The sequence below is a fragment of the Streptomyces sp. NBC_00483 genome (assembly GCF_036013745.1).
Lineage (GTDB): Bacteria > Actinomycetota > Actinomycetes > Streptomycetales > Streptomycetaceae > Streptomyces.
Window position 1 is genome coordinate 7,060,465 of record NZ_CP107880.1, and the last position, 56,753, is coordinate 7,117,217.

A 56,753-nucleotide genomic window follows, 5' to 3' on the forward strand; every position below is an offset into this window, starting at 1 on the left:
CGTGGACCGCGGGCCCGGAGTCCCTGACGAGGCCAAGGACCGGATTTTCGAGCCCTTCCAGCGCTACGGTGACGCTCCGCGCGGCGCCGGTGTGGGCCTCGGGCTCGCCGTGGCGCGCGGCTTCACGGAGGCCATGGGGGGCACGCTCGGCGCGGAGGACACTCCAGGAGGCGGGCTCACGATGGTCCTGACCCTGCGGGCCGCGACCCGCACCACCCCGGACACGGCCCCGGAGGCCGTACGGACAGCCGGACAAGCAGCCGGACAGGCAACTGGTCCCCAGAGAGGCAGGCACGCATGACCCGGGTGCTCGTGGTCGACGACGAGCCGCAGATCGTCCGCGCCCTCGTCATCAACCTGAAGGCGCGCAAGTACGAGGTGGACGCCGCCGCGGACGGGGCGCAGGCGCTGCAGCTCGCCGCCGCCCGCCACCCCGACGTGATCGTCCTCGACCTGGGCCTGCCCGACATGGACGGCGTCGAGGTGATCAAGGGGCTGCGCGGCTGGACCCGCGTACCGATCCTGGTGCTGTCCGCGCGGCACTCGTCCGACGAGAAGGTCGAGGCGCTCGACGCGGGCGCCGACGACTACGTGACCAAGCCCTTCGGCATGGACGAGCTCCTCGCCCGGCTGCGGGCGGCCGTGCGGCGGGCGGAGCCCACGGGTGGGACCGAGGACGAGGGGATCGTCGAGACCTCGGACTTCACGGTCGACATGGCCGCGAAAAAGGTAAACCGGGGCGGGCACGACGTACGGCTGACCCCCACCGAATGGCATCTCCTGGAGGTCCTGGTGCGCAATACGGGCCGCCTGGTCAGCCAGAAGCAGCTGCTGCAGGAGGTGTGGGGGCCCTCGTACGGGACGGAGACCAACTATCTGCGGGTGTACATGGCGCAGTTGCGGCGCAAGTTGGAGACCGATCCCTCGCATCCGCGGCACTTCGTCACGGAACCGGGGATGGGGTACCGATTCGAGCGGTGAGGCCCGCGAAAGCGGGTACACCAGCGGGTACGACCCTGTCACAGGGCCCAGGTACGCTTCCAGTATGAGTGCTGTTCCGCGTTCCGACAGGGCGTCCGAGAAGCCGGCGGGCCGGTTCCGGCGCATGCTCGACAGGCTGTCCAGTTCCCAGGAGGACCTGGAGTCGGAGGAGCTGCGCGAGGACTCGGAGACCACCGGCTGCACGCGCATCGGCGACTGCGCGGACCGACAAATGGTCACTGTTACTGGTACGTTGCGCACGGTAACCCTGCGACCACGCGCCGGAGTTCCCGCGCTGGAGGCGGAGTTGTTCGACGGCTCGGCCGCGGTGGACGTGGTGTGGCTCGGCAGGCGCTCGATCGTCGGGATCGAGCCGGGGCGCAAACTCATAGCTTCGGGACGGATCTCGATGAGTCGGGGCCGTAGGGTGCTGTTCAATCCGAAGTACGAACTCAGACCGCTCGGACGGGAGTAGCCGGTGACGTCCCTCGACAAGCCGACCGAACGTGAACCCGGAGTCGATCAAGGCGCCGTGACGGACAAGTCCGTGACCGAGGCCGCGCTCTTCGAGGCCTTCGGCGGCGTGCGGGGCATGGTGGAGACCGTCCTGCCCGGCCTCCTCTTCGTGAGCATCTTCACGGTCAACAAGGACCTGCACATGTCGGCCATCGCGGCCCTCGCGGTGTCCCTGGTCCTCGTCGTCGTGCGCCTCGTCATGAAAGACACCGTCAAGCACGCCTTCAGTGGCGTCTTCGGTGTCGCCTTCGGTGTTGTCTTCGCGATGATGACGGGCAACGCCAAGGCGTTCTATCTGCCGGGCATGCTCTACACGTTGGGGCTCGCGCTCGCGTACATCGTGACCACCCTGTGCGGTGTTCCGTTGATCGGGCTCATCCTCGGGCCCGTGTTCAAGGAGAACCTCTCCTGGCGCACCCGCAACCCCGGCCGCAAGAAGGCGTACGCCAAGGCGAGTTGGGCCTGGGGCCTGATCCTCCTGGCCAAGTGCGCGATTCTGTTCCCGCTGTACTTCTGGGCGGACACGGATTCTGCCAACACTCAATTCGGCTGGGTGCTCGTCGCGTTGAAGATCCCGCCGTTCCTGCTGGCGGTGTGGCTCACGTGGGTGTTCCTGGCGAAGGCGCCCGCGCCCATCGACGTGTTCGCGGAGATGGAGGAGAAGGAGCGGCAGGCCGAGGCCGAGCGCGAGCAGGCTCAGGCCGCCAGTGAAGAGAACGGGCGGGCGCGGCATCGCCGCGAGGTCTGACCCTCGTACGACCCGAGACTGACCCTCGTACGACCCGAGAACGGCCCGTCGTGAACGACGACAAGGAGGCGGCCCCGAGCCAAGAGCTCGGGGCCGCCTCCTTGTGCCTGCCTCATGCAGAGCAGCGCGTTACGCGTCCTCGCGTCGCACCGACAGCAGGTCCTCCAGCTGCTCCTCGCGCGCCTGCGCCGCGACGAACAGCAGCTCGTCGCCCGCCTCGAGGGAGTCCTCCGCGCTGGGGGCCAGCACGCGGGTGCCGCGGATGATCGTCACCAGGGACGTGTCCTGCGGCCACTGGACGTCACCGACCCGGGTGCCGGCCAGGGCCGACTCCTCCGGGAGGGTCAGCTCGACCAGGTTCGCGTCGCCGTGGCTGAAGCGGAGCAGGCGGACGAGATCGCCCACGCTGACCGCCTCTTCGACGAGCGCCGACATGAGGCGCGGCGTCGAGACGGCCACGTCCACGCCCCACGACTCGTTGAACAGCCACTCGTTCTTCGGGTTGTTGACGCGGGCGACGACCCGCGGGACCCCGTACTCGGTCTTCGCGAGCAGCGAGACGACCAAGTTGACCTTGTCGTCGCCGGTGGCCGCGATGACCACGTTGCAGCGCTGCAGCGCCGCCTCGTCCAGGGACGTGATCTCGCAGGCGTCGGCGAGCAGCCACTCCGCCTGCGGGACGCGCTCGACCGAGATGGCGGTCGGGGCCTTGTCGACGAGGAGGACCTCGTGACCGTTCTCCAGGAGCTCGCCCGCGATCGAACGACCGACCGCTCCGGCTCCGGCAATGGCGACCCTCATCACTGACCGCCTTCCTCGGGGCCCTCGGCGAACGCCGCCTCGACCTTCTCGACGTCGTCCGTGCGCATCATCACGTGCACGAGGTCGCCCTCCTGGAGCACCGTCTGCGACGTCGGCAGGATCGCCTCGCCGAGCCGGGTCAGGAACGCGACGCGTACGCCGGTCTCCTCCTGGAGGCGGCTGATCTTCTGGCCGATCCAGGACTCCGAGGCGTGCACCTCGGCGAGCTGGACGCCACCGGTGGGATCGCGCCACAGCGGCTCCGCGCCGGACGGCAGCAGGCGCCGCAGCATCTGGTCGGCGGTCCAGCGGACCGTGGCGACCGTCGGGATGCCCAGGCGCTGGTAGACCTCCGCGCGACGGGGGTCGTAGATGCGCGCCGCCACGTTCTCGATGCCGAACATCTCGCGGGCCACGCGGGCGGCGATGATGTTCGAGTTGTCACCACTGGAGACGGCGGCGAAGGCGCCGGCCTCCTCGATGCCCGCTTCGCGCAGGGTGTCCTGGTCGAAACCGACTCCGGTGACCCGACGGCCGCCGAAACCCGAACCCAGGCGACGGAACGCCGTCGGGTCCTGATCGACCACGGCGACCGTGTGGCCCTGCTGCTCCAGGGTCTGGGCGAGTTGGGACCCTACTCGGCCACAGCCCATGATCACGATATGCACGGCCCTACCCCGCACTCCTCATAGGCCTTCTGACCTGCGTAAACGTCCTGCTCATGGCTCTCTCTCGCGGGATGGTCCAGCCGGTGCGGCTCGATCTCGGGCACGATGCGGGCTGCTGTGCGGCTCGCGCTCTGGACCACCGTATCGGCTCTGTAAGAGATCTCCCCCTTCGCGTCGGTGGACAGTCGGTGGTCACATCTGCGCAGGCGTGGCGCACAGCACGAAGCTGAATGGGGGTGGTGGGTGGGCGACCCCCCGTTCGAACGCTTACGATCCTCTCCGTGTCCAAACTGACCGACGTGCCCAAACGGATCTTGATCGGGCGCGCACTGCGCAGCGACCGGCTGGGAGAAACGCTCCTGCCGAAGCGCATCGCTCTCCCCGTTTTCGCTTCCGACCCGCTGTCCTCCGTGGCGTATGCGCCCGGCGAGGTCCTGCTGGTCCTCTCCATTGCGGGCGTGTCGGCCTACCACTTCAGCCCCTGGATCGCGGTCGCGGTCGTCGTGCTGATGTTCACGGTCGTCGCCTCCTACCGCCAGAACGTCCACGCCTATCCGAGCGGTGGCGGCGACTACGAGGTGGCGAACACCAACCTCGGGCCGAAGGCCGGCCTCACCGTCGCGAGCGCGCTGCTCGTCGACTACGTCCTGACGGTGGCCGTGTCGATCTCGTCCGGCATCGAGAACCTCGGCTCCGCGGTCCCGTTCGTGATCGAGCACAAGGTGCTGTGCGCGGTCGCCGTGATCGTGCTGCTCACCTTGATGAATCTGCGCGGTGTGAAGGAGTCGGGGAAGCTTTTCGCCATTCCCACGTACGTCTTCGTGGCCGGCGTCTTCATCATGATCGCCTGGGGTGCGTTCCGCGGGCTCGTCCTCGGCGACGCCATGCACGCGCCCACCGCCGACTTCCACATCAAGGCGGAGCACCAGGGCCTCGCGGGCTTCGCGCTCGTCTTCCTGCTGCTGCGCGCCTTCTCGTCCGGATGTGCGGCGCTCACCGGCGTCGAGGCGATCTCCAACGGTGTCCCGGCCTTCCGCAAGCCGAAGTCGAAGAACGCGGCGAGCACGCTCGCGCTGATGGGCGGCCTCGCCGTCACCATGTTCTGCGGCATCATCGTGCTGGCCCTCGTGACCGACGTGCGGATGGCGGAGAACCCGGCGAAGGACCTGATCCACAACGGTGCCGCGGTCGGCTCCGGTTTTGTGCAGGACCCGGTGATCTCGCAGGTCGCCGAGGCCGTCTTCGGCGGCGGCAGCTTCATGTTCCTGGTCCTCGCGGCCGCCACCGCCCTCGTCCTCTTCCTCGCGGCCAACACCGCGTACAACGGCTTCCCGCTGCTCGGCTCGATCCTCGCCCAGGACCGCTACCTGCCGCGCCAGCTGCACACCCGCGGCGACCGCCTCGCGTTCTCCAACGGCATCGTGCTGCTGGCGGGCGCGGCGGCCCTCCTGGTCGTCATCTACGGGGCCGACTCGACGCGCCTGATCCAGCTGTACATCGTGGGCGTGTTCGTCTCCTTCACGCTCAGCCAGATCGGCATGGTGCGGCACTGGAACCGGCACCTGGCCACGGAGCGGGACCCCGCCAAGCGCCGCCACATGATCCGCTCCCGCGCGATCAACACGTTCGGCGCGTTCCTGACCGGCATGGTCCTCGTGGTCGTCCTCCTTACGAAGTTCACGCACGGCGCCTGGGTCGCACTGCTCGGCATGTGCATCTTCTTCGTGACGATGACCGTGATCCGCAAGCACTACGACCGGGTCGCCGAGGAGATCGCCGCGCCGGAGACCCCGACGGACGACAGCGTGCGCCCCTCGCGCGTGCACTCCCTGGTCCTCGTGTCGAAGATCCACCGGCCGACGCTGCGGGCGCTCGCGTACGCCAAGTTGATGCGCACGGACACCCTTGAGGCATTGAGCGTCAATGTTGATCCAGCAGAGACGAAGACGTTGAGGGACGAGTGGGAGCGTCGAGGTATTGACGTGCCGCTCAAGGTTCTTGACTCGCCGTACCGGGAAATCACCCGGCCGATCATCGAGTACGTGAAGAACCTGCGCCGCGAGTCCCCGCGCGACGCGGTCAGCGTGATCATCCCCGAGTACGTGGTGGGCCACTGGTACGAGCACCTGCTGCACAACCAGAGCGCGCTGCGGCTGAAGGGGCGACTGCTCTTCACCCCCGGCATCATGGTCACGTCCGTCCCGTACCAGCTGGAGTCCTCCGAGGCCGCGAAGAAGCGGGCCCGCAGACGGTCCGAGTGGAACGCGCCGGGTGCCGTGCGGCGCGGTCCGGTCGAGAAGCGCCCGAAGGAGCCCACCTCGAAGTAGCCGGGTGGCCGCCTTGGTGAGCGGCCGGACGACAGCCACGTAAACTGGTGGGCTGGTGTCCGGCCGCTTTTCCGTGGCCGCGACGCCGAAGACTTTCCCCTTACGTACTGGAGCCCCGCCATGCAGGCAGAACCGACGACGTCACTGGTGGGGGAGGAGTACGAGGTCGAGGTCGGCCCCGTCGCGCACGGCGGCCACTGCATCGCGCGCACGGCCGAGGGCCAGGTCCTCTTCGTCCGGCACACGCTGCCCGGCGAGCGGGTCGTGGCACGGGTGACCGAGGGCGAGGAGGGCGCGCGCTTCCTGCGCGCCGACGCCGTCCAGGTCATCGAGGCGTCCAAGGACCGCGTCGAGGCGCCCTGCCCCTACTCGGGACCCGGCCGCTGCGGCGGCTGCGACTGGCAGCACGCCAAGCCCGGCGCGCAGCGCCGCCTCAAGGGCGAGGTCATCGCCGAGCAACTGCAGCGCCTCGCGGGCCTCACGCCCGAGGAGGTCGGCTGGGACGGCACGGTCATGCCGGCCGAGGGCGACAAGCTCCCGTCGGGCGAGGTCCCGCAGTGGCGCACACGCGTCCAGTACGCGATCGACGCCGACGGCAACGCGGGCCTGCGCCGCCACCGCTCGCACGAGGTCGAGCCGATCGAACACTGCATGATCGCCGCCGAGGGCGTGTCCGAGCTCGGCATCGAGAAGCGTGACTGGTCCGGCATGGAGTCGGTCGAGGCGATCGCGGCGAGCGGCTCGCAGGACCGCCAGGTGATCCTCGCCCCGAAGCCCGGCGCCCGCCTGCCGATCGTCGAGCTCGACAAGCCGGTCTCCGTGATGCGGGTCGAGGAGAAGGACGGCGGCGTGCACCGCGTCCACGGCCGCCCCTTCGTGCGCGAGCGTGCCGACGACCGTACGTACCGCGTCGGCAGCGGTGGCTTCTGGCAGGTGCACCCGAAGGCGGCGGACACGCTGATGCGCGCCGTCATGCAGGGCCTGCTGCCGCGCAAGGGCGACATGGCGCTCGACCTGTACTGCGGCGTCGGCCTGTTCGCGGGCGCGCTCGCGGACCGGATCGGCGACAAGGGCGCGGTCCTCGGCATCGAGTCCGGCAAGCGTGCCGTCGAGGACGCCCGGCACAACCTGGAGGCCTTCGACCGGGTCCGCATCGAGCAGGGCAAGGTCGAGGCGGTCCTGCCGCGCACCGGCATCTCCGAGGTCGACCTCATCGTCCTGGACCCGCCGCGCGCGGGCGCCGGCAAGAAGACGGTCACCCACCTCACGACGCTCGGCGCCCGCCGCATCGCCTACGTGGCCTGCGACCCGGCCGCCCTCGCGCGCGACCTCGGGTACTTCCAGGAGGGCGGGTACCGGGTGCGGACGCTGCGGGCGTTCGACCTGTTCCCGATGACGCATCACGTCGAGTGCCTGGCGATTCTTGAGCCCGCCGAGAAGGGCCGGTCGTAGGCGGATTCGGGCGTCACGTCTTGTGCAGGGTGGCCGAAGGTGATTCGCCGTAGCGTTGGCGGTAGGTGGCGGCGAACCTGCTGCGGTGGGTGAAGCCCCAGCGGTAGGCGACATCGGTGACGGTCACCTGGCCCGGTTCCTTCGAGCGCAGCTCTGCATGGGCGCGGGCCAGCCGAATCCGGCGGAGGTAGTCCGTGGGCGGCATTCCGACGTACTGGCGGAACCCCTGTTGCAGTTGTCGGATGCCCACCCCGGAGATCTCCGCGAGGCCCGTCACGGTGAACGGATGCTCCGGGCGCGCCTCCATGGCGTCGATGGCGCGCTTGACCGGGGTCGGACGGCAGGGGGTGACCGGCCGGGCCAGTTGTTCGCGGTAGGGGTGATCGGCGGCCAGCAGCAGTCCGATCACCAGCGCCTCGTGCAGTCGGTCGGCCAGCAGCTCGTGATGGGTGAGCCCCCGCGACGTCTGGGCGTCTTCCGCCGCCGTCCGGACCAGCTGGGCCCAGCTGCGCCCGAGGCCGTGCGAAATGTTCATGGCGGGTTTCAGCCGAAGCGGCAACTGGATCGGGGCGTCGAGCAGACGCTCCAACTGGAGCTCCAGCTCGGGGCGTTCGATCTTGACCGCGAGAAGTCGGCAGTCTCCGCTCCACCGGTCCAGCACCGTGTTGTGGCCGGGCTGAAAGACCGCGGCTTCCTGCACGGTGGCCAGGAGGGGATCGAGGCGTCCCTGGTGCCACGCCATGGACCCGGACAGCGGCACGTCGACGTGGTAGGCCGCCAGTTCGCCGAAGCGCATGCACAGATCCGCACCGAACTGCAGGGTGCCGAGCGTCATACCGCGGAGCCTGCCTATCGCGAAGTGCCCGGTGAGAGTGGCTGATGGCTGGAGCAGGTCGATGACGTTGGGGTAGAAGTTGTGACGGATGACCTGGCGGGCCTCGTCCAGGTCGGACGTGCGGAGCTGGACGGGTCGGGCGAAATCGGCTCGTAGGGCCGAAACCCGATGCACGTTCCCGCCGTACTCAGGCACAGAATCGTTCGGCATTTGTGGAATTCTGCCGTCCCATTGATCAAGCCCCTCGCCGAGCTCGTACCGCAGCGGTCAATCAGCTGCGTTTAGAGGACCGCTGCATGTGCCAACCGGATCATGTCCTCGGGCACCAGCACCTAGCTTTCCATATGGGCAGTTGCCTGTCCTTCCGCAGTGCCGGACGGCCCGTGTCGCCCGTGACGCTGCGGCCGGCGTCCCGGGTTCCCGGACCCCGTACCCGGGACTTCGCGCTGAAGTGGCGTTGCTGCCTACGGTCCTGATGGGGACTCAGGACCGTAGGCGAGGACGGCCGGACAGGATCAAGGTCGGCGTTTGTGCGTCGGATCGTCGGGAAGGCGAGTCAGCCACACCCCCGATGGGCGCACGCGCCGAAGGAGAAACTGTCTATGCCGCAGCGCGAACCGGTCACCAGGAACCCCGACAAGGGCTACGTAGCCCTCCTCGGCTGGAGTCTCAACGCGGTGGAAGCTCTCGACCGGTTCGATCGGAGATACGTCGTGGTGGCCCCGGAGTGGGCCGAGGAGTACTGCGTCGAGCACGACATCCCGTACGTGCCGTGGAATTTCGAGCGGCTCAACGACCGCTCCGTGGAGATCGCCGAGACGCTGCAGAACGAGGGCGTCGACGTCGCGATCCCGCTGTACGAGGAAACAGTTGAGTGGGCGGGGGCGATCAACTCCGTTCTGTTGGGCAATCCGCGGCTGTACGGGCAGGCCATGCTGCTGCGGGACAAGGCGCTGATGAAGCGTCGCGCCCAACTCGGCGGCATCCGGGTCGGCATCTTCGAGGAGGCGCACGACCGGGACGACGTGACCCGCTTCCTCAAGCGCGTCAACCAGACCCTGCTCAAGCTGGACGGCGACCCGAACGACCCGATCCACCTCAAGGCGTTCGACAAGGCGGGATGCCTCGGGCACCGCGTCATCCGCACCCCCGACGAGGTCGACACGATTCCGGACGAGGAGTTTCCCGTCCTCATGGAATCCCACCTCGACGGCTGGGAGTTCGCGGTCGAGGCGTGGGTACACAACGGGAAGATCAAGTTCCTCAACATCTCCGAATACGTCACGCTGGGATATTCGGTGTTCGTTCCGGCGACCCCGGAACTGGAGCGCTACCGCCCGCAGATCACGGCGCAGATCGAGAAGCTCATCAAGACGTTCGACATCGAGTTCGGCTTCGTGCACCCGGAGTATTTCGTCACCAGTGACGGCGAGATGTACTTCGGCGAGGTCGCCTACCGGCCGCCGGGCTTCAAGGTGTTCGAGCTGCTTGAGCGGGCATACGGCTTCAACGCGTACCAGGCGCTGGTGCTGGCCTTCGACCCGAAGACGACCGAGGAGGAGATCGACGCCTTCTTCCCGCGCGAGGTCGTCGACGCGTCCGGAGTCGCCGGCTGCTTCGGTGTCTACCCGCGGCGCCGCGTCGTCAGCGACCTGGAGATCCCGGAGGTGACCGAGGACGACGACTACTACGAGTCGCACGACCTCTCGACGCCGCTCGAAGAGACCGTCACCAAGAGGACCGCGTTCGGAACCCATTGGGGCCTGGTGTACTTCTTCGGTGAAGACCCCTACCGAATGCGCGACCTGTTGAAGAAGCAGGAAGAGCTCGACTTCTACGTCTGACGACCGTCCTGACGACCGTGTGGACGCAGGAGGCCAACCCGAGGGAAACCCTTTGAAACCGACCGTCGACGCCAACGGTGGGGCCACGACGCTGGAGAAGCGCGCGGCCTCACTCGACGACGCCATCCAGGCCATGGCCGAAACCCGCGACTTCGGCAAGTACACGAAGCTGCGGCGGGTCCTGGAAGCACTGCGGCGGGTGCTCGTACAGCCGGGCGGCGCCGCGGCGGTCCAGGCCAGGGCGCAGGCACTTGAGGAAGCCGGCCTCTTCCAGGGGACGGACTGGGCGACACCGGAGATCCTGATTCCGGCGCTGGTGGGCCCGGGTCTGTACAGCGGAGACGCGGACACCGTCGTCATGGAGGCGACCAGTGAGCTGCGGATGCTCGCCGTCGCCCGCGGTGACTTCGAGCACCCGACGTTGCCCGCCGAGGACGCCCGCCAGTTCCTGTCCCAAGTGCTGGGGGCGAACCTGGAGTTGTTGTTCAACCCGCCCACTGAGGCGGAGCGGATCCAGCAGGGCAGGACCGCACAACTCGTCCGGGACCTGTTCCGCCACCTCGCCGACGAGATCGGGTACGACACCGTCCTGGACAAGCTGGTGGACGAGATCTGGCGGATCCTGCGCCAGCGTCCGATCCAGGTCGAGGCGGCGCAGTCCCTGATCACCCGGATCTCGATCTACCGCAACGACCCGGACGTCGCTCTCGGCGTGTCGTCGGGGCAGGGCATCGACCGGCTCATCTCCAGCCTGTTCGGGACCACAGAGGCGTGCCGGGAGGACCCGGGCCTCGACGTCTTCCGCTCCCGCCTCGAGGCGATGGACGCCGTCGGCCTGCAGTACGAGGCGACGGGGTTCGCGCGGGCGATGCACGACACCGGCCTGGTGTCGCCCTACCACGCGGAACTGCTCCGGTTCCTCCTGAGCGAGAGCGAGCACCTCTACCTCGTCGGGGAGGCGCTCGGCCTCTCCGACACCGGCCGGAACTGCCTGATGCGCTACAGCCAGTTGGTGCACCGGCTGATCGAGGTGGCCGTGCACCCACAGACCGCGCAATGCGTCTACGGCCTCGCGCTGCTGCTCGACCGCGGCATCCTGTACGAGCCGCCGGTGGTGCCCGCGCTGTGGCGCCAACTGGCGCTCGAACTCTCCCCGGTCGCGCACGAGCGGCTGACGACCGTCTTCGGCGACACGCCGGGGCCGCGGGCGCGCCTGGTCGCGGGGGTGCTCTCGGTGCTTGGCCTGCCGCTCGGCGTCGGCCAGGGCGACAACCCCACCTGCCAGTCGGCCCGCGCGCTGTCGATGTGGGCCTACAACGACCCGGACTACCTGCTGCAAGTGGTGGTCTGGGCCGCCCGCGACGACGAGATCCTCATGCACTTCGAGGGGCAGCCGATCTCGTCGAAGGACAGCGGGACCGGAGTCGCGAGCACGCTGCCGACGGACCTGGACCCCGTGTCGCTGCTCGTGGTGCCCCACCTGGACCGGATCTACGCCGAGATGGGGCGGCGCTGCGTCGAGCGGCCGGGGGACCCGCACCGGTGGGTCAACCCCGAGTTCCACGGCTGGTGGACGGCCCGCGGGTTCCACATCAACGTCGACGTCGCGACCGGCAACCTGGTCGAACTCGACGAGTTCCTAAGGCAGTTCCACGCCAGCTACCACCCGTTCTACAACGGTGAGCAGCCACTGATCCATCCGCAGCCCGCCGGTGTCGCCGTCACCGACAGCGCGGCCCGCTACGTCGGCTGGCACGCGATCACGATCCTGCGGGTCGCGCCGGACCCGCAGGACGTCATGCGGGTGTACTTCTACAACCCGAACAACGACAGCGGCCAGGACTGGGGCGACGGCGTCGTCGTCTCCACCGCGGGCAACGGCGAGCGGTTCGGCGAGGGCTCACTGCCGTTCGACCAGTTCGCCTCGCGGCTGTACATCTTCCACGCCGACCCGCTGGAGCACGGCGAACCGGAGCGGGTGCCCGCCGAGGACGTCACGCGCATCATCGGCTACATCGAGCGCAGTTGGGGCAACGACCGGCTGCCCGCAGGGATGCTGCAGGCCGTCGAGGGACCCGTCACGACGCCCGTGGTGGCGCCGTGGACCCCCGAGGGGTGAGCGAAGGCGTCGGTACGGGGCCCGGTTTCGCCGGGTTGCCCGCGATGATGTCGAAGAGGACGCGGGTGACCTGGGCCCCGAAGCTGTGCACGTCGTGGCTCATCGCGGAGAGCGTGGGGTGGGTCAGGCGGCAGAGCTGGGAGTCGTCCCAGGCAAGCAGCGAGAGGTCGTCGGGCACCGCCACCCCCATCTCCGCGGCGACCCCGAGCCCGGCCACCGCCATGATGTCGTTGTCGTAGACGATCGCGGTCGGCCGGTCGGGGCGGAGCAGGAGCGAGCGCGTGGCCCGGGCCCCCTCCTCGTCCGCGAAGCCGGTGTTGAGGTGCAGGTCGGTGTCGAGACCGAGCCCGCGCAGCGTCGACTGGAACGCCTCCTCGCGGATCGCGCTGTGCCCGAGGTCGGCCGGGCCGCCGACGCGGGCGATCCTGCGGTGACCGAGCGCCGCGAGGTAGCGGACCGCCTCCGTCATCGCGGTGGCGTCGTCGGTCCACACGGAGGGCAGGCCGCCCGTGAGGTCCGGGTGGCCGACCGCGACGGCCGGGAGCCCGAGCCGGGAGAGCGGTTCGATGCGCGGGTCGTCCTGGTGGAAGTCGACCAGCACACTGCCGCCGATCTGGCGTTCGCGCCACCACGTCTGCTGGAGGGCGATCTCCTCGTCGAGGCTGCTGACCAGGCGTAGGAGCAGCGAACAGGAGTGTTCCGCGAGGACGCTCTCGATGCCGGAGATGAACTCCATGTAGAAGGGTTCGAGGCCGAGCAGCCGGGCCGGGCGGCACAGGGCGAGGCCGATCGTGTCCGTGGTGCGCCGGGAGAGGCTGCGCGCCGAGGAGTTCGGCGCCCAGCCCAGCTCCCGTGCCGCGGCGAAGATCCGCTCGCGGGTGGCATCGGAGAGCCCGGGCTTCTGGTTGAACGCGATCGACACCGCGCCCTTGGACACCCCGGCGGCGGCCGCGACGTCCTTGATGGTGACGTTGCGGATCGGGGCGGTCATGCCGGTTCCACGCAGAAGAGGGCGGAACGGATCGCGTTGGCTCCCGCGCCTCGCGCGCCGGTGAGGCGGATCCGGGCCCGCTCGCCGGGCAGCAGCGTGACCAGTCCGCGGTCGGCGGTCGCGTGCGGGGAGACACGGTCGGGCTGGAGCAGCAGGTCGCGTACGAGGGTCTGGGCGGTCACCACGACGTCGACTGTATCCGGGTCCCCGCCGACGGTCTCGGTCACGACCGTGAAGCGGGGCTCGGGGTAGCCGAACTCCTTGTCCCGTACGGGGAAGTGGAGCGCGCGCGAGCCCTCCGCGTCCGCGACCAGGAACTCCTTGGCCGAACCTGCGGCGGGCACGAGTTCGCCCGGCACCGGCACCCGCAGCGTCTCGCGAGCGCCCGCGGTCGCCCGCAGCCGGGTCTGCCCGGCCACGGTCCCGTCGGCGCGCATCAGGCGCAGGGTGACGGTGGTGTCCCACGGTGCGGCGCCCAGGTTGGAGAGCACCAACTCCGGTGTATCTGTGGCTGGTTGCAGTGTCAGGAGTCGGTCGGCGTAGACGCGGCGCAGTTCGTGGTGGAGGGGCTTGAGGCGGCCGTCGCCGTCGATGGCGGACCAGGAGCTGACCGGCCAGCAGTCGTTGAGCTGCCACACGATGGTGCCGGCGCAGCGCGGCCAGTTGGCGCGCCAGTGCTCGATGCCGGTGGCGACGGCGCGGGCCTGGACGACCTGGGTGAGGTAGTGCCAGCGGTCGAAGTCGCCCTCGGGAGCGGCGAAGTGGCGTTCCAGGCCGCGCTGAAGCTTGCCGCTGCCGTCCTCGGCCTTCTGGTGGTGGAGCATGCCGGGGGAGTCGGGGGCGAGCTTCTCGCCGGGCAGGGCGCGGCGCAGCGTGGCCAGCGCGGGCGGTGCCTGCCAGCCGAACTCGGCGACGAAGCGCGGGACTTCGGACCGGTACTCGGTGTAGTCGAGCCGGTTCCACACCTCCCAGGAGTGGAATGTGCCGTGGTCGGGGTCGTTGGGGTGGTGGTCCCAGGAGCCGGACCAGGGGCTGCCGGCGGTGTAGGGGCGGGTGGGATCCAACTCGGCGACCACGCGCGGGAGTATGCCGAGGTAGTAGCCCTCGCCCCACGAGTCCCCTGCGAGTTCGTCCTCCCAGCCCCAGTCGCGAAAGCCCCACAGGTTCTCGTTGTTGCCGTTCCACAGGACGAGGCTGGGGTGGGGCATGAGGCGCACGACGTTCTCGCGGGCCTCGGCCTCCACCTCGCCGCGCAGCGGCTGCTCCTCCGGGTAGGCGGAGCAGGCGAAGGGGAAGTCCTGCCAGACCATGAGGCCGAGCTCGTCGCAGGCGTCGTAGAAGGCGTCGTCCTCGTAGATGCCGCCGCCCCAGATGCGTACGAGGTCGACGTTGGCATCGGCGGCCTGGGTGAGGCGGGTGCGGTAGCGCTCGGGGGTGATGCGGGAGGGCAGGACGTCGTCGGGGATCCAGTTGATGCCGCGTGCGAAGATGCGGATGCCGTTGACGACGAAGGTGAAGCCGGTGCCGTGTTCGTCGGCGCCGCGGTCGATCTCGACGGTGCGGAAGCCGACTCGGTGCTGCCAGGTGTCCAGCGCCCGGTCGCCTTCGAGGAGCGACAACTCGACGTCGTACAGCGGCTGTTCGCCGTATCCGCGTGGCCACCAGAGGTGTGCGTCGGGGACGTCCAGGGAGAGTGTGGCTGCGTCGCCCTCGAAGGTCGCGTGCGTCTCGATGCCCGCCACCGAGGCCCGTGCCGCCAGCGGACGCCCGGCGCCCTGCGAGGTGCGCTCGACCTCAACCCGCAGCTCGACACGGCCCGTTGAGCCGTCGACCGTCACCAGCGGCCGTACTCGTGCGAAGCGTGCGGTCGACCAGCGCTCGATCCGGACCGGGCGCCACAGGCCCGCCGTCACCACGGTGGGCCCCCAGTCCCAGCCGAAGGAGCAGGCCATCTTGCGGATGTACTGGGACGGCGCCGGATAGACGTTGGGGCGATCCCCGGTCAACTCCCGTACTGTGGCTGCCTCTTCGTAGGCCGAGGCGAATTCCACTCGCAGTTCGCCGGAGCGGCCGGTGACGTCGAAGCGGTACGAGCGGTGCATGTTGCGGGTGCGGGCGAGCGGCTTCCCTCCGAGGGTGATGCGGGCCGCCGTGTCGATGCCGTCGAGGACCAAGTCCGTTCGCTCGTGCGGGCCTTGGCCTGCTTCGAGCGTGCGGGTGTACGTCCAGGAGCGTCGGCCCACCCACTCGATCTCGTGCTCGTTCGTGCCGAGGAACGGGTCCGGGATCAGGCCCGCGGCCAGGAGGTCGGTGTGGACACATCCGGGGACACGGGCGGGGACCCCGGTCCCGTCGTGGTCGAGGCTCCAGCCCTCGCCGAGCTGGACGGCGTCCTTCATGGTGCGGCTCCCATCGTGCGGCTGTCATCGGACTTGCAGCAGGCCCGAGTTGGCGATCCGCGCCAACTTAACTCTGGTTGAGTGAACCGGTCTAGTCCCCTTCGCCAAGGGTGATTTGGCAGTCGACTGCTCCAAGGGCCTTTACCGGTTCACAGTTCGCTGCCATAGTGCCGTCAGCCGCTGGGCCGGAGCCGTCAAACCCTCGAAGGAGTGGGGCACATGAGGATGAAGCCGAGCAAGCCATTGGGCGTCGCGCTGCTCACCACCGCGATGCTGGCAGCCGCCGGGTGCAGTGGAGGAAGCACGGGGACGGGCGGGGAGGCGAAGGCGCCGACCGACCCCAAGGACGTATCGGGCACCATCACCGTCCTGACCCACCGCACCGATCTCGTACAGAGCGGGGCGATGAAGAAGTACGCCGCCGAGTTCAATAAGACGTACCCGAAGGTGAAGGTCAAGTTCGAGGGCATCACCGACTACGAGGGCGAAGTCAAGATCCGCATGAACACCGAGAACTACGGTGACGTGCTGATGATCCCCGCGGTCATCGGCAAGAACGACTACCCAAAGTTCTTCGCCCCGCTCGGTGACACCGCGGACATGGAGAAGAAGTACCGCTTCACCGGCAAGACGGATGTGGGCGGCAAGACGTACGGGGTGGCGAGCTTCGGCACGGCCAACGGCTTCCTCTACAACAAAGCCGTGTGGAAGAAGGCCGGCGTCACCGACTGGCCGACCACGCCGCAGGAGTTCCTCGACGACCTGAAGGCGGTCAAGAGCCGGACCGACGCGGTGCCGTACTACACGAACTTCAAGGACGGCTGGCCGCTGAGCAGCCCCTGGTCCAACTCCATCGGCTCGGTGAGCTGCGACGTGAAGGCCAACGACAAGCTCGCGTCGGACAAGAAGCCGTGGGCCGCCAGCAGCGATCTCAACGTCATCGACACGCTGCTGTACGACATCGTCCACGACAAGTACGCCGAGAAGGACCCGACCACCACCAACTGGGAGAACTCCAAGAACCTGCTGGCCAAGGGCAAGATATCGAGCATGCTGCTCGGCTCCTGGGCCGTCACGCAGATGCAGGACGCCGCAAAGAAGGCGGGCGAGAACCCCGACGACATCGGGTTCATGCCGTTCCCGGTCCAGAAGGACGGAAAGTTCTGCGCCACGCTGCTCTCCGACTACCAGCAGGCCGTGAACATCCACTCCGAGCACAAGGCCGCCGCCCGCGCCTGGCTCGACTGGTTCACCGAGAAGTCCGGCTACGCGGCCAAGGAGGGCGCCGTCTCCGCGCTGCGCTCCGCGCCGATGCCGGTGACGCTCAAGCCGTACGAGGACAACGATGTCGAGTACATCGAGCGTTCGGAGGCGAAGACCGGGCAGGTCAACGCGATCGACAACGCGTCCGAGATCGGGCTCAGCAAGCAGGACTATCGGCAGAAGCTGATAGACATTGCGCGGGGTGCGCAGAAGGGGTCGTTGGAGGGGTACTTCGACGAGCTCGATCAGCGGTGGGGCGAGGCGTCTGCGGCTGCGGGTGGGTGAGTGATGGGTTCTGGTGGGAAGTTCAGTTCGGCGTCGGCCGGGCCTACGTCGCGGGGCTCTGCCCCGGGCCCCGCTGCTCAATCGCCGCAGGGGCTTGATAAGCCCGCTGCTCAATCGTCGCCGTGGGTTGAAAAGCCTGCTCAAACGCCGCAGAGGCTTGATGTGCTGCGCAAGGTCACCCCGTGGCTGTTTCTGCTGGTGCCGCTCGCGTTGCTGATCACGTTCACGTACGTGCCGGTCGGCAACATGATCTATTACAGCTTCACGGACTGGGACGGGGTCAGTCCGGAGCGGAACCTCACCGGGGTCGACAACTACACCCAACTCTTCACGCGGCCCGAGCTGTTCAGGGTCTTCTTCGTCAGCTTCTACTACCTGGCCGCGTCGGCCGTGCAGATCGTGATCGCGCTGTACTTCGCGACGGTGCTCAGCTTCGACCTGCGCTTCCGGAACCTCTTCAAGGGCATCCTGTTCTTCCCGTACCTGATCAACGGCGTCGCCATCGGCTTCGTCTTCCTGTACTTCTTCCAGGACGGCGGCACCCTCGACTCGGTGCTCTCGTGGTTCGGGGCCGGCGGCGACCACGCGTGGCTCGGTGACGCGGAGTCGGCGAACACCTCGCTCGCCGGGGTGTCGGTGTGGCGGTTCACCGGACTCAACTTCGTGCTGTTCCTCGGTGCGATCCAGTCGATCCCGGGGGAGTTGTACGAGGCCGCGCAGCTCGACGGAGCCTCGCGGTGGCAGCAGTTCCGGCACATCATCGCGCCCGGCATCAAACCGGTGCTCAGCCTCAGCGTGATCCTCGCGGTCTCCGGCTCGCTCGCGGTCTTCGAGATCCCGTACATCATGACCAGCGGCGCGACCGGCACCTCGACCTTCGTCATCCAGACGGTGAAGCTCGCCTTCCAGTTCAACAAGACCGGGCTCGCCTCGGCCTGCGCCGTGGTGCTGCTCCTGATCATCCTGCTGATCACCTGGATCCAGCGACGCCTTGTGCCCGACGAGAAAGTGGACCTCGTATGACCGCTCTACCTGTAGTGGACCGGGCCCGCAGGCGGCCGCGCGTCGGCACGGTGCTCACCTATCTCTCCCTGGTCGTCGCCGCCCTCGTGGTCCTCGTACCGCTCGTCGTCGTGCTCCTCACATCGCTGAAGTCCTCGCACGAACTCGCCCAGGGCGGAGGGGCGTTCAGCCTTCCCGAGGACTGGCTGAACCTCTCCAACTACGTCACTGCCTTCCGCGACGGCAAGATGCTGAGGGCGTTCGGGAACACGGCGTTCATCCTGCTGTTCTCGATCACCGGCACCGTCCTCATCGGCTCGATGACGGCCTACGCGATCGACCGCTTCCAGTTCCGCCTGAAGAAGACGGTCATGGCGCTCTTCCTGTTCGCCACGCTCGTACCGGGGGTGACGACGCAGGTCGCCACCTTCCAAGTGGTCAACAGCTTCGGCCTGTTCGACTCGCGGTGGGCGCCGATCCTGCTCTACATGGGGACGGACATCGTCTCGATCTACATCTTCCTGCAGTTCATCAGGGGCATTCCGACTTCGCTCGACGAGGCCGCCCGGATCGACGGTGCCAACACCTTCACCATCTACTGGAAGATCATCCTGCCGCTGCTCAAGCCGGCCATCGCCACCGTCGTCATCGTCAAGGGCATCACGACGTACAACGACTTCTACATCCCGTTCCTCTACATGCCCTCTGAGGACAAGGGGACGATCTCCACCGCGCTGTTCCGGTTCAAGGGGCCGTTCGGCGCGCACTGGGAGGACATCTCCGCCGGCGCGATCCTCGTGATCCTGCCGACGCTGCTCGTCTTCCTGTTCCTGCAGCGCTACATCTACAACGGCTTCGCGGCCGGTGCCACGAAATGACCGGCCCGCCGCCCGCACGGCGCGTCACGATCACCGACGTCGCGGCTCGCGCCGGGGTGTCGCGGGGCGCGGTCTCCCTCGCGTACAACAACCGCCCCGGCCTCTCCGACGCCACACGGACCCGCATCATGGCGGCGGTCGCCGAACTGGGCTGGTCGCCGCATCGGACACCGGGCAAGCTGTCCGGTTCGGCGACAGGGGCCGCGGACACCGTCGGGCTCGTCATCGCGCGATCGGCGCGGCAGCTCCAACTGGAGCCGTTCTACGTGGAGTTCATTTCCGGCGCCGAGTCCGTCCTGGAGGAGCACGGCTGTTCGCTCCTCCTCCATCTGGTGCGCGACACGGCCCGGGAGATCGCCGTGCACCGGCAGTGGTGGCGCTCCCGCCGGATCGCCGGATCCATCCTGGTCGACATCCAGCACGACGACCCCCGGATCGCCGCCCTGCGCGCGATCGGCCTCCCGGCCGTCGCGGTCGGCCATCCGTCCCTGACCGGCGGCTACACCTCGGTGTGGACCGACGACGAGACCGCCGTACGGGAGGTGGTGCGCCATCTCGCGGCGCTCGGGCACCGGCGGATCGCCAGGGTCGGCGGCCATCCGGCGTTCGGCCACACCGGCATCCGTACCGCCGCGCTGAACCAGGCCGTCGCCGACCTCGGCCTCGAACCGGCCCACAACGTCACCACCGACTTCTCCGGCGAGCAGGGCGCCCGCGCGACCCGCCGGCTGCTCGCCTCCGCGCGGCGGCCCACGGCGATCGTCTACGACAACGACATCATGGCGGTCGCGGGCCTCGCGGTCGCCGCCGAACTGGGCCTGAACGTCCCGGAGGACGTCAGCCTGATCGCCTGGGACGACTCCCAGCTGTGCCGGCTCACGCACCCGAACCTGTCGGCCATGAGCCACGACGTCTTCGCGTTCGGCGCCGATGTCACCCGCCGCCTCTTCGATGTCGTCCACCGCCGCAACCCTTCGTCGGAGCCCGTCGCGCTGCCCGTGCTGGTGCCCCGCGGCAGCAGCGCGCCGCCGCGGGGCGTGGGAGTGGGTTCGGAGGTCAGAGTGTGAGCTCGCCCTGGTTCAGGACGCGGGGGTGGAAGTACGTCGACTGGATCTCGGCGTTGGTGTTGTTACCGCGCAATTGCTCGGACCACAGCATGAACCAGGCCCATTGCGGCTGGCTCGTCAGCAGCGAGGCGTTGGGCATCTTGCCCATTTCCGCGATGGCCATCGGCTTGGTGCCGGCGATGCTCCGCATCTGCTGATAGTCGGCGGAACTCGGGTAATTCTTGTACCAGGCGTCGAGGGACACGACGTCCACGTATTGGCTGCCCGGGTAGTAACTGCTCCAGCCGCCCGCCGGATTGTCCTGCACGTTCCAGACCCAGATCATATTGTCGAGACCCTTGGTGTTGGCCAGGTAGTCGTGCGTGATCTGGTACAGGCGCGCGCTGCCATTCGCGCCCGGCCGGTTCCCCCACCAGTTCCACGACTCGTTCATTTCGTGGAGCGGGCGGAAGAGGGCGGGCACTCCCGCGTCCTTCAACTGCTTGAGATAGGGCACGACTTCGTCGAGCCGCTTCTTCCACGCCGTGTTGAGGGCGCTGCCGTCGGTGACGAGCTGAGAGAACTGCGCGTCCGAGATGTTCGACTTCACGCCACCCTCGAACGCGCAGCTGCTGCCCCCGGTCGGCGGGCAGACGTGCCAGGTCAACGCCACCAGCGAGCCGTTCTTCCACTCCGTCTTGGCCTGGTCGATCACGCGCTGGCGGTTCGCCACGTCGGTGGCGTTGAACATCAGGTCGCCGCCCCACAGGCCGGGGTACTGGCCGGTGACGTCCTTCACCTGTTGCGTGTACGCGCCGGGCGAGGTGGCGGGCTCCTTGTTGTGCTGGCCGGAAATGATGTGATTCCCGGAAACGGACCGTAAGTAATTCAGTACGGTCTGCTTGGAACTCGGCGGGAACGCCTGCGCCGATTCCGTGGCGGGCCAGGCGAAGAGGCCCGCGGCGATGGCTGCGGCCGCCGCGAGGAAGGCGACGCAGTGTTTGATTCTCTTCATTGTGGGGTCCCAGCTCTCGGGATGAGCGGAATGCTTGTCGCCAAGACGGTGGCGGGAATTCCGGCGGGCGTCAATGGATTGCGCCGCATCCCGAGAGCTGTGGGCCCCACTATTTACTGAACGTTTTGTAAACGCCGTTCAGTCCACGCTGTAGCAGCGGATCACGATGGCGACCCCGTCCTCCGGGCTGCCCTCGTCCCGCGCGTGTCCGACGAAGACCGTGCGGGCGAGCCAGAGATGGGCGGGCGCGTCGGTGCGGAACGTCGGCGCCGTGCGGAAGTAGCCGGAGTCCTCCACGTAGTAGCCGCGGTTGACGATGTCGATGACGGCACCGTCGTCCGCCCGCAGGAGGTAGCGGGCCTCCAACTCGCATACACCGCCTCGGGTGTTCGACCAGTCGCCGCCGCCGGGCAGCACCGTGCCGTTGAGGCGCGGGCCGGTCACGGTGCCGCCGGTGATCGGGGTGAACTCGGTGCTCTCGCCGGCGCCGTGGCCGATGTGCAGCGGCTCGGTGACCTCGGCGCGGATCTCGAAGGCGTAGGTGAGTGAGGGGGTGTGGGGCACGCGAACTCCTGGTCAGTGGGCGGGGGTTGAGGGAGTGCTGCGACGCGGCTTCCAGCCCGGGCGCGGCACTGATTCGAGCAGGGTGCGGGTGTACGCGTCCGTCGGATCGGTCAGGACCGTGCGGGCCGCGCCGCGTTCGACGATGCGGCCCCGGTGCATGACGACGATGTCGTCGCACACGTGCTGGACGATGCCGAGGTCGTGGGTGATGAACAAGTAGGCCACTGGGGTCCGTTCGCGGATCTCGCGCAGCAGCGTGAGGATCTGCGCCTGCACGGACACGTCGAGCGCGGCCACCGCTTCGTCGAGGACGAGGATCCGCGGGGCGACGGCCAACGCGCGGGCGATCGCGACGCGTTGGCGCTGGCCGCCGGACAGGGCCCGGGGGAGTGCGGCGGCCTGCCGCTCGTCGAGGCCCACCTGGTCGAGGAGTTCGGCGACGCGTCGGTCGAGGTCCGCGCCGCGCAGTTCTGTGTGGAGCGCGATGACTTCGGCGACGCAGTCGCGCACCCGCTGGCGGCGGTCGAGGGAGGCGTACGGGTCCTGGAAGACCATCTGGATCTCGCGGGCGGCGCGGCGTCGTTCGGCCGTCCGGCGGGGCGGGCGGGGACGTTCGCGACCGGCGAGGCGGATCGTCCCGGCCGTCGGGTGCTCCAGGCCGGCGATCATCCGGGCCGTCGTCGTCTTGCCGGAGCCGGACTCGCCGACGATGGCCAGCGAGCCGCCCGGCGCGAGCGTCAGGTCGATGTCGTCGACGGCTACGACATCGCCGAACTCCTTGCGCAGGTGCGTGACTTCGAGCGCGTACGGGTGGGCGGGTTCAGGCGTCGAGGTCATCGGCGGGCTCCGCTGGGTAGTGGCAGGCGGCGAGGCCGTCGCCGACGGGGCGCGGCTCGGGGCTCTCGGTGCGGCACAGGGCCCGGGCGGCAGGGCAGCGTGGCGCGAACGCGCAGCCCGCACCGGCCTCGTAGGCGGACAGCGGTCGTCCGGGGATCGCCCGCAGCTCGTGTGCGTCCGCGCCGGGCGCGGGCCGGGAGGCGAGGAGTGCCCGGGTGTAGGGGTGGCGGGCGGACTTGTGGAGCCGGTCGGCGGGGAGTTCCTCGACGATCGAGCCCGCGTACATCACCGCGATCCGGTCGCAGACGGCCGCAGCGAGGGCCAGGTCGTGCGTGATGAACAGCAGGGCGAGCCCGCGCGCGGCACGGGCCTCGTCGATGATCGCCATGACCTCGGCCTGTGTCGTGACGTCGAGCGCCGTCGTGGGCTCGTCCGCCAGGAGCAGCCGGGGGCCGCCCGCGAGCGCCGCCGCGATCATGACGCGCTGGAGCAGCCCCCCGGACAGCTCCGGCGGACGCTGCCGCAGCCTGCGTTCGGCGTCGGGGATGCCGACGTCGCGCAGCAGCCCGGTGACCGTGGCCGTGGCATCGCGAGCCCGGGTGCCGCGCGCGATCAGGCCCTCGGTGAGGAAGTCGCCGACCGTGCGGACCGGGTTGATGTGGGCGCGCGGATCCTGGTGGATCATCGCGACGTCGGCCGACCGCAGAGCACGCAGCTCGGCGGGGCCCATCGCGGGCACGGACGCGCCGTCGAGGAGGACGTCGCCGTCGACGCGGGCCCCCGGAGGCAACAGCCGCAGCACCGAGCGTGCGGTGAGCGACTTGCCCGAGCCGGACTCGCCGACCAGACCGAGCGCCGCACCGGCCGGCACGGAGAGGTCGACGCGGTGGATGACCGCGCGGTCGGTCCCGTCCAGGGGAAGGGTGACACGGAGCCGTCGGATGTCGAGAAGTGTCATCGGGTGTCCTCTCCCAGGAGCCGTCGGGACAGGCCGTTGCCGAGCAGGGTGCAGGCGATGACGAACACGACGATCACCAGGCCCGCGTACAGGGACTGTTCGGCCCGGCCCGCGAGCACGCCCGACGCGCCCTGCGCGACCATCAGACCCCATTCGGCCGTCGGCGGCTGCGCGCCCAGGCCGATGAACGAGAACGCGGCGACGTCGAGCAGCGTGTAGCCGAACGACACCGTCACCTGCACCAGGACCAGCGGCAGCAGCGCGGGCGTCAGATGGCGCAGGCAGATCCGCCACCCCGGCAGGCCGAGCATCCGCAGCGCGGACACGTACGGCAGGTGCACCTCGCGCAGCGCGGCGCCGCGCACGGTCCGCGCGACGTACGGGAGATACGCGACGGACAGCGTCACGACCGCCACCTGGAGGCCCGCGCCGAAGACGGCCGCGCCGACCACAGCCAGGATCAGGCCGGGGAAGCCGAACACGACGTTCAGGGCGGACGACACCACGCGGTCGTACCAACCGCCGAGCCAGGCACCGGAGATGGCGAGTGCCGAGCCGACGACGCTCGCGACGACCGTCACCACGGCGGGCGCGAGCAGGCTGAGCCGCGACCCGTACAGGATGCGGGAGAGGATGTCGCGCCCGGTGTCGTCCGTGCCCAGCCAGTGGGCGCCGCTGCTGCCCTGGTACACCGCCAGCGGGTCGACGGCCTCGGGATCGTACGGCGCGATCAGTGGCGCGCACACGGCGGCGAGGACGACGAGGGCGACGACGGCGCCCGCGCCGATCAGCACGCCGTTGCCGCGCGCCGCACGTCGGCCGCGTGCGAAGACACCTGCCTTCGCGGCGAGTTGATAGGTCGTCATGCCGAGGCCTCCAAGGGCGTACGCCGGTCGAGCAGCGCCGAGACCACGTCGACGACGGTGTTCACACCGACGAACAGGACGACGCTGATCAGCGCGAGCGCCTGCACCACCGCCAGATCCTGCTTCGCCGCGCTCTGCACGAGCAGCGCCCCGATGCCGTTGATCCCGAAGGCCTGCTCGACGATCGCGCAGCCCGCGATCAGGCCCGCGACGGCCACGCCGGACACCGAGAAGATGGGCGCGGAGGCGTTGCGCAGCACGTGTTTGCGCACCACGAGACGCTCGGGGATGCCCCGGCCGCGCGCGGTCTGCACATGCTCGGAGGCGAGTTCGGCGCGCACCGCCGAGCGCGTCACCTGCGCGACGTACGCGAGCCAGGTCGCGGCGAGTGCGAGCGCCGGCAGCGTCAGATGCTCCAGACGTCCGGCGAAGCCCGACCCGCTCCCGTACGCCGGGAACAGACCCCAGCGCACCGAGAAGCCCCAGATCAGCAGCACCGACATCACGAAGGTCGGCACCGCCATCAGCGTCGTCGTCACGACGGTCACCGCCGTCTCGCCCCAGCCGCCGCGCAGCGCGGCAAGCGTCCCGAGGGCCACGCCCGCCCCGATGATGAGGACCGCCGCGAAGGCGACGAGGAAGAGCGTGTTGCCGAGCCGGTCGCCGACCAGGTGCGCGACGGAGTCGCGGTAGCTGAGCGACTGGCCGAGGTCGCCGTGGAACAGTGCGGTGAGCCAGCGCCAGTAGCCCCGCAGGAACGGGTCGTCGAGGTGGTACTGGCGGTGGATATCGGCGAGCAGCCGCTCACTGGGCGGCTTGCCTCCGCCGACGAGGAGCGTCGCCGGGTCGCCGGGCGAGACGAACAGTGCCCCGTACACGGCGACGCTCGCGACCAGCGCCGTCGCGGCGAGCATGGCGGCCCGCCGGACGACGAAGCGCCAGATCATGAGGACCCCCGCCCGGTACCGCCGATGCGCGCCGCCCACGGCATGTTGATGTAGGCGAAGGAGGCGGGGACACCGCTGAGCCGCTTGTTCAGGAACAGCCGCTCGTACGGGCAGGCGATGGGCACGATCGGGAAGTCCTTCGCGTACAGCGCCTGCGCCTCGGTGAACTCGCGCGCGGCCCGCTGGGGATCGGTCGTCGCCTTGGCCGCCCGAATGTGGGAAGTCACCTTGTTGTTCCGGTAGTTGGTCCAGTTCATCGGCGACTTCGGGTCGGTCATCATGTCCGCGTACGACAGGGGGTCGGGGATCTCCACGTAGCCGAGGGCGATGGTGGCGTCGAGGCCCTTGCGCAGCGCCGGGTTGAAGAACAGGCCGGACATCTGGGTCGGTTGGAGCTGCCGGATGACGACCTTGAGTCCGATCTTCTTCGTGGCGGCCTGGAGGAACGTCAAGGTCTGCAGCGACTGTTGGTCGCCGGCCGCCGTGGCGATCGTGAGCGTGCGCCGCTTCGGAGCGGCCTCGTCGACGAGCTTCTTCGCCTTGGCGGCATCCGGCCCGGGGACGGCGGGCAGCGCCGCGTACCCCTTGGCGTAGACGTCCTTGGCCTCACTGCTCTTCCAGACCAGGGACGGGATGAAGGTCTTCTGGCGCTGGGCGGCGCCGTCGAAGACGTTCTTGACGAGGGCGTCGCGGTCGAGGACGAGGGAGAGCGCGTCGGCGATCCGGCGGTCGGCCATCGGCGAGGTGGGCGAGGTCGCCCCGAGGAACACGGTCTGCGCGGAAGGACCGTAGTAGAGCCGCCCCTCCTTCGAGCCGCGCAGCGCCTTCGCGGACGTCGAGGGAATCTCGTAACTCCCGTCGATCTGACCGGACATGAGGGCGCTGGTCAGCGTCCCGTTGTCGGTGATGAACCGGAACGTGAGCTCCTTGACCTTGGGGCGCAGCGAGCGGTCCCAGTACGCGGTGTTGCGCACGGCGGTGATGGAGTCGCCGGAGCGCCACTTGGTCAGCTTGAACGGGCCCGTGCACATCAGGCCGCCGCGCGCGGTGCCGTACGAGGCGCCCGCCTTCTTCATGTACGAGGCCTTGCCGACGGCCCCGAACCCGTTCACCAGGTACTTCAGGAAGAGCGAGTCCGGGGTGCGGAAGCGGACGGTGACCTGGTGGTCCTCCGTCGCCTTGATGGTGGTGACGTTCGCGAGGACCTGGACGTTGACGCTCTGCGTGGCGGGCACGCGCTGCCGCTCCAGGCTCGCGACGACGTCGGCGGCGGTCATCGGGCTGCCGTCCCAGAAGCGGACGCCGCGGCGCAGGTTCAGGACGAGGGTCTTCGGGTCCGGTCGTTGCCAGGAGGTGGCGAGGCCGGGGGCCGTCGAGTAGTCCGGCTTCAGGCGGATCAGCGGGTCGCAGAGGTTGGAGGCGACGGTGCTGGGGGAGTAGTCGCCGACCTTCGCGGGGTCGAGCGTGGTCGGCTCGCCCATCGGCAGGTTCCAGGTGACGTGGTCGACGGTGCCGCCCGCGGCGGGCGTCGTGGTCGTGAGGTCGATCGCGTTCTTCGCGGCGGTCGGGCCGGAGGAGGAACAGGAGGCCAGCGTCAGCGCGGTGGCCAGTGTGGTGACACAGATGACGGTGAGTCGGGGAGCGTGCATGAAGGTGCTCCTGATGAGGATGGGGTGCTGTGGTGGTACGGGTCCTCCGCTGTGGGGCGCGGGTGCGTGGTCAGGCGTGGGCGGGCAGGGCCGAGACCGTGAGGCGTGAGGGGTGGACGCCGCCGGTGCGCAGGGTCTGGGTGGAGGGCTTGGCCAACGGGGTCGTCCACGGGTTGTCGTCGCTGCCGGACGACGGCAGGAACAGCGGGTAGTCGCTGGAGGCGAGGAGGACGGCGAGCCGGTGCCCGGTGCGCACCCGGTAGCCGGTGTGCCCGAGATCGACGCGGACCTCCGGCGGCGCGAGGTCGGTCCGCAGGGAGACCTCGCCGCGCGCGATCAGGTGGGCGCGCCCGTCGGGCCCGACGTCCACGAGCTTCACGAAGACGTCGAACGTCGGGGCGGTGCTGGTGACATGGAGGTGCAGGCCGAGCGGCCCCGCCAGGTCGAGGGGTTCGGCGAGGGCCGTACCGGAGAACACGAGCACGTCCTCACGGTTCGCCGTGTCCGAGAGATCCGGGTAACTGTGCAGGTACTCGAAGGAGTTGGCGGTGTCCGACGGCACCAGGGCCTCCGGGTCGTATGTCCACTGCGTCGAACTCGACTCATCGGACGGCGAGTCGACGAGCGCTCCGCCCTCCGGAAGCGGCCCCTTCGCGTGCTCGGTACGGGCCAGCCAGAAGGTGCGCTCGACGGTCTCCGGCGGCGGCCAGGCCGTCGACGTACGCCAGTCGCCGTGCCCCAACTCCCAACGGACCTTGGGTAGGTCGGACACCGGTCGGACCCCCTTGAGGAACACGTCGAAGAACGCGAGGGCCGGGTCGACGTACTGCGGCAGCATCCGGTCGAGGGCCGCCCCGCTCTGCCCGTGGTCGGTGTCGGCGGTCGCGGGCGCGTCGGCGAGGCGGTAGTTCTCGTGGTCGACGGCGCCCGCCCACAGATACTGGACCGCGTCCCAGCCGGGGCGCCCCGCGAGCGCCAGATAGTCCCGCAGATGCGGGATCAGGATGTTGTCGAACCAGCCGACGCAGTGCAGCACGGGCACCGGCCGCGCGTCGTAGGGGTGCCGGCCGCGCGCCGGGAACAGGTCGGTGAAGTGCGGCACGAGCGTGTCGAACCACGCCGAGCGGGCGCCGATCGCCCGGAACGCCTCCTCGTACTGCTCGACGACCGGGCGGATCGAGCGGTCCGGCTCGTACTCGTACAGGCCCTGGTCCACCCAGTAGTGGGCGTAGTACTCGATGCCCTCCAGCCAGACGGGGCGGCCGACGCCCGGCGGGTCGTGCGGGCCGCCGCCCTGGGCCGTAGCGTTGAAGTCGACCGTGGTCACCCGCGGCACGACGGCGCGCAGCGCCGGATGCTGGGACGCCACCGCCGCCCACTGCGTGAAGCCGTAGTACGAGTCGCCGAACATGCCCACCAGGCCGTCGGACCAGGCCTGTTGGACGATCCAGTCGATCGTGTCGTAGCCGTCGTCGGACTCGCGCAGGAACGGCAGCGTCTGGCCCTCGGAGCGGAACTTGCCGCGCACGTCCTGGACGACGACGGCGTAGCCGCGGGCCGTGAAGCGGGCGGCGATCTCGTCGAAGTACACGTAGCGGCTGTTCTTGTCGTACGGCAGCCGGACGAGGACGGTCGGGGTCTGCGCGTTGCCGGGTCCGTCGGGCAGATAGACGTCGGTGGCGAGCCGGATCCCGTCGCGCATCCGCACCCGGTACTGGCTGGCCCGCTCGGGCACGGGCGCCGGGCCGACGCGTGAGAAACGAAAGGTCATGAAGGGGTCCCCCGGAAATCTCCTGGGCGGAAACGTCGAGCAAGCAAGGAGCAACGACGAACAACGCCGTGATGTAACAGCGTTGTATGACAACATTGCAGCTCCGTGTGAACGCGGTCAACCCGTTGGGTTAAGGTCGGCGACATGCCGATCGAGGTAGACGAGGCGAAGCGGCTCGACGAGATCGCGACCGCCACCATCCAGGTCGCCCGGGACCGGGGCGTGCGCTCCGTGACCATCCGGGCCGTGGCCGAGCAGCTCGGCGGCTCCACCGCGATGGTGACCAATTACGTCGCCAATCGCGCCGCGCTGATGATCAACGCGCTGCGTCGCGCCGAGGCCGACTGGAGCCGCGAGTTGGAGCGGGCCGTCGAGGGCGTCGAGGGGGAGGAGAGGCTGCGCGCGGCGGTCCGCTGGATGTGCACCACCGAGCAGGACGACGAGGTGCTGCGCCGGCTGATGATGGAGATCGCCAGCGCGGGGCCGGGTGCCGAGGTCGGCGATGCGCGGCGGTCGGCAGCGCGCAGTGACTATCAGGGGCTCACGGAGATGGTCGCCGAAGCGGGGCTGCCCGACGCGGAGTTGAGCGGTGACGTCCTCCACCTCGTCCTGCGCGGCTACTGGCTGGCGACGCTGGAGGACCCCGAGAGCTGGTCCGCCGAGCGCGGCGAGCGGGCGATCCTGGCCGTGGTCGACAAGCTGCGCGGATCCGCCGGCTGACCGTCCGGACCGACCTTCAGGACTGAACTGCCTTTTTCAGGACTCCTGTTGACATCGGCATACGCGGCGGCGCAGTCTGTCCGCGAAATAAAACGCCGTTGTATCACCGGTTACCGGATTGTGCAGCTGGAAGAGGGTGCTCCATGGGAAGTCCCGGCCAGAACACCGAGTGGTGGCAGCGTTCCGCCGCCGAGATCGCCGCGGCCGTACGCGGCGGGGAAGTGTCGTCCTACGAGGTCGTCACGTCCTGCCTCGACCGTATCGAGGAGACGAACCCGAAGGTCAACGCGCTGGTGGAGGTCCGCCGCGACGAGGCGATCGCCGCGGCCGAGCGGGCCGATGCCGCTGTCGCCGAGGGCGCCGAACTCGGCCCGCTGCACGGCGTGCCCGTCTCCATCAAGGTCAACACCGAGCAGCGCGGCCACGCCACCACGAACGGTGTGACCGCCCTCGCCGGGAACCTCGCCGACGAGGACGCGGCCTGCGTCACCGCGCTGCGCCGCGCCGGAGCGGTACCGCTCGGACGCAGCAACGTCCCCGCGTTCTCGCTGCGTTGGTTCTCCACGAACGACCTGCACGGGCGGACCCTGAACCCGTGGGACGCCGCGCGCACACCCGGCGGCTCCAGCGGGGGAGCCGCCGCCGGGATCGCGGCAGGGATGACGCCGCTGGCGCAGGGCAACGACATCGGCGGATCGATCCGCTTCCCCGCGGCCTGCTGCGGCGTCGTCGGGGTGCGGCCCACCGTGGGACGCATCTCCGGCTGGGCGCCGCCCGCGTACGCCGACACCCCCGAGGGGCGGGTGCCGCTCGACTTCCCGCCCACCGTGCAGGCCTGCGCCGTGCAGGGGCCGCTCGGCAGGACCGTGGCGGACGCCCGGCTCGCCCTGCACGCCATGAGCGGGCCCGACCCGCGCGACCCCTACGGCGTTCCGGCGCTGCCGCCCAGGGGCCCCGCCCCGACGCGGGTGACGGTCGTCCGCGGCAACGACGGCGCGAAGAACCACCCGGCCGTCGACACGGCCCTCGACGCCGCGGCCGCCCGTCTCGCCGACGCGGGGTACGAGGTCGACGAGGTGGCGGCCGAACCGCTGCTCGCCGAGGCCGCCCGGCTCTGGCTGCTCCTGCTCACCGAGGACACCCGGCCGCTGCTCCGGGTCGTGGAGCAGATCGGCGACGACGCCATCCGCACCGCGCTCGCGCGGCACTTCGCGGCGTCCGCCGCCGTGTGGGGCGAGCGCCCCGACCTGGAGACGTACATCAACGGCTGGGGTCGGCGCGGCGCACTCGTCACCCGGCTGCAGGAACTCCTCGGCGCCGACCGCCTGTTGCTCACCCCGGTGTGCGCCGAGCCGCCCTTCGAGCAGGACGCCGACCTCGCGGACGAGGCCCGCGCCCTGGAACTCTTTCCGGCGATGTGGCCGATGACGTCGGTGCCGATCCTCGGCTTCCCGGCCGTCACCGTCCCGGTGGCCGTGCACGACGGGGTGCCGGTCGGGGTGCAGTTGGTGGGCGGCCGGTTCACGGAGGACGGGCTGCTGGACGCGGCGCAAGCCGTCGAGGAGCGGTCGCCGGTGCTGAGGGCGTGGGGGTAGGTCGCGGAAGGCCCGGCCCGTCACCCATCAGCGCACCGGCGCCCCCGGCCCCAGCGGAATCCCGATCGCCCACCACGCGAGGAACAGCAGCGTCCACGCCGCCGTCATCGCGATCGCCAGCGGCAGCGTGTACGCGGCGAGGGTGCCGATGCCCGCGTCCTTGCGGTAGCGCTGGAGGAAGCCGAGGGCCATCACGAAGTACGGGCTCATCGGTGTGATCGCGGTCGACCCGGAATCGGCGATGCGGAACAGGGCCTGCGTCGTCTCGGCCGGCACGTGCGCCAGCATCAGCATCGGCACGAGGACGGGGGCGGCCAGCGCCCACATCGCGGAGCCGCTGGTCACCATGACGTTCACGACGGTCAGCAGGAGCAGGATCAGCAGGAACACCACGACGATCGGCATCCCGCTGTGCTCCAGGAGTTCGGCCGCCCGCACCGCCAGTACGTCGCCGATGTGCGTCCAGTCGAAGTAGGCGAGGAACTGGGCGATGGCGAAGAAGAGGACCAGTACCGGCGCCATCTGCTTCACGCCCGCCGCCATCAGCTTCGGTACGTCGCCGGGCTTCGCGATCGACCCCGAGCGCGCCCCGTACACGATGCCGGTGAGCGCGAACAGGACGGCCACGACCGCCGCGATGCCGTCGATGAACGGGGACTCGACGATGCTGCCGCCGTCGCCGCGCAGCGGAGAGGACGTGGGGGCGAGTGCCGCCACGACCAGCACCAGGCCGCCGCCGAGTGCGAGCAACGCCCGCCGCAGCGCGGAGCGTTCACGCTCGCTGAGGTCCAGCGTGCCCAGGTCCTCGACGTCCGCGTCGGGGTCCGGGTCGAGGTCCGGCCGCTTGGCCAGGACCCAGCGCGTGACCAGCGTGATGACGGTGGCGAGCAGGAGAGAAGAGGCGATGTTGAAGAACCAGTTGGACAGCGGTGACACGTACGCGTCGTCGCCGCCCGCGATCTTCGCGGCGGCTGTGGTGATGCCCGCGAAGATCGCGTCGTTCGGCGTGGGTACCGGGCTCGCGTCGTAGCCGGAGGCGATCGACGTGTACGCCACGACGATGCCGAGGATCGGTGAACGGCCCACGGCGCGGAAGGCGAGCCCGCCGAGCGGCACCAGGATGATGTACGCGGCGGCCGACGCGACGTGCGCGACCGTCCCGGCGAACGCGACGGCGAACACCACCCACGACGCGGGGACCCGCGCGACCCCGACCTTCATCGCGGCGGACAGGAATCCGCTGCGTTCGGCGACGGCGACGCCCATGATGACGACCACGATCGTCGCCATCGGCGGGAACTCGGCGAAGTTCGACACCATCGTCGACACCGCCATGGCGAGCCCGTCGCCGCTGAGCAGGTTCTGCACGGCGACCGTCTTGTGGTCGGCGGGCGACACCACGGACACGTCGAACCCGGCGAGCACGGCGCTGACGACGGCGAGCACCGCCGACAGGATCCAGAACAGCCAGAACGGGTGCGGCAGTCGGTTCCCCGCACGTTCGACGACGCCGAGGGCGCGGATGACGAAGGGCAGTCGTGCGGCCGCTTCGGCGTGCGGTGGTGCCTCTCTCTGTACGGTCATGGCTGCGGCTCCAACTAGCTTTGATGGGTTGGGAGTTCGTGGTTCCTGAAGAACGCCCACATCACCTCGTGGGCCTGGATCGTCTGCGTGGTGTAGCCGCCGCCGCTGTAGCCGTCGGCGCCCGGCCAGGTGTGTCCGCCGTCGGTGACCGCGACGTGCGCCACCTCCGCGCCGCCCGCGCAGCCGGTCCACCGGGACGTCGTGATGTCGGGCTCGGTCACCTGGTCGGGCGCCCGGGTGCGGCAGCCGTCCCGGTCGGCCCACTCGCGCACCCAGTCCTGGATGGCGGGCAGCCCGCGGTCGGTGGCACCCGCGTACGGGATGGTGGTGTCGCCGGTGCCGTGGAAGTCGAGGACGGGCATCGGGCGCTCCGGATCGCAGCCGCCCTCGCGGGTGCCGGGGTAGAAGGCCCCGGCGACCGGTGCGACGGCCGCGAACCGGTCGGACATCCGGCAGGCGAGCAGGCCGGTGAACCCGGCGCCGTTGGACTTTCCGGTGGCGTACACTCGCCGCTCGTTCACGCACAGCGAGCCTTCGAGGGAGTCGAGGAGATCCCCGGTGAACGCGACGTCGTCCACGCCGTCCGCCGCGTACGGAGCGCCCTGCCAGGCCTGCCGCTCACCGTCGCCGGTGCCGACGACCCCGTTCGGGTAGGCGACGATCGCGGGCAGCGTGGAGAGGCGGGAGAACGCCTCGGTGCCGGCTCCGGTGTTGCCGCGCCCGTGGTAGGCGACGATCAGCGGCCAACTGCGGTCCGGTGTGTAGCCGTTGGGGAGGTGCAGCTGGTACGTGCGCTCGCGGCCGCCGCTGGTCATGGTGTGCGGGACGCTGGTGCCGGGTTGTTGCGGGGCGGGGGTGCCGCAGCCGGTGGGGTGAACGGCCGGGGAGGCCTGTGCCGGGGCGAACGGTACGGCGACGAGTGCGGCGGCCAGTACGCAGGCACGCCGAAGTAGACCCTTCATGTGCGGCTCCAAATGAGGGTTGCTGAGAGGGGGTAGGGCAGGGGTGTTACAGGTCGAGCCACTCTTCGACGAAGGCGGACACGCGGTCGACGGCGGCGTCCACGATGGCCCGCCCGTCCTCGGCCGTGACCGAAGTCGGGTCACCGAGCACGCCGTTGGCACTCAGTTCGTCGTACGGCAGGGTCAGCGTCGGCTGCGAGAAGGTGCGGGCGAGGCGGGACTCGGGGCCCAGTTCGTCGAGGGACACGGTTCCGGGCTTCAGTCGGTCCTGGTGAACCAACTCTGGTGCCAGGGCCAGCATTTGGGCGGTCTCTGCCTCGCCGCTGTGCCCGTGCACCTCGCTCACCCCCATCGTCGCCACAACGCCGGATACCAGCGAAGTGACCGGCGTCCAGGCGAATCGCACGTCGGGGTGGGACGCGAGCAGGTCCTGCGCCACCGTGGTGAGCGTCGCGTTGTTGCCGCCGTGCCCGGTCAGTACCAGGAACCGTCGCCAGCCGTGCCGCCGCAGGCTCTCCACGTACTCGCGCACGACCGCGGCGAACGTGGTCGTCGTCAGCGTCACCGTCCCGGCGAACGCCATGTGGTGCGGAGAGACGCCGACCGGGAGCGGCGGGCCGATCACCACGCGCCCGGCGAGCCGGGCCCCGACGAGGTCGGCGATCCGCTCGGCGCGGATGGTGTCCGTGGCGATGGGCATGCCGGGGCCGTGCTGCTCGTAGGCGCCGGCCGGGATGATGACGACGGGGGCGCGGGTGACGGCCTCGGCGGCCTCCTCCGTCGTCAACTCGGCGAGCCGGTAAGGCTGTTGGATGTGAGTCACGCGAGCTCACCCCCGTCGGGGAAGTCGGCGGTGAGGACGGTGTCCCGGATCGCGGTCAGGTGCTCCCGGGTGATCCGCTCGGCCTCCGCCGCGTCACCGTCCCGTACCGCCTCGACGATCTCCAGATGCTCGGCGTGGTCGCGCTCCCGGTCGTTGTAGCGGTGCCGGATCTCGACCTGGTCGCGGGCGCGGACCTGGAGAAGTGCCTCGACGGTCTCCTTCAGCAGCGCGTTCCCGCTGGCCGTCGCGAGCGCCACATGGAAGTGCACGGAGCGGCGCAGCGACTCCTCGGGCGGGAACAGGGCGTTGGCCGCCGCGTGCTCCAACTGCTCGATGCCCTGCGGGAGTCGAATGCGGGCCGCCTCGGCCGCGACCGCGGGCTCGACGACGAGGCGTGCCTCGACGAGTTCGAGGACGGACCGCTGCGAGGTGCGTGGGCGGTGCGGATTGGCGAGCAGCCGCCGCTCGACGCCGGGCCCGACGTACGTGCCCGAACCGTGCCGGAACTCCACGACCTGCATGGCCTCAAGGCGCCGCAGCGCCTCCCGCACGGTCGGCGTCGTCACCTCGAACCGCTTGGCCAGCTCGCGCGAGGAGGCCAGGGCGTCGCCGGGGGAGAGTCGTTCGGTGCGGATGATCTCGACTATGTCGTCCGCGAGGCGCTCGGACAGCGAGGGTTGATCGGCGTAACTCATAAAGTGAATAGATCACTTGGTCAGTGGGGGTGTCAACGGTCGTGCACGGCTTTGGTTTCCGCACGGCTTTGGTTTCCCGGGCCGCGACCGGCCTACAGCACCCCGCGCTCCATCGCCACGACCACCGCCCGCGTCCGGTCGCTCACGTCCAACTTCGCGAAGATGCGCAGCAGGTGGGTCTTCACGGTCGCCTCGCCGATCACGAGGCGCTTCGCGATGTCGGGGTTGGACAGGCCGTCCGCGACCGCCGTCAGGACGTCCACCTCGCGCGCGGTCAGCGCCGTCTGGGTGGGTCGGCGCAGCTTCGCCACGAGTTTCTGTGCCACCCGCGGGGCCAGCACCGTCTCGCCGCGTGCCGCGGAGCGGATCGCGTCGACGAGTTGCTCGCGCGTGGTGTCCTTGAGCAGGTAGCCGATCGCGCCCGCCTCCACCGCCCGTTCGATCTCGGTGTCCGTGTCGTACGTCGTCAGGATCAGGACGCGGGTACGGCTCGGGCCCGCGACGATCCGCTCGGTCGCCGCCACCCCGTCGAGCCCCGGCATCCGCAGGTCGAGCAGCGCCACATCGGGGCGCAGATCCTCGACGAGCGCCACGCCGGGCCGGCCGTCGTCCGCCTCGCCGACGATCTCGATTCCGGGCTCCGGCGCGAGCAGGGCGACGACGCCGGCCCGCATCACGGTGTGATCGTCGACCACGACGACCCTCAGCTTCGCCTCGCCACTCATACTCGCTCCTCTGTGGTCCGGTCTACGTTCCGGTCTACGTTCCGGTCCGCGGCCCCGGTGCCGGGCAGTTGGGCCAGTACGCGGGTGCCGTCGCCCGGTGAGCTGGTGACGGTCAGTTCGCCGCCGAGCTCGGCGAGCCGCTTGCGCATGCCGTCGAGGCCGAAGCCGCGCGCCGCGGCGACGTCGAAACCGCGCCCGTCGTCGGTGACTTCCAGATCGATGCCGTACGCGCCCTGCTCCAACACCACGGCGACGGTCGAAGCGGCAGCGTGCTTACGGACGTTGGAGAGCGACTCCTGCGTGCAGCGCAGCAGCGCGATACGGGTCTGCTGGTCGCAGTCGACCTCGGCCAGCTCGGCGTCCACCGTGATCCCGGTGTCCTGCGCGAACCGGTCGAGGATGCGGCGCAGCGTGCCCGCCACCGGGCCCTGTGCGGCGCCGCCCGGTGGCGGGGTGGCGCCGACCAGGTCCCGCGCCTCCGCCAGGTTCTCCCGCGCCGTGTGCTCGATCGACGTCAACTGCTGGGCGGAGCGCGCCGATTCGGTCGGGAGTCCGGCGCGGGCCGCTTCCGCGAGGACGATGATCGAGGCGAAACCCTGGGCGAGCGTGTCGTGGATCTCGCGGGCCATCCGCTCCCGCTCGTCCGCCGCGCCCTGCTGACGATGCGCTGCCGCCAACGCCTGCTGTGTGTCGGCGAGTTCGTCGCTCAGCCGTTGAGTGCGGGCCTGGCCCTGCTCGGTGATCCGGTGCACGAGGAGCCCCACCGTGGACCCGGCGGCGTACCCGGCGAGGATGAACAGGACGTTGCCGTTGATGAGTTGAGTTCCCGGATCGCGCCCGACGACGGCGCCGACGATGGTGAGCGCGGCCGTCGCCCCGCTGAGGGCGAGGGCGGCGCCGGGCCCGGACGCGTAGATCCAGAAGTGCGGCAGCGACACGATGAACAGGGCCGCGCCGCTGCCCATCGTGTACGCCACCGCGCCGACCCCGGCGGCGAGCAGTGAGAGGTAGGTGGTCGGCCGCAGCAGCTCCCGTCCGGGGAACATGGCCACCGCCGCGTACGCGCAGGTCATGGCGGACAGCAGCACGAACGTCGGGTACTTCGTCCCGGGCGGGGTGTCCGCCACCGCGAGGGCGGGCGGGACCAGGCCGCACAGCACCCACAGCACGGCGTTCCAGCGGTGCGGTACGGGCACGGCGGCGGTCTGCCGCGGGGCGAGGAGAGGCGCTCGGCTGCTGTCCACGACGATCAGCCTACGTTCGCCAGCGGGCGCTCGGCCGTGGACTTCCCGGCCCGCAGCGGCCCGCGCGAGGGCCACCAACTCCGCTCGCCCAGCAGCAGCATGAGTGCGGGCAGGATCAGCACCCGGATGACGAAGGCGTCCAGGAGCACCGCGACGGCCAGGCTGAACCCGATCTGCTTCATCTCGATGAAGTGCAGCGACACAAAGCTGGCGAACACGGTCACCATCACGAAGGCGGCGCTGGTCACCACCCCGGCCGAGCTGCCGACCCCGTCGAGCACCGCCTGCCGCGTCGGCACCCCGCGCTCCGCGGCCTCCTTGATCCGGCTGATCACGAACACCTGGTAGTCCATGGAGAGCCCGAAGAGGATCACGAAGAGGAACAGCGGCACCCGCGAACCGATCGATCCCGTCGACTGGAAGTCCAGCAACCCCTCGGCCCAACTCCCCTGGAACGTAAAGATGAGCACGCCGAGCGAGGCGGCCGCCGACAGCAGATTCAGCGCGACCCCGACGAACCCGAGCACCACGGACCGGAACGCCCACACGGTCATCGCGAACGTCACGAGCAGCAGCGCCCCGATGATCAGCGGCAGCTTCTCCTTCTGATGTGCGGGATAGTCGGCGTAACGGGCCACGTCACCGCTGACCGCGACATCGACGCCCCCGCCCAACTCCCGTACCGCTTCGGGGAGATACTCCAGCCGCAGCCGCTGCAGCGACTCCTGCGCCGGCTCGGTGCTGACGTAGTGGGGGACGGGCAGTTCGAGCGAGGTGACGCGATGGTCGGCAGAGCTGCGCAGGGTGTATGTGCCGTTCAGGCCGGGGTCGTCCTTGGCGTCCGCGGCGAGCGAGCGCAGCGCCCCGGCCACCTCGTCTGCGCGCTCGGCGTCGGCCCGTACGAGAACCTGATGCAAGGCCTTGACCTCGGGGAACGCCGCGTTCAACCGGTCGAAGGTGGGCATCGACTGCGTCTGCCGCGAGTGCGTCTCGCGGCCCATGTCGGTCAGCTTCAAGCCGAGCAGGGGAGCCGCCAGGGCCAGCATCGCGAGGACCGCGACGATCAGTACGGCGCCGGGGCGACGGGCGGTGAGCCGCAAGAGGACGTTGTGCCGCACGGGCTTCTGCGGCCCCGGCTTACGCGACTTACGCGGCTTGCGTGCGGCGCGGCGCTCGGCGCGCGCCCCGATCTTCACGAGCAGCGCGGGCAGCACCGTCAGCGAGCTGACCACGGCGACCAGCGTCACCAGGATCGCGGCCGTCGCGATCGACGAGAAGATCACGTCGTCGGCGAGATAGAGCGTCGCGCTGGACACGGCGACCGCGAGCCCGGACAGCACGACCGCGCGCCCGGAGGTGGCGGCAGCGATCTCCACAAGCGCCCGCGAGTCCAACTGCCCCTCGGACCGGGCCCGTTCCTCCCTCTCCCGCTTCAGATAGAACAACGTGTAGTCCACGCCGACGGCGAGCCCGATCAGCAGAATGATGTTCGTCCCGACCCCCGCGTCGGGGAAGACGTGCGAGGCGAGCATCGACAGGCCGATCGACGCGACGATCGCGGACAGCGCGAGCAGCAGCGGCACGGTCGCCATCGCCACCGACCGGAACACGAGCAGCAGCGTGAGCAGCGTGATGGGCAGCGCGATCATCTCCGTACGGGAGAGGTCACTGCCGCGCAGCTTGTCGACGCCCTGGCTGATGGACGGCCCGCCGGTCTCCTCGACCCGCAGCCCGGGATGCGCCTTCTGTACCTGCTCGGTCTGCGCCCGCAGCGGATCGACGTGCTTCTTCCCGTCGAGCTCGGCGCCCTTCATGGTGACGTCGACGCGCACCGCCCGGCCGTCCCTCGACCACACGGGCTCGGCCACGGACCGCACCTCGGGCAGCCCCCGCATCCGGTCGACGACATCACCGGCGACGGTGCCACCGGTCGCCCGCTCAAGCCGCCCGGCGCCGCGCTCCTCGATCAGCACCCGCTCGACGGGCCGCTGCGCGAGCCCACCCTCCCGGGCGATCGCCTCACCGCGCCCCGCCTCACCGACACCGAAATCGGCGGACGTGGCGGCATTGCCACCCACGGCGATCCCGGCACCAAGACACAGAACAACAAACAAGAACCAGCCGACGATCGCCCTCCACGGGTGCCCGGCACTCCAACGAGCCATACGTACGGGGTAGTTGGTCATGACGTCCATGCTGGTCGCGGGGCGTGGGCGCGGACAGCGGCGACCGGTGGAACTCGGGGTCCACCGGTCGGTGGACCCCGCTCCCGTCGTGTCAGCCTTCGAAGGCCGCCCAGGCAGCGGCGATCAGGGGTCGGTGCAGATCGGTGCGGCGGACGCAGGCGCCGATGGTGAGCTCCTCGGGAGGATCGGCCACCGGAACGGTGTGGAGGCGTTCCCTCAAGTGGCTTTGTTCCAGTACGAGCTCGGGAACGATGCCGGTGCCGTAGCCGAGTACGACCAGGGTGAGCAGCGCCTCGTGGCCGTCCGCCTCGACGGCGACCGGGGGAGGACCGCCGCGCCGCCGGAACCACCGGTCGGCCAGCTGTCGCACCCGCCCCTGCCGGGGCAGCACGAACGGCTCCTCGCAGGCGTCCTCCGATCCGGGGTGCGGACGTACGAGGACCAGCGGAGTCCGGGTTACCTCTCGGGCAAGCAGCGTGGCCGGTACGCGATCGGGCAGCGCCGCCACGGCGAGATCGGCTTCACCGTCGTCGAGCAGCGCGAGCGCGGCCGCCGCGTCCCCCGTGCGCAACGAGACGCGTACGCGGGGATGGGCGCTGCGCAGCGGCGCGAGCAGCTCGGGCAGCAGCCCCTGGCAGGCGGTCACGGTCGCGAACAGCCGCAGGCAGCCGCTGAGTTGGTCCTCTTCGGGGCCGCCTTCGCGGTACCCCTCCCACAGGTCGAGCGCCTCGGTGGCGTATCGCAGGAAACGGCGGCCGTGTCCGGTCAGGGCGACGCCGTGCGGGCTGCGGTCCACGAGCCGGTGCCCGGTGGCGGCCTCCAGACGTTGCACGGCGCGCGACAGCGTGGCCGCGCTGACGTGGCAGTCCGCTGCCGTGCGGGTGAAACTCAGCGAGCCGGCCAGGTGGACGAACAGCCGGTACTGGTCGTGGTCCTGCACCTTTCACCTCCTGCAACACCGTGCTGCGGATGTTGCTGTTGCCGGTGGATCAGCGCAGACCCTACAAACGGTCCATGGACCCCGCTTGGCGCTTTCGCGAATACGAACCCGTGGGCATCGACCTCGCCGGCCCCGACGCCGTCGCCGCCTACGACCGGAACCAGGGCACCGACGCCGCCCGCGACGACGCGCTGCTCGACCGCCTCGGCGCGACCTCGGGCATGCGCCTGGTCGACCTGGCCTGCGGCACCGGCTCGCTGGTGGTCCGGGCCGCGTTGCGTGGACTCGAGGCGCACGGGGTGGACGTGGCCCCGCACATGCTCGCCTTCGCGAAGGCGAGGGCGGACCGGGCCGGCGCCCGAGCTCACTGGCACCACGCCGGATTCCTCGACCACGAGCACCGCTCCGAGCCCGCCGACATCGTCACCACCAAGGCCGCCCTGCACCAGCTCCCCGACTTCTGGAAGCAGCAGGCCCTCCTCAATGCCGCCTCGATGCTCCGCCCCGGCGGCACCCTCTACCTCTGGGACGTGGTCTTCACGTTCCCGCCCTCCGAGGCCGACCGGCACCTGCAGGGTTGGATCGACACGGCGGGCCGCCCCGAGGGACTGGGCTTCACCCGCGCCGACTTCGAGGCCCACGTGCGCGAGGAGTTCTCCACGTACGGCTGGATCCTGGAGGGCATGCTGGAGCGCGCGGGATTCGACATCGTGGCCCACATCGTCGACTCCCCGGTGCACAGCGCGTACGAGTGCCGGCTGGCCCGGCCCGTCCACGAATTGGACGCCCAGCGGGATAAATGCAACATGCAGCTACTCTCCGACTCGTACGCGAAGAGGCAGGAGGCACCGTGAACGAGAACCAGGGCCGGGCCGTGGCAGCCCTCGACGCCGTCAGCATGCGCCGCTACACCACCGGCCAGGTCATCCTCGACGGCATCGACTGGACCGTGCGCTCCGGCGAGCACTGGGCCCTGCTCGGCCCGAACGGCGCCGGCAAGACCAGCATTCTGCGGATCGTCGGCGCCACGAACTTCCCCACCACCGGCACCGTCGAGGTCCTCGGCCACCGGCTCGGTCGCGTCGACGTTCGCGAGTTGCGCGCGCTCATCGGGCACGTCTCCACATCCCAGCGCGTCCCCCAGGACCTGCCGGGGCACACCGTCGTCCTCACCGGCCACAGCGGTACCGTCCAGCCGCTCTGGAAGACGTACGACGACGAGGTGCGCGAGCGGGCCCACGCGCTGCTCGCCGAACTCCAGATCAAGGAGCTCGCCGACCGTCCGTACGGGGTGTGCTCCGGCGGCCAGCGGGCCCGCCTCCTCATCGCCCGCGCCCTCATGGCGGACCCGGCGCTGCTCCTGCTCGACGAGCCGTTCAACGCCCTCGACCTGCCCTCGCGCGAGGACCTCATCGACACGATGCGTCACATCGCGGAAGGCCGCCCCGAGTTGGCGACGGTGACCGTCACCCACCACCTCGAAGAGCTCTCCCCGGCCATCAGCCACGCCCTCCTGCTGCGCGAGGGCCGCGTCCTCGCCCGCGGCGCCGTGGACGAGGTGCTGACCAAGGACCTGATGACCTCCTGCTTCGGCCGCCCCATCGAGGTCACCCGGCACGCCGGGCGGTGGCTGGCGCGCTCCGGTGACCAAGTGTGACCGGTCGCACGAGTGCCGCACCGTGTCGGTGTTGGGCCGAACGGGTTACATGACGTAAGAATTGGGCCGTACAGACAAGAGTGCGAGCCCAAACGGGGTGGGGGAACTGAACAGCCACGACGTCACCGACGAACAGTGGGAAGGTCTCGCCCAGGTCGTGCCGCTGCGCAGCCGCAACGAGTGGCCGTCCGCGGTCGACCACCGGGCGATGCCGGAAGCGGAGACCGAACCGCGCCGCCGCTTCGTGGTGCTTCGCGTCAACGTCTTCGGCGACGCGCGCGAAGTCGCCGAGACCGTCATGTCCGGCATACCGGTACTGCTCGACCTGACCGGCGCCGAGACCGAAGTCGCCAAGCGGGTCCTGGACTTCAGCAGCGGCGTCGTCCTCGGCCTCGGCTGCGGCATGCACCGCGTCGACCGCAACGTCTTCCTGCTGGCGCCTCCCGGTACGGAGGTTCAGGGGCTGGTGCAGGGCGCGGTCTCGTAGTCGGCCGGCCATGTCCAAGCCCCGTCGGCAAATTCAGCCCCGCCGGCGATTGAGGCGCGGGGTCCGGGGCGGAGCCCCGTGTCCGTAACGCCGGTTCGGCAAATTCAGCCCCGCCGGCGATTGAGGCGCGGGGTCCGGGGCAGAGCCCCGAGGCCGTAACCCCGGCCGACCATAGGCGCACCGCCGGGGCAAGCCCGACGGGCATAGTCCCCCGATCGTAGGAAGGCCGCTCCGCGCAAACGGTTCTGCGCGGAACGGACCCCTACGTTCAACCCATGACCGTGCTCCGGCGCGACGCACCCCCGCTCCCCGGCGCGTCCCCCGACCGCCCCCGCGTGACCCGGCTCAGGCTCGCCGCCTTCGCCCGGCACCGCGGCACCATCGTCCCCCTCGGCCCGTTCACCGCCGTGTCCGGCCCCAGCGGCAGCGGCAAGACCAGCGCGCTGCGCGCCTTCGCGGCGCTCGCCGGACTCGGCGGCGGCGCACACCTCGCGGACGTGTTCCCCGACCCCCACGCCTACGTTCCCGAACGCGCACGCCCCGACGCCGAACGCCGCCGCGGGTTCCACATCGGCTGCACCGTCGAAGGCCCCATGGGACCCGTACGGCTCGACCTGGCCGTCCAGGCCGAACCCGAACTCCGCGTCGTCGGCGAGCGGTTGACCGGACCCGACATCACCTACCTGCAGACCGCCCTGCGCGACCCCGGCCGACGCGACGTCCAGGCCGCCTGGCACACCGCGGGCTCCGTGCCCGTGACCCGCGGACCGCTCCCCGACGACCTGCTCGGCACGGCCATGCTCCCGCTGCGCGTCGCGGGCCGCACCGAAGGACAGCGCAAGGTGCTCGCCGCGGCCGAACAGGTCGTCGTCGGCCTGCGCTCCACCTTCGCCTGCGACCCCGACCCCACGCGGATGCGCACCCCGGCCCCCGTGGCGGCCGACCGGCTGCACGGCGGCTGCGACAACCTCGCAGCCGTACTGCGCCGCACCGGAGCCGAGTGCGGGACCCGGCACGCGCTGCTCGTCGCGGCGGCCCGCGCGGGCCTCGTGGGACCGGTGACCGACGTGCGTGCCGAGACCGCGCCCGACGGGTCCGTGCGCGCCGTCGTGGACCGCGGCGGTGGGATCACGAGCCCCGTAGAGCGGCTCGCGGACGGCGAGTTGAGGTATCTCGCCCTCGCGCTCGTCCTGCTCACCGGGCCCCGCGTGCTCGCCGTCGACGCGGCGGCCGAGGTCCCGGAGGCGTACCAGAGCCTGACCGTTCTCGCGGACGGCTTCGACCGGAGCCTCGACCGCGCCCAGTGCGTCGAACTCACCGCGCTGGCCGCCCGTATGTGCGCCCGCGGTCACATCCGGCTCGTCGCCGCGGTGGGCGAGGGCTCCGAGGCGGAGCGGGGAGCGCGGGCGGAGGGGGCGGCGATGGTAGACCTGGAGCGATGAACGAGGAACGTGAAGAAACCCGCCGTGCGGATGACCGTGAAGAAGGCCGTCCGCTGGACGTGGCCACCCTGCAGGCGCGCCTCGCCCGGTTCGCGGTCGCCCGCGACTGGCAGCCCTTCCACACGCCGAAGAACCTGGCGGCCGCGCTGAGCGTCGAGGCGTCCGAACTGGTCGAGATCTTCCAATGGTTGACCCCCGAGCAGTCGAGCCGCGTGATGGCGGACCCGGACTCGGCCCACCGCGTCGAGGACGAGGTCGCCGACGTCCTCGCGTATCTGCTGCAACTGTGCGAGGTGTTGGGCATCGACGCACTGGCCGCCCTGTCGGCGAAGATCGACCGCAACGAGCGGCGGTTCCCGGTGCGGGGTGAGGGCGCCGGATAGAGGTGCGGGGCGAGGGTCCAGGGTGGAGTCGCGGGGCGCGGGTGCCGTGTGTGGCGGATGCCCCGACCCCGTCAACTGCCCGCCGACGCACCGAATGTCACTCTCCGGAGTCATCGACTTATCCACATTGAACGTTGTGTCCACAGATTTCGGGCTTCCCCTGGCTTTTCGCCGCTCATACCTTCACTCTGGGTAGTGGACGAAGGAGTTCGGGCGGGAGACGGACGGGGACGCGATGGATGCGGTGCGGCTCATCGGGGTCGGCCGACGGGCCCTGGCGGAGAGCCAGGACCCGCGGGACATCATGAGGGAGGCGTGGCAGGCACAGGCTTTGGCGCAGGCGATAGGGAGTCGCCTCGCCATGCAGGGGCCGCCGGAGTTACGAGGCGAGGCGCTGGGACTGAGCGAGGCGGGGGCGCGCGGCAGCGGGGGTTCGGCGACGCCGATCGTGGGGGCCGGTGGGATACGGGCGGCCCAGCTGACCGAACTGGGCGATGTGCACCGGGCGTTGATGGATCTCGGCGTCCTGCTCGGTGACGTGGGCATCGCGCTCGTCGGCGTGGCGAGCGAGTCGTTCGAGGAGGGGGCCTATTGGCAGTGCATGGAGGCGATCGACGCGGCGGACGAGTCGAGGGACAGAATCCTCGAGATACTGCGGCGGCTCCCGGAAGGCTGCCGCGCGCTGCCCCTCGCCGACCGGGAGCCCGCACCGGAGCCGGACTCGGACTCGGCGGCCTGAGACCGGTGGGCGCGCCGCCGGCTGGGCGACTCAGGGTGGCCGGACGACCCAGGGCGGCCCGGGCGGGCCCGGCCCTGACGTCGCCCCTGGCTCCGACCCCGGGTGGCGTCGCGGGCGCCTGACGCGGCGAGCGTCCCGCTCAGACGTCCTCGTCGGCCGGTGGCTGTGGCGAAGTCCTGGGCGGCTGTTGGAGGTCGGCGTCGAGCTGCGTCAGGTCGGCGTTGAGCGCGGCCATCAGCTCTTCCATCTGCTGCAGCAGGCCCTTGGGTGCGCCTTCCTGCTCCGGCGCGGACGTGTCGTGCACGGCCTCATCGTGCACGGCCCCATCGGGCACGGCTTCCTGGGACATGGCGGCCTCCTCGGCCCTCGCCCTCCCGAGCGGGAGGGCAGTTGACGCAATCGTGACGCCCGGCAGCGACCGCCGGCGCGGGTGCCGGGCGGTCCGGCTCTGCCCGAGTCAACGATCACGACCGGGGCCGGGTCACTGGGCGCCCCCGCCACCACGCGCCGGGGTGACGCAATTTCACCCGACCGTGGCGACGGGGACGAAGGAGCGGCCCGCCCGCTCAGCTCAGTTGTGTCGCCACCTCGGAGGCGATCAGTTCCAAGTGGTCCAGGTCATCGAGGTCGAGCATCTGGAGGTACATCCGTTGGGAGCCCACGGACTGGTATGCGGCGAGGCGTTCGACGACCTCGGCGGGGGAGCCGGCGAGGCCGTTGGCCTTGAGCTCGTCGACGTCGCGGCCGATGGCGTCGGCGCGGCGCTTGACCTCGGCGTCGGTGCGGCCGACGCAGGCGATGAGGGCGTTGGAGTAGGTGAGCGCGTCCTGGGCGCGACCGTGCTCGCCGGCCGCGGCCCTCACGCGCTTGAACTGCTGCTCCGTGTCGGCGATCGAGGCGAAGGGGATGTTGAACTCGGTGGCGTACTTCGCGGCGAGCGCCGGGGTCTTCTTGGCGCCGTGGCCGCCGATGAGGATCGGGACGCGCGGCTGGGTGGGCTTGGGCAGGGCGGGGGAGTCCTTCAACTGGTAGAAGGCTCCGTCGTAGTTGAAGCGCTGCCCGACCGGCGTCTCCCACAGGCCCGTCACGATGGCGAGCTGCTCCTCGAGGCGGCCGAACTTCTCCTTCGGGAACGGGATGCCGTACGCGGAGTGCTCCTCCTCGTACCAGCCGGAGCCGAGCCCCAGCTCGACGCGGCCGCCGGACATCTGGTCGACCTGCGCGACCTGGATGGCGAGCACGCCGGGCAGCCGGAAGGTGCCGGCCGTCATCAGCGTGCCGAGCCGGATCCGGCTCGTCTCCCGGGCGAGACCGGCGAGCGTCGTCCAGGCGTCCGTGGGCCCCGGCAGGCCGTCGACGGGGCCCATGTGGAGGTAGTGGTCCGACCGGAAAAAGGCTCCATAGTTCAAGTCCTCGGCGGCCTTGGCGACGCGGAGCAGCGTCTCGTAGGTCGCACCCTGCTGCGGTTCGGTGAATACGCGAAGATCCATGCACCCATCATGCAGGTCAGGGGTGCGCGCTTCGATGATGCGGGCGTCGTCGAGCGGGCGAAAACCCATGGTGGGGAGCGCGGGGTCGGAGCCATACTCGGCCGTGTGCTTTTGACGATCTCGACCACCGGCAATGCCGCGAATCCGGCCACCGACCTGGGCTTTCTGCTGCACAAGCATCCAGCGAACGCCCAGGCCTTCAGCACGGCGCACGGCACCGCGCACGTCCTCTACCCCGAGGCCGGCGACGAGCGGTGCACGGCCGCGCTGCTGCTGGAAGTGGACCCCGTGGCGCTGGCCCGGCGGGGCAGAGGCAAGGGGCGGGGCGGCGCTCCCGACGCGGCGCTCGCGCAGTACGTCAACGACCGGCCCTACGCCGCGTCGTCGCTGCTGTCCGTCGCGTTGAGCAACGTGTTCTCCAGCGCGCTGCGCGGCGTGTGCAAGGCCCGCCCGGAGCGCGCCGAGCAGGCGCTGCCGCTGCGCATCGAGGTGCCCGCGCTGCCGGCGCGCGGCGGGCCCGACCTCGTACGGAAGCTGTTCGAGCCGCTGGGGTGGACGGTCGAGGTGACGGCCGTGCCGCTGGACGAGCAGTTCCCGGAGTGGGGCGACTCGCGTTACGTGCGGCTCGTCCTTGAGGGCGAGTTGCGGCTCGCGCATGCGCTGCGGCACCTGTATGTGCTGCTGCCGGTGCTCGACGACGCCAAGCACTACTGGGTCTCGGCCGACGAGGTCGACAAGCTGCTGCGCGCCGGGGACGGGTGGCTGCCCGAGCACCCCGAGCAGAAGCTGATCGTCGGCCGCTATCTGTCGCGGCGCTGGTCGCTGACTCGGCAGGCCATGGAGCGCCTCGAACTGGCCAGGCTCGCGGACGCCGACGACACGGATATCGACGAGATCGACAACGCCGTGGACGAGGAGAGCGACACCGAGGAGCGTCCCGTGCCGCTGGCGGTGCGGCGCCGGGAGGCGATCCTCGCCGCGCTCCGGGAGTCCGGCGCTGCCAGGGTGCTCGATCTGGGCTGTGGGCAGGGCCAGTTGGTGCAGGAGCTGCTGAAGGACGTGCGGTTCACCGAGATCGTGGGCGTCGACGTGTCGATGCGTGCGCTCACCGTCGCGTCCCGGCGGCTGAAGCTGGAGCGGATGGGCGAGCGGCAGGCCTCCCGCGTACAGCTCATGCAGGGCTCGCTCGCGTACACCGACAAGCGGCTCAAGGGGTACGACGCCGCGGTGCTCAGCGAGGTCATCGAGCACCTCGACCTGCCGCGGCTGCCCGCGCTCGAGTACGCGGTGTTCGGTTCGGCGCGGCCCCGGGCGGTCGTCGTGACCACGCCGAACGTCGAGTACAACGTCCGCTGGGAGTCCCTGCCCGAGGGGCTCGCCCGGCACGGCGACCACCGGTTCGAGTGGACGCGGGCCGAGTTCCGCGACTGGGCGGAGCGGGTCGCCACGCGGCACGGGTACGCCGTGCGGTACGTGCCGGTGGGGGACGACGACCCGGAGGTGGGGCCGCCGACGCAGATGGCGGTGTTCACGACGACCAAGACCGCAGGCAGCGCAGCCACGACAGAGACCGCAGCCAGGAACGAGAAGGGGGCGAAGGCCGTATGACCACCACCGACACCACAGGGCGCGTGCTGCCCGTCACCGACCTCGCCCTCGTCGTACTGGTCGGCGCGTCCGGCTCGGGCAAGTCCACGTTCGCGCGCGCCCACTTCAAGCCGACCGAGGTGATCTCCAGCGACTTCTGCCGCGGCCTGGTGGCCGACGACGAGAACGACCAGGGCGCCAGCCGTGACGCCTTCGACGTGCTGCACTACATCGCGGGCAAGCGGCTCGCGGCCGGGCGTCTGACCGTCGTCGACGCGACCAACGTCCAGCAGGACGCTCGCCGTCAACTGGTCGACCTGGCACGGAAGTACGACGTGCTGCCCATCGCCATCGTGCTCGACGTGCCGGAGGACGTGTGCGCCGCGCGGAACGCCGGGCGGACCGACCGCGCCGACATGCCGCGCCGCGTCATCACCCGGCACACGCGTGAACTGCGCCGCTCCCTCAAGCACTTGGAGCGCGAGGGCTTCCGCAAGGTGCACGTCCTGCGCGGCGTCGAGCAGGTCGAGGGCGCGAGCGTCGTGCGGGAGAAGCGGTACAACGATCTGACGCACCTCACCGGACCGTTCGACATCATCGGCGACATCCACGGATGCGCCAGTGAACTCGACACGCTGCTCGGCAAGTTGGGCTACGTGGACGGGGAACACCCCGAGGGCAGGACCGCCGTCTTCGTCGGCGACCTCGTCGACCGCGGCCCCGACACACCCGGTGTGCTGCGCCGCGTGATGGACATGGTGAAGGCCGGCACCGCGCTGTGCGTGCCCGGCAACCACGAGAACAAGCTGGGCCGTTGGCTGAAGGGGCGCAACGTGCAGCACACGCACGGCCTCGCCGAGACGGTCGAGCAGCTGGGCGGGGAGAGCGAGGAGTTCCGCGCGGAGGTGCGCACGTTCGTCGAGGGGCTGGTCAGCCACTACGTCCTCGACGGCGGGAAGCTCGTCGTGTGTCACGCCGGGCTGCCCGAGAAGTACCACGGCCGCACATCGGGGCGGGTCCGTTCGCACGCGCTGTACGGGGACACGACCGGCGAGACCGACGAGTTCGGGCTGCCGGTGCGCTATCCGTGGGCGGAGGAGTACCGCGGCCAGGCGGCTGTGGTCTACGGCCACACCCCGGTGCCGACCGCTACGTGGCTCAACAACACCATCTGCCTCGACACCGGCGCCGTGTTCGGCGGGAAGCTCACCGCGCTGCGCTGGCCCGAGCGCGAGCTGGTCGACGTACCGGCCGAGCAGGTCTGGTACGAGCCGACCAGGCCGCTGGCGACCGAGGCGCCGGGCGGGCACGAGGGGCGGCCGCTGGACCTCGCCGATGTGCACGGCCGCCGGAGCGTGGAGACGCGGCACACGGGCCGGGTGACCGTGCGCGAGGAGAACGCGGCGGCGGCGCTGGAGGTCATGAGCCGGTTCGCGGTCGACCCGCGGCTGGTGCCGTATCTGCCGCCGACGATGGCGCCGACCGCGACGTCCTCGCAGGACGGCTACCTGGAGCACCCGGCCGAGGCCTTCGCCCAGTACGCGGCCGACGGTGTGGAGCGGGTCGTGTGCGAGGAGAAGCACATGGGTTCGCGGGCCGTGGTGCTGGTGTGCCGCGACGCGGAGGCGGCGCGGGAGCGCTTCGGGGTCTCCGAGGAGAGCGGTGGGCCGGTCACCGGTTCGGTCTACACGCGCACCGGGCGGCCGTTCTTCGACGACGCGGAGACCGCCGAGGCGGTCATCGGACGGGTGCGGGACGCCGTCACCGCCGCCGGTCTCTGGGAGGAGCTCGACACTGACTGGGTGCTGTTCGACGCCGAGTTGATGCCGTGGTCGCTCAAGGCGTCCGGGCTGCTGCGCGCGCAGTACGCGGCGGTGGGCGCGGCGTCCGGTGCCGTGTTCCCGAGCGCGCTCGGGGTGCTGGAGGCGGCGGCCGGGCGGGGCGTCGACGTGGGCGATCTGCTGGAGCGTCAGCGTGGTCGGGCGGCCGACGCCGCCGCGTTCACGGATGCGTACCGACGCTACTGCTGGAGTACGGACGGCCTCGACGGGGTGCGGCTCGCGCCGTTCCAGATCCTGGCCGCGCGGGGACGTTCGCTCGCCGGGCTGCCGCACGACGAGCAGCTCGCGCTGATCGACCGGGTCGTCGCGCACGATACGACGGGGCTGTTGCAGACGACGCGGCGGCTGTACGTCGACACGGGGGACGCCGAGTCGGTGCGGGCCGGGGTCGACTGGTGGCTGGAGATGACCGGGCGGGGCGGCGAGGGCATGGTCGTCAAGCCGGTCGGGGCGCTGGTGCGGGATGCGAAGGGGCGGCTCGTGCAGCCGGGTGTGAAGTGCCGCGGGCGCGAGTACCTCCGGATCATTTACGGGCCGGAGTACACGCGGCCGGGGAACCTGGCGAAGCTTCGGCAGCGGTTCCTTGGGCACAAGCGGTCGTTGGCGATCCGTGAGTACGGATTGGGCCTGGAGGCCCTGGACCGGCTTGCGGAGGGGGAGCCGTTGTGGCGGGTGCACGAGGCGGTGTTCGCGGTGTTGGCACTGGAGTCGGAGCCGGTCGACCCTCGGCTCTGACGCCTGTTGCGGTCACCCGTGCTTGCGCCCCCGGGGCTCCGCCCCGGACCCCGCTGGCTCTCGTCCACAAGCGGGGCTGGAATGGCTCAGCCGCTGCAAGGGCTGGAATCGATCAGCCGCCGGCGGGACTTGATCTATCAAGCCCCGCCGGCGATTGAGGCGCGGGGTCCGGGGCGGAGCCCCGGGGCGCAACCGCGGTGCGGCGGGTAAGGATGGGGGCATGGGATTCCACGTCGACTCCGAGGCCGGCCGCCTGCGCCGAGTCATCCTGCATCGGCCCGATCTGGAGCTGAAGCGGCTCACGCCCAGCAATAAGGACCAGTTGCTCTTCGACGACGTGCTGTGGGTCCGCCGGGCCCGCCAGGAGCACGACGGGTTCGCCGACGTCCTGCGCGACCGGGGCGTCGATGTGCACCTCTTCGGCGACCTGCTGACCGAGGCCCTGGACGTCGACGCCGCCCGCGGCCTCGTCCTGGACCGGGTCTTCGACGAGAAGGAGTACGGCCCGCTGGCCACCGGCCATCTGCGGGAGGCCTTCGAGACACTGCCGTCCACGGAGCTCGCCGAGGCGCTCATCGGCGGGATGACGAAGCGCGAGTTCCTGGCGGCGCACCCGGAGCCGACCTCCGTGCGCTTCCACGTCATGGAGCTCGACGACTTCCTGCTCGGCCCGCTGCCCAACCACCTGTTCACCCGCGACACCTCGGCCTGGATCTACGACGGGGTGTCCATCAACGCGATGCGCTGGCCGGCCCGGCAGCGTGAGACCGTCCACTTCGAAGCGATCTACCGGCACCACCCGCTGTTCCGGGACGCGGAGGACGGCTTCCACGTCTGGTCCGAGGGGCAGGCCGACTTCCCGTCGACCATCGAGGGCGGCGACGTGCTCGTCATCGGGCGGGGCGCCGTACTCATCGGGATGAGCGAGCGGACCACGCCGCAGGCCGTGGAGATGCTCGCGCACAAGCTGTTCGCGGCGGGCTCGGCGCGCACCATCGTCGCCCTCGACATGCCGAAGAGACGCGCCTTTATGCACCTCGACACGGTCATGACGATGGTCGACGGCGATACGTTCACGCAGTACGCGGGGCTCGGCATGCTGCGCTCGTACACCATCGAACCGGGTTCGTCCGGCGCGGAGTTGAAGGTCACCGACCATCCGCCGGAGCACATGCACCGGGCGATCGCCGCCGCGCTCGGGCTCCCCGGGATCCGGGTGCTGACCGCGACACAGGACGTGCACGCCGCGGAGCGCGAACAGTGGGACGACGGCTGCAATGTGCTCGCCGTCGAGCCGGGTGTCGTCGTCGCGTACGAGCGGAACGCCACGACGAACACGTTCCTGCGCAAGCAGGGGATCGAGGTCATCGAGATCCCGGGCAGCGAGCTGGGGCGGGGGCGCGGCGGCCCGCGCTGCATGAGCTGCCCGGTCGAGCGCGACGCCGTCCGGGAATATCATGAATAGAAATGTGGAACATCGTATAGACTTCCACTGTCCCGACCCCGTCCCCGAGTCACGCGCAGGAGCCCCCGAATGAACCTCACCGGCCGCCACTTCCTCAAGGAGCTGGATTTCACCGCCGAGGAGTTCCGAGGCCTGGTCGACCTGGCCGCGGAGCTGAAGGCGGCCAAGAAGGCGGGGACCGAGACGCAGCACCTCAAGGGTAGGAACGTTGCGCTGATCTTCGAGAAGGCGTCCACGCGTACGCGCTGCTCCTTCGAGGTCGCGGCCGCCGACCAGGGGGCGTCGACGACGTACATCGACCCGGCCGGCTCGCACATCGGCAAGAAGGAGTCGAGCAAGGACACCGCCCGCGTGCTCGGCCGGATGTTCGACGCCATCGAGTTCCGGGGCGACGAGCAGGCCATCGTGGAGACGCTCGCCGAGTACGCGGGCGTGCCGGTCTACAACGGCCTGACCGACGACTGGCACCCCACGCAGATGCTCGCCGACGTGCTCACGATGACCGAGCACAGCGCCAAGCCGCTCACCGACATGTCCTTCGCGTACCTCGGCGACGCCCGGTTCAACATGGGCAACTCGTACCTCGTCACCGGCGCCCTGCTCGGCATGGACGTCCGCATCGTCGCGCCGAAGGCCTACTGGCCGGCCGAGGAGATCGTCGCCAAGGCCCGCGAGCTGGCCGCCGCCAGCGGCGCCCGCATCACGCTCACCGAGACCGTCGAGGAGGGCGTCTCCGGCGCCGACTTCGTGGTCACCGACGTATGGGTGTCGATGGGTGAGCCGGAGGAGATCTGGGACGAGCGGATCAAGGCGCTCACGCCGTACGCGGTGACGATGGACGTCCTGCGCGCCACGGGGAACGCGGACGTGAAGTTCCTGCACTGCCTCCCCGCCTTCCACGACCTGGGCACCAAGGTCGGCCGCGAGATCCACGCCAAGTACGGCCTGGAGTCCCTCGAGGTCACCGACGAGGTCTTCGAGTCGGAGCACTCCGTCGTCTTCGACGAGGCGGAGAACCGGATGCACACCATCAAGGCCATCATGGTCGCGACGCTCGGCCGGTAGCGACAAACCGCGCATTCACTGAGTAACCGTTCAAACTGGTGGGGCCGGAACACCCTCTCCGACCCCACCGGCATGCGGCCCACCCCGCCGCACCCGCACACCAGAAAAGAGCACCACCCCATGCCGCCGACCCCGTCCGGCCTGCGCATCAAGTCGCCCGAGTCCCTCATCGCCGAATCGGGCGCCGACCTCGAAGGCCACGGCCTCAAGCGCACCATGGGGCTCTTCCAGCTCGTGTGCTTCGGCGTCGGCGCGATCGTCGGCACCGGCATCTTCGTCGGCCTGTCCGACACGGTCGCCGAGGCCGGCCCCGCCGTCATCCTCTCCTTCGTCCTCGCCGCGATCACCTGCATCTTCACGGCGTTCTCCTTCGCCGAGCTGGGCGGCGCGATCCCGGTCTCCGGTTCCTCGTACTCCTTCGCCTACGCGACCCTCGGCGAGCGCGTCGCCTTCCTCGTGGGCTGGTGCCTGCTCCTGGAGTACGGCGTCTCGGTGTCGGCCGTGGCCGTCGGCTGGAGCCAGTATCTGAACGAGCTGCTCGACAGCGTCTTCGGCTGGCAGCTCCCCGAGGCTCTCTCCGCCGGGCCCGCCGACGGTGGCGTGATCAACCTGCCCGCCGTGCTCGTGATGCTGATGGCCGCGGCCCTGCTGGTCCGCGGGATCCGGGAGAGCGCGGGGGCGACCGCCGCGATGGCCGTGCTCAAGATCGGCATCCTGATCGTGTTCTGCGCGATCGCCTACTCCGCCTTCGAGGCCGGCAATCTGACCCCGTTCCTGAAGGACGGCATGGCCGGTGTCACCTCCGGCGCCTCGCTCGCCTTCTTCTCGTACATCGGCTTCGACGCGGTCACCACGGCCGGCGAAGAGGTCAAGAACCCGCGGCGCAACATCCCGCTCGCGATCCTGATCTGCATCGGCATCGTCACGCTGCTCTACGTCGCCGTGGCCGTCGCCGCCATCGGCGCGCTCGGCGCGGACGCCGTCGGGGACAAGCCGGCCGCGCTCTCCCTCGTCGTCGACCAGGTCACCGGGTCGGCTGTCGGCGGCGGCATCATCGCCTTCGGCGCGGTCGTCGCCATCGCCTCGGTCGTGCTCGCGGTGATGTACGGGCAGACCCGGATCCTGATGTCGATGTCCCGCGACGGGCTGATCCCGCGGGTCTTCGAGCGGGTCTCCCCGAAGACGCACACGCCGGTCGCCAACACGTGGATCGTCGCGACCGTCTTCGCGATCCCGGCCGCGTTCTCCTCGCTCGACGCCGTCGTCAACCTGACCACCATCGGCACGCTCGCCACCATGGTCGTCGTGAACATCGCGGTGATCGCGCTGCGCCGCTCGCACCCCGGTCTGAAGCGCTCGTTCCGGGTGCCGCTGTACCCGGTCAGCCCGATCCTGGGTGTCGGCTTCTGCCTCTACCTGATCTGGGGCACGGGCTGGACGACCTGGGTCCAGTTCGCGGTGTTCCTCGTCGTGGGCGCGCTCGTGTACGCGCTGTACGGCCGCCGCAACTCGCGGCTCGGCGACGGCGACGGCGATGGCGACGGCGACGGCGACGGTGGCGGTGGCGAGGGCGGGGCTACGCCTCGGACGCCGGACGCTGCGCCGGCACCGCGGTAGGAAGCGTGAACCACACCGCCTTGCCGGAATCGGTGGGGCGGTGCCCGCACGACGAGCTGAGCGTGCGGATGAGCAGCAGGCCGCGGCCGTGCTCCTGCCAGGGGTCGGGCGGCCCGTCGTCCTCGGGATTGGTGAGGTCGGTGGGCGGCGCCGGGTCCGTGTCGTGCACCTCGACCTGACAGCCGGAGTCGAGCAGCTCCACGACCAGCTCGATCGGCGTCTCCCCGGTCGTGTGCTCCACCGCGTTCGCCACCAGCTCCGCCGTCAGCAGCTCCGCCGTGTCCGCGTCCGCGGCCGGTGATTCGATCTCGGACAGCGCGGTCCGCACGAGGGCGCGCGCGACCGGCACGGCCGCGGCCGTGTGCGGTAGGGCTATGCGCCACGACGTGGGCGTAGGGGGACCGGAGAAGGGAGTCACGGCGGAATCCTGGGGGCGGAGGGCGCGTATGCGGCTCGGGGGCGGGCTCGGAGGAACGGGCTCAAGGGGGACTGTCCTGCGTTCAACCTTATGAATGGTACGGCGTGGGGCGAAAGAGGCTCCCGTCGGTGCAGCTCGGGACGTCCGACCCTTTCCTGGTATCGCGCACTCGTGACGGCGGTCACGATGCGGTGATACGGTCGACGGGTCCAGGGCCAGCAGGATCCGCCGCAAGAGCCCTGGCCCCTCCTCGGCACGCCACGCCCGCCACCCGCCGGAGGCATCGCATGAGTCCCTTCACCGGCTCCACCCCGCGCACCGACTCCTGGCAGCACCTGACGTACGCCGTGGACGAGAGCGGCGTCGCCACCGTCACGTTCGCCCGCCCCGAGAAGCTCAACGCGCTCACCTTCGGCGCCTACGCCGACCTGCGCGACCTCCTCGCCGAGCTGTCCCGCGAGAAATCCGTGCGCGCCCTCGTCCTCACCGGCGAGGGCCGCGGCTTCTGCTCCGGAGGCGACGTCGACGAGATCATCGGCGCCACGCTCTCCATGGACACCGCGCAGATCCTCGACTTCAACCGGATGACCGGGCAGGTCGTACGGGCCGTGCGCGAGGCCCCGTTCCCGGTGATCGCCGCCGTGCACGGGGTCGCGGCAGGCGCGGGCGCGGTCCTGGCGCTCGCCTCCGACTTCCGCGTCGCCGACCCCAGTGCCCGCTTCGCGTTCCTGTTCACGAAGGTCGGGCTTTCCGGCGGCGACATGGGCGCGGCCTATCTGCTGCCCCGCGTCGTCGGCCTCGGCCACGCCACCCGCCTCCTGATGCTCGGCGACGCGGTCCGCGCGCCCGAGGCCGAGCGCATCGGCCTGATCAGCGAGCTGACCGACGAGGGCCGGGCCGACGAGGCCGCGCTCGCCCTCGGCCGGCGCCTCGCCGAGGGGCCCGCGCTCGCGTACGCGCAGACGAAGGCGCTCCTGACGGCGGAGCTGGACATGCCCCTCGCCGGGGCCATCGAGATGGACGCGGCCACACAGGCGCTGCTCATGCACGGTGAGGACTACGCCGAGTTCCACGCGGCGTTCACCGACAAGCGCCCGCCGAAGTGGCAGGGGCGGTGACCGGCGAATGACCGTACGCGCCCGGCGCATCGCCGTCATCGGAGGCGGCCCCGGCGGCCTGTACGCCGCCGCCCTCCTCAAGCGCCTCGACCCGGACCGGGAGATCACGGTCTGGGAGCGGAACGCCCCGGACGACACGTTCGGCTTCGGCGTCGTCCTGTCCGACGAGACCCTCGGCGGCATCGAGCACGCCGACCCGGTGGTCTACCGGGCGCTCCAGGACGAGTTCGTACGCTGGGACGACATCGACATCGTGCACAGGGGGCAGCGTCACACCTCGACGGGCCACGGTTTCGCGGCGCTCGGCCGCCGCCGCCTCCTGGAGATCCTGCACAGCCGCTGCCGCGAACTCGGCGTGGACCTGCGCTTCCAGGAGGAGGCGCCGCCGATCGCCGCACTCCGCGAGGCGTACGACCTGGTCATCGCCGCCGACGGGGTGCACAGCAAGACCCGCGACACGTACGCCGACGCGT

The 56,753-nt window shown here is 70.3% G+C and carries 51 protein-coding genes (2 of these 51 only partly in view); 27 read left to right on the plus strand and 24 right to left on the minus strand.

From position 1 onward, the window contains the following. The 4 genes from OHA73_RS31735 to OHA73_RS31750 all read left to right on the plus strand — a co-directional run. Positions 1 to 301, plus strand: partial view of a sensor histidine kinase KdpD gene (locus tag OHA73_RS31735; RefSeq protein WP_327656721.1) — the final stretch only. 2,303 nt of this gene lie to the left of the window's left edge; the window shows 301 of its 2,604 coding nt (coding positions 2,304-2,604); its start codon lies beyond the left edge, outside the window; its stop codon occupies positions 299 to 301. After that, positions 298 to 981: a response regulator gene (locus tag OHA73_RS31740; protein ID WP_266714999.1), complete on the plus strand. Its 684-nt coding sequence runs from the start codon at positions 298 to 300 to the stop codon at positions 979 to 981. The genes OHA73_RS31735 and OHA73_RS31740 overlap by 4 nt, the downstream gene beginning before the upstream one ends. A gap of 64 nt (positions 982 to 1,045) precedes the next feature. Continuing rightward, on the plus strand, positions 1,046 to 1,456 hold the full coding sequence (locus OHA73_RS31745) for an OB-fold nucleic acid binding domain-containing protein (RefSeq protein WP_326022759.1): 411 nt from the start codon (positions 1,046 to 1,048) through the stop codon (positions 1,454 to 1,456). 3 nt (positions 1,457 to 1,459) lie between these two features. Beyond that, complete coding sequence (locus OHA73_RS31750) at positions 1,460 to 2,245, plus strand: DUF3159 domain-containing protein (RefSeq protein ID WP_267068904.1); 786 nt, start codon at positions 1,460 to 1,462, stop codon at positions 2,243 to 2,245. 129 nt (positions 2,246 to 2,374) lie between these two features. On the opposite strand, the gene OHA73_RS31755 is transcribed toward OHA73_RS31750, so the two are convergent. Next, positions 2,375 to 3,046 (minus strand): potassium channel family protein, encoded by a 672-nt coding sequence (locus tag OHA73_RS31755; RefSeq protein WP_266715002.1) that lies wholly within the window; start codon positions 3,044 to 3,046, stop codon positions 2,375 to 2,377. Then, positions 3,046 to 3,714 carry a potassium channel family protein gene (locus OHA73_RS31760; protein WP_266715003.1) on the minus strand — a complete coding sequence of 223 codons (669 nt, stop codon included), beginning with the start codon at positions 3,712 to 3,714 and terminating at the stop codon, positions 3,046 to 3,048. Before OHA73_RS31760 ends, OHA73_RS31755 begins: the two co-directional genes overlap by 1 nt. A gap of 281 nt (positions 3,715 to 3,995) precedes the next feature. On the opposite strand from OHA73_RS31760, the gene OHA73_RS31765 reads away from it, so the two are divergent. Together OHA73_RS31765 and OHA73_RS31770 are read left to right on the plus strand one after the other, a co-directional pair. Further along, positions 3,996 to 6,041 carry an APC family permease gene (locus OHA73_RS31765; RefSeq protein WP_266715004.1) on the plus strand — a complete coding sequence of 682 codons (2,046 nt, stop codon included), beginning with the start codon at positions 3,996 to 3,998 and terminating at the stop codon, positions 6,039 to 6,041. A 120-nt stretch (positions 6,042 to 6,161) separates the two neighbouring features. After that, positions 6,162 to 7,493 (plus strand): class I SAM-dependent RNA methyltransferase, encoded by a 1,332-nt coding sequence (locus tag OHA73_RS31770; protein WP_266715005.1) that lies wholly within the window; start codon positions 6,162 to 6,164, stop codon positions 7,491 to 7,493. Positions 7,494 to 7,506: 13 nt separating this feature from the next. Here OHA73_RS31770 and OHA73_RS31775 read toward each other — a convergent pair whose 3' ends face one another. Beyond that, the gene (locus OHA73_RS31775; protein ID WP_327656722.1) at positions 7,507 to 8,538 is read right to left on the minus strand and encodes an AraC family transcriptional regulator; all 1,032 of its coding nucleotides are present in this window, start codon (positions 8,536 to 8,538) and stop codon (positions 7,507 to 7,509) included. Between the two features lie 392 nt (positions 8,539 to 8,930). Between OHA73_RS31775 and OHA73_RS31780 the strand changes: the two genes are divergently transcribed. Then, positions 8,931 to 10,172, plus strand: a complete 1,242-nt coding sequence (locus OHA73_RS31780) for an ATP-grasp domain-containing protein (protein WP_266715007.1) — start codon at positions 8,931 to 8,933, stop codon at positions 10,170 to 10,172. A gap of 52 nt (positions 10,173 to 10,224) precedes the next feature. Further along, positions 10,225 to 12,291 carry a hypothetical protein gene (locus OHA73_RS31785; RefSeq protein ID WP_266715008.1) on the plus strand — a complete coding sequence of 689 codons (2,067 nt, stop codon included), beginning with the start codon at positions 10,225 to 10,227 and terminating at the stop codon, positions 12,289 to 12,291. Here the strand turns inward: OHA73_RS31785 and OHA73_RS31790 are convergent. Together OHA73_RS31790 and OHA73_RS31795 are read right to left on the minus strand one after the other, a co-directional pair. Beyond that, on the minus strand, positions 12,251 to 13,282 hold the full coding sequence (locus tag OHA73_RS31790; RefSeq protein WP_327656723.1) for a LacI family DNA-binding transcriptional regulator: 1,032 nt from the start codon (positions 13,280 to 13,282) through the stop codon (positions 12,251 to 12,253). The genes OHA73_RS31785 and OHA73_RS31790 overlap by 41 nt on opposite strands. Then, positions 13,279 to 15,681, minus strand: coding sequence for a glycoside hydrolase family 2 protein (locus tag OHA73_RS31795; RefSeq protein WP_327656724.1), 2,403 nt, complete (start codon positions 15,679 to 15,681; stop codon positions 13,279 to 13,281). Before OHA73_RS31795 ends, OHA73_RS31790 begins: the two co-directional genes overlap by 4 nt. A 225-nt stretch (positions 15,682 to 15,906) precedes the next feature. Here OHA73_RS31795 and OHA73_RS31800 point away from each other — a divergent pair, with 225 nt between their 5' ends. From OHA73_RS31800 to OHA73_RS31815, 4 genes are read left to right on the plus strand one after another with little or no spacing between them, the layout of a single operon-like run. Continuing rightward, positions 15,907 to 17,229, plus strand: coding sequence for an ABC transporter substrate-binding protein (locus OHA73_RS31800; RefSeq protein ID WP_327658561.1), 1,323 nt, complete (start codon positions 15,907 to 15,909; stop codon positions 17,227 to 17,229). A gap of 3 nt (positions 17,230 to 17,232) precedes the next feature. Then, positions 17,233 to 18,252 (plus strand): carbohydrate ABC transporter permease, encoded by a 1,020-nt coding sequence (locus OHA73_RS31805; RefSeq protein WP_327656725.1) that lies wholly within the window; start codon positions 17,233 to 17,235, stop codon positions 18,250 to 18,252. Further along, positions 18,249 to 19,109: a carbohydrate ABC transporter permease gene (locus OHA73_RS31810; protein WP_327656726.1), complete on the plus strand. Its 861-nt coding sequence runs from the start codon at positions 18,249 to 18,251 to the stop codon at positions 19,107 to 19,109. The genes OHA73_RS31805 and OHA73_RS31810 overlap by 4 nt, the downstream gene beginning before the upstream one ends. After that, positions 19,106 to 20,176, plus strand: a complete 1,071-nt coding sequence (locus tag OHA73_RS31815; protein WP_327656727.1) for a LacI family DNA-binding transcriptional regulator — start codon at positions 19,106 to 19,108, stop codon at positions 20,174 to 20,176. Before OHA73_RS31810 ends, OHA73_RS31815 begins: the two co-directional genes overlap by 4 nt. Here the strand turns inward: OHA73_RS31815 and OHA73_RS31820 are convergent. The 8 genes from OHA73_RS31820 to OHA73_RS31855 form a co-directional block, all read right to left on the minus strand. Next, the gene (locus OHA73_RS31820) at positions 20,166 to 21,170 is read right to left on the minus strand and encodes a glycosyl hydrolase (RefSeq protein ID WP_327656728.1); all 1,005 of its coding nucleotides are present in this window, start codon (positions 21,168 to 21,170) and stop codon (positions 20,166 to 20,168) included. The genes OHA73_RS31815 and OHA73_RS31820 overlap by 11 nt on opposite strands. Positions 21,171 to 21,308: 138 nt before the next feature. Continuing rightward, complete coding sequence (locus tag OHA73_RS31825; protein WP_327656729.1) at positions 21,309 to 21,734, minus strand: DUF3237 domain-containing protein; 426 nt, start codon at positions 21,732 to 21,734, stop codon at positions 21,309 to 21,311. A gap of 12 nt (positions 21,735 to 21,746) precedes the next feature. Further along, entirely contained in the window at positions 21,747 to 22,571 is an 825-nt protein-coding gene (locus OHA73_RS31830) for an ABC transporter ATP-binding protein (RefSeq protein ID WP_327656730.1), read from the minus strand. Beyond that, on the minus strand, positions 22,555 to 23,529 hold the full coding sequence (locus OHA73_RS31835; protein ID WP_327656731.1) for an ABC transporter ATP-binding protein: 975 nt from the start codon (positions 23,527 to 23,529) through the stop codon (positions 22,555 to 22,557). The genes OHA73_RS31830 and OHA73_RS31835 overlap by 17 nt, the downstream gene beginning before the upstream one ends. After that, positions 23,526 to 24,395 (minus strand): ABC transporter permease, encoded by an 870-nt coding sequence (locus OHA73_RS31840; protein ID WP_327656732.1) that lies wholly within the window; start codon positions 24,393 to 24,395, stop codon positions 23,526 to 23,528. The genes OHA73_RS31835 and OHA73_RS31840 overlap by 4 nt, the downstream gene beginning before the upstream one ends. Next, complete coding sequence (locus OHA73_RS31845) at positions 24,392 to 25,342, minus strand: ABC transporter permease (RefSeq protein ID WP_327656733.1); 951 nt, start codon at positions 25,340 to 25,342, stop codon at positions 24,392 to 24,394. Before OHA73_RS31845 ends, OHA73_RS31840 begins: the two co-directional genes overlap by 4 nt. Continuing rightward, positions 25,339 to 26,991: an ABC transporter substrate-binding protein gene (locus OHA73_RS31850; protein WP_327656734.1), complete on the minus strand. Its 1,653-nt coding sequence runs from the start codon at positions 26,989 to 26,991 to the stop codon at positions 25,339 to 25,341. Before OHA73_RS31850 ends, OHA73_RS31845 begins: the two co-directional genes overlap by 4 nt. Positions 26,992 to 27,061: 70 nt before the next feature. After that, complete coding sequence (locus OHA73_RS31855; RefSeq protein ID WP_327656735.1) at positions 27,062 to 28,762, minus strand: CocE/NonD family hydrolase; 1,701 nt, start codon at positions 28,760 to 28,762, stop codon at positions 27,062 to 27,064. Positions 28,763 to 28,906: 144 nt separating this feature from the next. Between OHA73_RS31855 and OHA73_RS31860 the strand changes: the two genes are divergently transcribed. Next, positions 28,907 to 29,482: a TetR/AcrR family transcriptional regulator gene (locus OHA73_RS31860; protein WP_327656736.1), complete on the plus strand. Its 576-nt coding sequence runs from the start codon at positions 28,907 to 28,909 to the stop codon at positions 29,480 to 29,482. 143 nt (positions 29,483 to 29,625) lie between these two features. Then, positions 29,626 to 31,077 carry an amidase gene (locus tag OHA73_RS31865; protein ID WP_327656737.1) on the plus strand — a complete coding sequence of 484 codons (1,452 nt, stop codon included), beginning with the start codon at positions 29,626 to 29,628 and terminating at the stop codon, positions 31,075 to 31,077. Positions 31,078 to 31,104: 27 nt separating this feature from the next. On the opposite strand, the gene OHA73_RS31870 is transcribed toward OHA73_RS31865, so the two are convergent. The 8 genes from OHA73_RS31870 to OHA73_RS31905 all read right to left on the minus strand — a co-directional run bounded on the left by OHA73_RS31870 (position 31,105) and on the right by OHA73_RS31905 (position 40,236). Further along, the gene (locus OHA73_RS31870) at positions 31,105 to 32,661 is read right to left on the minus strand and encodes an AbgT family transporter (RefSeq protein WP_267068889.1); all 1,557 of its coding nucleotides are present in this window, start codon (positions 32,659 to 32,661) and stop codon (positions 31,105 to 31,107) included. Between the two features lie 14 nt (positions 32,662 to 32,675). After that, a complete protein-coding gene (locus tag OHA73_RS31875; protein WP_327656738.1) occupies positions 32,676 to 33,623 on the minus strand; it encodes an alpha/beta hydrolase family esterase in 948 nt (315 codons plus the stop codon). A 46-nt stretch (positions 33,624 to 33,669) separates the two neighbouring features. Next, on the minus strand, positions 33,670 to 34,446 hold the full coding sequence (locus tag OHA73_RS31880) for a creatininase family protein (protein ID WP_266715026.1): 777 nt from the start codon (positions 34,444 to 34,446) through the stop codon (positions 33,670 to 33,672). After that, positions 34,443 to 35,141, minus strand: coding sequence for a FadR/GntR family transcriptional regulator (locus OHA73_RS31885; protein ID WP_266715027.1), 699 nt, complete (start codon positions 35,139 to 35,141; stop codon positions 34,443 to 34,445). Before OHA73_RS31885 ends, OHA73_RS31880 begins: the two co-directional genes overlap by 4 nt. A gap of 92 nt (positions 35,142 to 35,233) precedes the next feature. Then, positions 35,234 to 35,866 carry a response regulator gene (locus OHA73_RS31890; RefSeq protein WP_266715028.1) on the minus strand — a complete coding sequence of 211 codons (633 nt, stop codon included), beginning with the start codon at positions 35,864 to 35,866 and terminating at the stop codon, positions 35,234 to 35,236. Then, on the minus strand, positions 35,863 to 37,110 hold the full coding sequence (locus tag OHA73_RS31895) for a sensor histidine kinase (RefSeq protein WP_327656739.1): 1,248 nt from the start codon (positions 37,108 to 37,110) through the stop codon (positions 35,863 to 35,865). Before OHA73_RS31895 ends, OHA73_RS31890 begins: the two co-directional genes overlap by 4 nt. Positions 37,111 to 37,115: 5 nt before the next feature. Then, positions 37,116 to 39,296, minus strand: coding sequence for an MMPL family transporter (locus tag OHA73_RS31900; protein WP_267068884.1), 2,181 nt, complete (start codon positions 39,294 to 39,296; stop codon positions 37,116 to 37,118). A 91-nt stretch (positions 39,297 to 39,387) separates the two neighbouring features. Further along, a complete protein-coding gene (locus OHA73_RS31905) occupies positions 39,388 to 40,236 on the minus strand; it encodes a LysR substrate-binding domain-containing protein (protein ID WP_267068883.1) in 849 nt (282 codons plus the stop codon). Positions 40,237 to 40,310: 74 nt separating this feature from the next. Between OHA73_RS31905 and OHA73_RS31910 the strand changes: the two genes are divergently transcribed. The 6 genes from OHA73_RS31910 (at position 40,311) to OHA73_RS31935 (ending at position 44,944) form a co-directional block, all read left to right on the plus strand. Then, on the plus strand, positions 40,311 to 41,090 hold the full coding sequence (locus OHA73_RS31910; RefSeq protein ID WP_267068882.1) for a class I SAM-dependent methyltransferase: 780 nt from the start codon (positions 40,311 to 40,313) through the stop codon (positions 41,088 to 41,090). Positions 41,091 to 41,134: 44 nt separating this feature from the next. Then, on the plus strand, positions 41,135 to 41,893 hold the full coding sequence (locus OHA73_RS31915) for an ABC transporter ATP-binding protein (protein WP_267072762.1): 759 nt from the start codon (positions 41,135 to 41,137) through the stop codon (positions 41,891 to 41,893). Between the two features lie 106 nt (positions 41,894 to 41,999). After that, positions 42,000 to 42,380 (plus strand): cell division protein SepF, encoded by a 381-nt coding sequence (locus OHA73_RS31920; RefSeq protein WP_266718951.1) that lies wholly within the window; start codon positions 42,000 to 42,002, stop codon positions 42,378 to 42,380. A gap of 275 nt (positions 42,381 to 42,655) precedes the next feature. Then, entirely contained in the window at positions 42,656 to 43,822 is a 1,167-nt protein-coding gene (locus OHA73_RS31925; RefSeq protein WP_267068881.1) for an ATP-binding protein, read from the plus strand. Next, positions 43,819 to 44,205 carry a nucleotide pyrophosphohydrolase gene (locus OHA73_RS31930; protein ID WP_267068880.1) on the plus strand — a complete coding sequence of 129 codons (387 nt, stop codon included), beginning with the start codon at positions 43,819 to 43,821 and terminating at the stop codon, positions 44,203 to 44,205. Before OHA73_RS31925 ends, OHA73_RS31930 begins: the two co-directional genes overlap by 4 nt. A gap of 235 nt (positions 44,206 to 44,440) precedes the next feature. Then, positions 44,441 to 44,944, plus strand: coding sequence for a DUF6099 family protein (locus OHA73_RS31935; RefSeq protein ID WP_267068879.1), 504 nt, complete (start codon positions 44,441 to 44,443; stop codon positions 44,942 to 44,944). A 139-nt stretch (positions 44,945 to 45,083) separates the two neighbouring features. Here the strand turns inward: OHA73_RS31935 and OHA73_RS31940 are convergent, their stop codons facing one another. Together OHA73_RS31940 and OHA73_RS31945 are read right to left on the minus strand one after the other, a co-directional pair. Next, positions 45,084 to 45,293, minus strand: a complete 210-nt coding sequence (locus tag OHA73_RS31940; protein ID WP_266715035.1) for a hypothetical protein — start codon at positions 45,291 to 45,293, stop codon at positions 45,084 to 45,086. A 217-nt stretch (positions 45,294 to 45,510) separates the two neighbouring features. Beyond that, positions 45,511 to 46,434 (minus strand): LLM class F420-dependent oxidoreductase, encoded by a 924-nt coding sequence (locus OHA73_RS31945; RefSeq protein ID WP_327656740.1) that lies wholly within the window; start codon positions 46,432 to 46,434, stop codon positions 45,511 to 45,513. 105 nt (positions 46,435 to 46,539) lie between these two features. Here OHA73_RS31945 and OHA73_RS31950 point away from each other — a divergent pair, with 105 nt between their 5' ends. The 5 genes from OHA73_RS31950 to OHA73_RS31970 all read left to right on the plus strand — a co-directional run bounded on the left by OHA73_RS31950 (position 46,540) and on the right by OHA73_RS31970 (position 54,744). Continuing rightward, positions 46,540 to 48,042, plus strand: a complete 1,503-nt coding sequence (locus OHA73_RS31950; protein ID WP_327656741.1) for a 3' terminal RNA ribose 2'-O-methyltransferase Hen1 — start codon at positions 46,540 to 46,542, stop codon at positions 48,040 to 48,042. Then, on the plus strand, positions 48,039 to 50,597 hold the full coding sequence (locus OHA73_RS31955) for a polynucleotide kinase-phosphatase (protein WP_327656742.1): 2,559 nt from the start codon (positions 48,039 to 48,041) through the stop codon (positions 50,595 to 50,597). The genes OHA73_RS31950 and OHA73_RS31955 overlap by 4 nt, the downstream gene beginning before the upstream one ends. Positions 50,598 to 50,817: 220 nt before the next feature. Beyond that, positions 50,818 to 52,062, plus strand: coding sequence for an arginine deiminase (locus OHA73_RS31960; RefSeq protein WP_267068875.1), 1,245 nt, complete (start codon positions 50,818 to 50,820; stop codon positions 52,060 to 52,062). A gap of 69 nt (positions 52,063 to 52,131) precedes the next feature. Continuing rightward, positions 52,132 to 53,127, plus strand: coding sequence for an ornithine carbamoyltransferase (gene argF / locus OHA73_RS31965; protein ID WP_327656743.1), 996 nt, complete (start codon positions 52,132 to 52,134; stop codon positions 53,125 to 53,127). Between the two features lie 120 nt (positions 53,128 to 53,247). Then, positions 53,248 to 54,744, plus strand: coding sequence for an amino acid permease (locus tag OHA73_RS31970; RefSeq protein WP_327656744.1), 1,497 nt, complete (start codon positions 53,248 to 53,250; stop codon positions 54,742 to 54,744). Here OHA73_RS31970 and OHA73_RS31975 read toward each other — a convergent pair. Continuing rightward, complete coding sequence (locus OHA73_RS31975; protein ID WP_266715042.1) at positions 54,704 to 55,162, minus strand: ATP-binding protein; 459 nt, start codon at positions 55,160 to 55,162, stop codon at positions 54,704 to 54,706. The two genes, OHA73_RS31970 and OHA73_RS31975, sit on opposite strands and share 41 nt — an antisense overlap. A gap of 287 nt (positions 55,163 to 55,449) precedes the next feature. On the opposite strand from OHA73_RS31975, the gene OHA73_RS31980 reads away from it, so the two are divergent. Both OHA73_RS31980 and OHA73_RS31985 read left to right on the plus strand, forming a co-directional pair. Next, positions 55,450 to 56,280 (plus strand): enoyl-CoA hydratase family protein, encoded by an 831-nt coding sequence (locus OHA73_RS31980; protein ID WP_327656745.1) that lies wholly within the window; start codon positions 55,450 to 55,452, stop codon positions 56,278 to 56,280. A 7-nt stretch (positions 56,281 to 56,287) separates the two neighbouring features. Further along, a protein-coding gene (locus OHA73_RS31985; RefSeq protein ID WP_327656746.1) for a bifunctional salicylyl-CoA 5-hydroxylase/oxidoreductase crosses the window boundary here: on the plus strand, positions 56,288 to 56,753 show its beginning. 1,823 nt of this gene lie beyond the right edge of the window; the window shows 466 of its 2,289 coding nt (coding positions 1-466); its start codon is at positions 56,288 to 56,290; the stop codon falls past the right edge of the window.

Bases quoted from the DNA above. Each gene is read 5' to 3' on its own strand.
- OHA73_RS31740 (WP_266714999.1), top strand. From the start codon at position 298: ATGACCCGGGTGCTCGTGGTCGACGACGAGCCGCAGATCGTCCGCGCC.
- OHA73_RS31745 (WP_326022759.1), top strand. From the start codon at position 1,046: ATGAGTGCTGTTCCGCGTTCCGACAGGGCGTCCGAGAAGCCGGCGGGC.
- OHA73_RS31755 (WP_266715002.1), bottom strand. From the start codon at position 3,046: ATGAGGGTCGCCATTGCCGGAGCCGGAGCGGTCGGTCGTTCGATCGCG.
- OHA73_RS31770 (WP_266715005.1), top strand. From the start codon at position 6,162: ATGCAGGCAGAACCGACGACGTCACTGGTGGGGGAGGAGTACGAGGTC.
- OHA73_RS31775 (WP_327656722.1), bottom strand. From the start codon at position 8,538: ATGCCGAACGATTCTGTGCCTGAGTACGGCGGGAACGTGCATCGGGTT.
- OHA73_RS31780 (WP_266715007.1), top strand. From the start codon at position 8,931: ATGCCGCAGCGCGAACCGGTCACCAGGAACCCCGACAAGGGCTACGTA.
- OHA73_RS31790 (WP_327656723.1), bottom strand. From the start codon at position 13,282: ATGACCGCCCCGATCCGCAACGTCACCATCAAGGACGTCGCGGCCGCC.
- OHA73_RS31795 (WP_327656724.1), bottom strand. From the start codon at position 15,681: ATGAAGGACGCCGTCCAGCTCGGCGAGGGCTGGAGCCTCGACCACGAC.
- OHA73_RS31800 (WP_327658561.1), top strand. From the start codon at position 15,907: ATGAAGCCGAGCAAGCCATTGGGCGTCGCGCTGCTCACCACCGCGATG.
- OHA73_RS31805 (WP_327656725.1), top strand. From the start codon at position 17,233: ATGGGTTCTGGTGGGAAGTTCAGTTCGGCGTCGGCCGGGCCTACGTCG.
- OHA73_RS31810 (WP_327656726.1), top strand. From the start codon at position 18,249: ATGACCGCTCTACCTGTAGTGGACCGGGCCCGCAGGCGGCCGCGCGTC.
- OHA73_RS31815 (WP_327656727.1), top strand. From the start codon at position 19,106: ATGACCGGCCCGCCGCCCGCACGGCGCGTCACGATCACCGACGTCGCG.
- OHA73_RS31820 (WP_327656728.1), bottom strand. From the start codon at position 21,170: ATGAAGAGAATCAAACACTGCGTCGCCTTCCTCGCGGCGGCCGCAGCC.
- OHA73_RS31830 (WP_327656730.1), bottom strand. From the start codon at position 22,571: ATGACCTCGACGCCTGAACCCGCCCACCCGTACGCGCTCGAAGTCACG.
- OHA73_RS31835 (WP_327656731.1), bottom strand. From the start codon at position 23,529: ATGACACTTCTCGACATCCGACGGCTCCGTGTCACCCTTCCCCTGGAC.
- OHA73_RS31840 (WP_327656732.1), bottom strand. From the start codon at position 24,395: ATGACGACCTATCAACTCGCCGCGAAGGCAGGTGTCTTCGCACGCGGC.
- OHA73_RS31845 (WP_327656733.1), bottom strand. From the start codon at position 25,342: ATGATCTGGCGCTTCGTCGTCCGGCGGGCCGCCATGCTCGCCGCGACG.
- OHA73_RS31850 (WP_327656734.1), bottom strand. From the start codon at position 26,991: ATGCACGCTCCCCGACTCACCGTCATCTGTGTCACCACACTGGCCACC.
- OHA73_RS31855 (WP_327656735.1), bottom strand. From the start codon at position 28,762: ATGACCTTTCGTTTCTCACGCGTCGGCCCGGCGCCCGTGCCCGAGCGG.
- OHA73_RS31860 (WP_327656736.1), top strand. From the start codon at position 28,907: ATGCCGATCGAGGTAGACGAGGCGAAGCGGCTCGACGAGATCGCGACC.
- OHA73_RS31865 (WP_327656737.1), top strand. From the start codon at position 29,626: ATGGGAAGTCCCGGCCAGAACACCGAGTGGTGGCAGCGTTCCGCCGCC.
- OHA73_RS31870 (WP_267068889.1), bottom strand. From the start codon at position 32,661: ATGACCGTACAGAGAGAGGCACCACCGCACGCCGAAGCGGCCGCACGA.
- OHA73_RS31875 (WP_327656738.1), bottom strand. From the start codon at position 33,623: ATGAAGGGTCTACTTCGGCGTGCCTGCGTACTGGCCGCCGCACTCGTC.
- OHA73_RS31885 (WP_266715027.1), bottom strand. From the start codon at position 35,141: ATGAGTTACGCCGATCAACCCTCGCTGTCCGAGCGCCTCGCGGACGAC.
- OHA73_RS31890 (WP_266715028.1), bottom strand. From the start codon at position 35,866: ATGAGTGGCGAGGCGAAGCTGAGGGTCGTCGTGGTCGACGATCACACC.
- OHA73_RS31900 (WP_267068884.1), bottom strand. From the start codon at position 39,296: ATGACCAACTACCCCGTACGTATGGCTCGTTGGAGTGCCGGGCACCCG.
- OHA73_RS31910 (WP_267068882.1), top strand. From the start codon at position 40,311: ATGGACCCCGCTTGGCGCTTTCGCGAATACGAACCCGTGGGCATCGAC.
- OHA73_RS31915 (WP_267072762.1), top strand. From the start codon at position 41,135: ATGCGCCGCTACACCACCGGCCAGGTCATCCTCGACGGCATCGACTGG.
- OHA73_RS31925 (WP_267068881.1), top strand. From the start codon at position 42,656: ATGACCGTGCTCCGGCGCGACGCACCCCCGCTCCCCGGCGCGTCCCCC.
- OHA73_RS31930 (WP_267068880.1), top strand. From the start codon at position 43,819: ATGAACGAGGAACGTGAAGAAACCCGCCGTGCGGATGACCGTGAAGAA.
- OHA73_RS31935 (WP_267068879.1), top strand. From the start codon at position 44,441: ATGGATGCGGTGCGGCTCATCGGGGTCGGCCGACGGGCCCTGGCGGAG.
- OHA73_RS31940 (WP_266715035.1), bottom strand. From the start codon at position 45,293: ATGTCCCAGGAAGCCGTGCCCGATGGGGCCGTGCACGATGAGGCCGTG.
- OHA73_RS31945 (WP_327656740.1), bottom strand. From the start codon at position 46,434: ATGGATCTTCGCGTATTCACCGAACCGCAGCAGGGTGCGACCTACGAG.
- OHA73_RS31955 (WP_327656742.1), top strand. From the start codon at position 48,039: ATGACCACCACCGACACCACAGGGCGCGTGCTGCCCGTCACCGACCTC.
- OHA73_RS31960 (WP_267068875.1), top strand. From the start codon at position 50,818: ATGGGATTCCACGTCGACTCCGAGGCCGGCCGCCTGCGCCGAGTCATC.
- argF (WP_327656743.1), top strand. From the start codon at position 52,132: ATGAACCTCACCGGCCGCCACTTCCTCAAGGAGCTGGATTTCACCGCC.
- OHA73_RS31970 (WP_327656744.1), top strand. From the start codon at position 53,248: ATGCCGCCGACCCCGTCCGGCCTGCGCATCAAGTCGCCCGAGTCCCTC.
- OHA73_RS31980 (WP_327656745.1), top strand. From the start codon at position 55,450: ATGAGTCCCTTCACCGGCTCCACCCCGCGCACCGACTCCTGGCAGCAC.